The 55,316-nt window shown below is 69.2% G+C and carries 52 protein-coding genes and 8 pseudogenes (1 of these 60 cut by a window edge); 31 read left to right on the top strand and 29 right to left on the bottom strand.

Features of this window, described 5'->3' with window-relative positions; translation table 11 throughout:
• Nucleotides 1-178: pseudogene (locus ENC19_RS31985) on the top strand (type I restriction endonuclease subunit M); the annotation flags it as partial.
• Here ENC19_RS31985 and ENC19_RS26240 read toward each other — a convergent pair.
• The 4 genes and pseudogenes from ENC19_RS26240 to ENC19_RS26225 all read right to left on the bottom strand — a co-directional run bounded on the left by ENC19_RS26240 (nucleotide 175) and on the right by ENC19_RS26225 (nucleotide 7,717).
• Nucleotides 175-3,468 carry a hypothetical protein gene (locus tag ENC19_RS26240; RefSeq protein WP_164449741.1) on the bottom strand — a complete coding sequence of 1,098 codons (3,294 nt, stop codon included), beginning with the start codon at nucleotides 3,466-3,468 and terminating at the stop codon, nucleotides 175-177. The pseudogene ENC19_RS31985 and the gene ENC19_RS26240 overlap by 4 nt on opposite strands.
• A gap of 23 nt (nucleotides 3,469-3,491) precedes the next feature.
• A pseudogene (locus ENC19_RS26235) lies at nucleotides 3,492-4,547 on the bottom strand (IS701 family transposase); the annotation flags it as partial.
• A 1,476-nt stretch (nucleotides 4,548-6,023) separates the two neighbouring features.
• On the bottom strand, nucleotides 6,024-6,806 hold the full coding sequence (locus ENC19_RS26230) for a transposase family protein (RefSeq protein WP_164449708.1): 783 nt from the start codon (nucleotides 6,804-6,806) through the stop codon (nucleotides 6,024-6,026).
• A 689-nt stretch (nucleotides 6,807-7,495) separates the two neighbouring features.
• Nucleotides 7,496-7,717 (bottom strand): transposase, encoded by a 222-nt coding sequence (locus ENC19_RS26225; RefSeq protein ID WP_164449707.1) that lies wholly within the window; start codon nucleotides 7,715-7,717, stop codon nucleotides 7,496-7,498.
• A gap of 34 nt (nucleotides 7,718-7,751) precedes the next feature.
• On the opposite strand from ENC19_RS26225, the gene ENC19_RS26220 reads away from it, so the two are divergent.
• On the top strand, nucleotides 7,752-8,156 hold the full coding sequence (locus ENC19_RS26220) for a 2'-5' RNA ligase family protein (protein WP_309246267.1): 405 nt from the start codon (nucleotides 7,752-7,754) through the stop codon (nucleotides 8,154-8,156).
• Nucleotides 8,157-8,371: 215 nt separating this feature from the next.
• Nucleotides 8,372-8,713, top strand: coding sequence for a divalent-cation tolerance protein CutA (gene cutA, locus ENC19_RS26215; RefSeq protein WP_164449706.1), 342 nt, complete (start codon nucleotides 8,372-8,374; stop codon nucleotides 8,711-8,713).
• A 4-nt stretch (nucleotides 8,714-8,717) separates the two neighbouring features.
• Here the strand turns inward: cutA and ENC19_RS29675 are convergent, their stop codons facing one another.
• From ENC19_RS29675 to ENC19_RS26185, 6 genes and pseudogenes are all read right to left on the bottom strand, one after another.
• On the bottom strand, nucleotides 8,718-9,671 hold the full coding sequence (locus ENC19_RS29675; RefSeq protein WP_235945139.1) for an XRE family transcriptional regulator: 954 nt from the start codon (nucleotides 9,669-9,671) through the stop codon (nucleotides 8,718-8,720).
• 125 nt (nucleotides 9,672-9,796) lie between these two features.
• Nucleotides 9,797-9,979, bottom strand: a pseudogene (locus tag ENC19_RS30680) (helix-turn-helix domain-containing protein); the annotation flags it as partial.
• Nucleotides 9,980-10,178: 199 nt separating this feature from the next.
• Nucleotides 10,179-10,568, bottom strand: a complete 390-nt coding sequence (locus ENC19_RS26200; RefSeq protein ID WP_164449705.1) for an Imm1 family immunity protein — start codon at nucleotides 10,566-10,568, stop codon at nucleotides 10,179-10,181.
• Nucleotides 10,549-11,151, bottom strand: a complete 603-nt coding sequence (locus tag ENC19_RS30675) for a DddA-like double-stranded DNA deaminase toxin (protein WP_235945121.1) — start codon at nucleotides 11,149-11,151, stop codon at nucleotides 10,549-10,551. Before ENC19_RS30675 ends, ENC19_RS26200 begins: the two co-directional genes overlap by 20 nt.
• 2 nt (nucleotides 11,152-11,153) lie before the next feature.
• Nucleotides 11,154-11,681 (bottom strand): DUF6244 family protein, encoded by a 528-nt coding sequence (locus ENC19_RS26190; RefSeq protein WP_164449703.1) that lies wholly within the window; start codon nucleotides 11,679-11,681, stop codon nucleotides 11,154-11,156.
• A 118-nt stretch (nucleotides 11,682-11,799) separates the two neighbouring features.
• Entirely contained in the window at nucleotides 11,800-12,363 is a 564-nt protein-coding gene (locus ENC19_RS26185) for a class IV adenylate cyclase (protein ID WP_309246268.1), read from the bottom strand.
• A gap of 162 nt (nucleotides 12,364-12,525) precedes the next feature.
• Between ENC19_RS26185 and ENC19_RS26180 the strand changes: the two genes are divergently transcribed.
• The gene (locus ENC19_RS26180; RefSeq protein ID WP_164449702.1) at nucleotides 12,526-13,881 is read left to right on the top strand and encodes a helix-turn-helix domain-containing protein; all 1,356 of its coding nucleotides are present in this window, start codon (nucleotides 12,526-12,528) and stop codon (nucleotides 13,879-13,881) included.
• Here ENC19_RS26180 and ENC19_RS26175 read toward each other — a convergent pair whose 3' ends face one another.
• Complete coding sequence (locus tag ENC19_RS26175) at nucleotides 13,882-14,598, bottom strand: alpha/beta hydrolase (protein ID WP_164449701.1); 717 nt, start codon at nucleotides 14,596-14,598, stop codon at nucleotides 13,882-13,884.
• Nucleotides 14,599-15,049: 451 nt separating this feature from the next.
• On the opposite strand from ENC19_RS26175, the gene ENC19_RS26170 reads away from it, so the two are divergent.
• Together ENC19_RS26170 and ENC19_RS26165 are read left to right on the top strand one after the other, a co-directional pair.
• Nucleotides 15,050-16,618: an ISL3 family transposase gene (locus ENC19_RS26170; RefSeq protein ID WP_164449700.1), complete on the top strand. Its 1,569-nt coding sequence runs from the start codon at nucleotides 15,050-15,052 to the stop codon at nucleotides 16,616-16,618.
• Between the two features lie 221 nt (nucleotides 16,619-16,839).
• Nucleotides 16,840-17,277 carry a DUF6228 family protein gene (locus ENC19_RS26165; RefSeq protein WP_235945120.1) on the top strand — a complete coding sequence of 146 codons (438 nt, stop codon included), beginning with the start codon at nucleotides 16,840-16,842 and terminating at the stop codon, nucleotides 17,275-17,277.
• Between the two features lie 120 nt (nucleotides 17,278-17,397).
• On the opposite strand, the gene ENC19_RS26160 is transcribed toward ENC19_RS26165, so the two are convergent.
• Both ENC19_RS26160 and ENC19_RS26155 read right to left on the bottom strand, forming a co-directional pair.
• A complete protein-coding gene (locus ENC19_RS26160; RefSeq protein WP_164449698.1) occupies nucleotides 17,398-18,087 on the bottom strand; it encodes an alpha/beta fold hydrolase in 690 nt (229 codons plus the stop codon).
• Between the two features lie 163 nt (nucleotides 18,088-18,250).
• Complete coding sequence (locus tag ENC19_RS26155) at nucleotides 18,251-18,583, bottom strand: hypothetical protein (protein WP_309246269.1); 333 nt, start codon at nucleotides 18,581-18,583, stop codon at nucleotides 18,251-18,253.
• 361 nt (nucleotides 18,584-18,944) lie between these two features.
• Between ENC19_RS26155 and ENC19_RS26150 the strand changes: the two are divergent.
• Nucleotides 18,945-19,406, top strand: a pseudogene (locus ENC19_RS26150) (NUDIX domain-containing protein); the annotation flags it as partial.
• 72 nt (nucleotides 19,407-19,478) lie between these two features.
• On the opposite strand, the gene ENC19_RS26145 reads toward ENC19_RS26150, so the two are convergent.
• The 4 genes from ENC19_RS26145 to ENC19_RS26130 all read right to left on the bottom strand — a co-directional run bounded on the left by ENC19_RS26145 (nucleotide 19,479) and on the right by ENC19_RS26130 (nucleotide 22,906).
• Nucleotides 19,479-19,751, bottom strand: coding sequence for a GlsB/YeaQ/YmgE family stress response membrane protein (locus tag ENC19_RS26145; protein WP_164449697.1), 273 nt, complete (start codon nucleotides 19,749-19,751; stop codon nucleotides 19,479-19,481).
• A 173-nt stretch (nucleotides 19,752-19,924) separates the two neighbouring features.
• Entirely contained in the window at nucleotides 19,925-20,146 is a 222-nt protein-coding gene (locus ENC19_RS26140) for a hypothetical protein (protein ID WP_120732857.1), read from the bottom strand.
• Nucleotides 20,147-20,251: 105 nt separating this feature from the next.
• On the bottom strand, nucleotides 20,252-21,331 hold the full coding sequence (locus ENC19_RS26135) for a sporulation protein (RefSeq protein WP_164449696.1): 1,080 nt from the start codon (nucleotides 21,329-21,331) through the stop codon (nucleotides 20,252-20,254).
• Nucleotides 21,332-21,589: 258 nt separating this feature from the next.
• The gene (locus tag ENC19_RS26130; RefSeq protein ID WP_164449695.1) at nucleotides 21,590-22,906 is read right to left on the bottom strand and encodes a hemolysin family protein; all 1,317 of its coding nucleotides are present in this window, start codon (nucleotides 22,904-22,906) and stop codon (nucleotides 21,590-21,592) included.
• Between the two features lie 278 nt (nucleotides 22,907-23,184).
• Here ENC19_RS26130 and ENC19_RS26125 point away from each other — a divergent pair, with 278 nt between their 5' ends.
• Both ENC19_RS26125 and ENC19_RS26120 read left to right on the top strand, forming a co-directional pair.
• Nucleotides 23,185-24,555 (top strand): hemolysin family protein, encoded by a 1,371-nt coding sequence (locus tag ENC19_RS26125; RefSeq protein WP_164449694.1) that lies wholly within the window; start codon nucleotides 23,185-23,187, stop codon nucleotides 24,553-24,555.
• Nucleotides 24,552-25,616, top strand: a complete 1,065-nt coding sequence (locus ENC19_RS26120; RefSeq protein ID WP_164449693.1) for a hemolysin family protein — start codon at nucleotides 24,552-24,554, stop codon at nucleotides 25,614-25,616. Before ENC19_RS26125 ends, ENC19_RS26120 begins: the two co-directional genes overlap by 4 nt.
• Before the next feature lie 628 nt (nucleotides 25,617-26,244).
• Here the strand turns inward: ENC19_RS26120 and ENC19_RS26115 are convergent.
• The gene (locus tag ENC19_RS26115) at nucleotides 26,245-26,967 is read right to left on the bottom strand and encodes a class I SAM-dependent methyltransferase (protein WP_164449692.1); all 723 of its coding nucleotides are present in this window, start codon (nucleotides 26,965-26,967) and stop codon (nucleotides 26,245-26,247) included.
• Nucleotides 26,968-27,262: 295 nt separating this feature from the next.
• On the opposite strand from ENC19_RS26115, the gene rpmF reads away from it, so the two are divergent.
• From rpmF to ENC19_RS30670, 6 genes and pseudogenes are all read left to right on the top strand, one after another.
• Complete coding sequence (gene rpmF, locus ENC19_RS26110; protein WP_164449691.1) at nucleotides 27,263-27,442, top strand: 50S ribosomal protein L32; 180 nt, start codon at nucleotides 27,263-27,265, stop codon at nucleotides 27,440-27,442.
• A pseudogene (locus tag ENC19_RS26105) lies at nucleotides 27,439-28,659 on the top strand (GTP-binding protein); the annotation flags it as partial. The gene rpmF and the pseudogene ENC19_RS26105, both read left to right, overlap by 4 nt.
• Before the next feature lie 13 nt (nucleotides 28,660-28,672).
• Nucleotides 28,673-29,386, top strand: a complete 714-nt coding sequence (locus ENC19_RS26100; protein ID WP_235945119.1) for a class I SAM-dependent methyltransferase — start codon at nucleotides 28,673-28,675, stop codon at nucleotides 29,384-29,386.
• 26 nt (nucleotides 29,387-29,412) lie between these two features.
• A complete protein-coding gene (locus ENC19_RS26095) occupies nucleotides 29,413-29,724 on the top strand; it encodes a hypothetical protein (RefSeq protein WP_164449571.1) in 312 nt (103 codons plus the stop codon).
• 115 nt (nucleotides 29,725-29,839) lie between these two features.
• Nucleotides 29,840-30,703, top strand: a complete 864-nt coding sequence (locus ENC19_RS26090; RefSeq protein ID WP_164449689.1) for a class I SAM-dependent methyltransferase — start codon at nucleotides 29,840-29,842, stop codon at nucleotides 30,701-30,703.
• A pseudogene (locus ENC19_RS30670) lies at nucleotides 30,687-30,779 on the top strand (transcriptional repressor); the annotation flags it as partial. The gene ENC19_RS26090 and the pseudogene ENC19_RS30670, both read left to right, overlap by 17 nt.
• Before the next feature lie 37 nt (nucleotides 30,780-30,816).
• Here ENC19_RS30670 and ENC19_RS26085 read toward each other — a convergent pair.
• Genes ENC19_RS26085 through ENC19_RS26070 form a run of 4 tightly spaced genes read right to left on the bottom strand, consistent with a single transcriptional unit; the run spans nucleotide 30,817 to nucleotide 32,982 of the window.
• Nucleotides 30,817-31,239: a Fur family transcriptional regulator gene (locus ENC19_RS26085; protein WP_164449688.1), complete on the bottom strand. Its 423-nt coding sequence runs from the start codon at nucleotides 31,237-31,239 to the stop codon at nucleotides 30,817-30,819.
• Nucleotides 31,236-31,433, bottom strand: coding sequence for a hypothetical protein (locus ENC19_RS26080; protein ID WP_235945118.1), 198 nt, complete (start codon nucleotides 31,431-31,433; stop codon nucleotides 31,236-31,238). Before ENC19_RS26080 ends, ENC19_RS26085 begins: the two co-directional genes overlap by 4 nt.
• Nucleotides 31,430-31,690, bottom strand: a complete 261-nt coding sequence (locus ENC19_RS26075) for a type B 50S ribosomal protein L31 (protein WP_164449687.1) — start codon at nucleotides 31,688-31,690, stop codon at nucleotides 31,430-31,432. The genes ENC19_RS26080 and ENC19_RS26075 overlap by 4 nt, the downstream gene beginning before the upstream one ends.
• The gene (locus tag ENC19_RS26070; protein WP_164449686.1) at nucleotides 31,687-32,982 is read right to left on the bottom strand and encodes a CobW family GTP-binding protein; all 1,296 of its coding nucleotides are present in this window, start codon (nucleotides 32,980-32,982) and stop codon (nucleotides 31,687-31,689) included. The genes ENC19_RS26075 and ENC19_RS26070 overlap by 4 nt, the downstream gene beginning before the upstream one ends.
• Nucleotides 32,983-33,060: 78 nt before the next feature.
• Between ENC19_RS26070 and ENC19_RS26065 the strand changes: the two genes are divergently transcribed.
• The 13 genes and pseudogenes from ENC19_RS26065 to ENC19_RS26005 all read left to right on the top strand — a co-directional run bounded on the left by ENC19_RS26065 (nucleotide 33,061) and on the right by ENC19_RS26005 (nucleotide 44,590).
• Nucleotides 33,061-33,549 carry a winged helix-turn-helix domain-containing protein gene (locus tag ENC19_RS26065; RefSeq protein WP_373688920.1) on the top strand — a complete coding sequence of 163 codons (489 nt, stop codon included), beginning with the start codon at nucleotides 33,061-33,063 and terminating at the stop codon, nucleotides 33,547-33,549.
• Between the two features lie 57 nt (nucleotides 33,550-33,606).
• A complete protein-coding gene (gene rpmB, locus ENC19_RS26060) occupies nucleotides 33,607-33,843 on the top strand; it encodes a 50S ribosomal protein L28 (protein WP_164449684.1) in 237 nt (78 codons plus the stop codon).
• A complete protein-coding gene (gene rpmG, locus ENC19_RS26055) occupies nucleotides 33,843-34,010 on the top strand; it encodes a 50S ribosomal protein L33 (protein ID WP_095565727.1) in 168 nt (55 codons plus the stop codon). Before rpmB ends, rpmG begins: the two co-directional genes overlap by 1 nt.
• Nucleotides 34,010-34,315 carry a 30S ribosomal protein S14 gene (rpsN, locus tag ENC19_RS26050; RefSeq protein WP_164449683.1) on the top strand — a complete coding sequence of 102 codons (306 nt, stop codon included), beginning with the start codon at nucleotides 34,010-34,012 and terminating at the stop codon, nucleotides 34,313-34,315. The genes rpmG and rpsN overlap by 1 nt, the downstream gene beginning before the upstream one ends.
• A gap of 139 nt (nucleotides 34,316-34,454) precedes the next feature.
• A complete protein-coding gene (locus ENC19_RS26045; RefSeq protein ID WP_208021021.1) occupies nucleotides 34,455-35,927 on the top strand; it encodes a choice-of-anchor M domain-containing protein in 1,473 nt (490 codons plus the stop codon).
• A gap of 129 nt (nucleotides 35,928-36,056) precedes the next feature.
• Nucleotides 36,057-37,294: pseudogene (locus tag ENC19_RS26040) on the top strand (WxL protein peptidoglycan domain-containing protein).
• Between the two features lie 41 nt (nucleotides 37,295-37,335).
• Nucleotides 37,336-38,901 carry a TIGR03773 family transporter-associated surface protein gene (locus ENC19_RS26035; RefSeq protein WP_164449733.1) on the top strand — a complete coding sequence of 522 codons (1,566 nt, stop codon included), beginning with the start codon at nucleotides 37,336-37,338 and terminating at the stop codon, nucleotides 38,899-38,901.
• Nucleotides 38,898-40,493 (top strand): anchored repeat ABC transporter, substrate-binding protein, encoded by a 1,596-nt coding sequence (locus ENC19_RS26030; protein ID WP_328824384.1) that lies wholly within the window; start codon nucleotides 38,898-38,900, stop codon nucleotides 40,491-40,493. The genes ENC19_RS26035 and ENC19_RS26030 overlap by 4 nt, the downstream gene beginning before the upstream one ends.
• Before the next feature lie 14 nt (nucleotides 40,494-40,507).
• Nucleotides 40,508-41,494: a choice-of-anchor M domain-containing protein gene (locus tag ENC19_RS26025; RefSeq protein ID WP_235945117.1), complete on the top strand. Its 987-nt coding sequence runs from the start codon at nucleotides 40,508-40,510 to the stop codon at nucleotides 41,492-41,494.
• Nucleotides 41,491-42,234, top strand: a complete 744-nt coding sequence (locus tag ENC19_RS26020) for an anchored repeat-type ABC transporter ATP-binding subunit (RefSeq protein WP_164449680.1) — start codon at nucleotides 41,491-41,493, stop codon at nucleotides 42,232-42,234. Before ENC19_RS26025 ends, ENC19_RS26020 begins: the two co-directional genes overlap by 4 nt.
• Nucleotides 42,234-43,172 (top strand): anchored repeat-type ABC transporter permease subunit, encoded by a 939-nt coding sequence (locus ENC19_RS26015; RefSeq protein WP_164449679.1) that lies wholly within the window; start codon nucleotides 42,234-42,236, stop codon nucleotides 43,170-43,172. The genes ENC19_RS26020 and ENC19_RS26015 overlap by 1 nt, the downstream gene beginning before the upstream one ends.
• 120 nt (nucleotides 43,173-43,292) lie before the next feature.
• Nucleotides 43,293-43,940 (top strand): choice-of-anchor M domain-containing protein, encoded by a 648-nt coding sequence (locus tag ENC19_RS26010; protein WP_164449678.1) that lies wholly within the window; start codon nucleotides 43,293-43,295, stop codon nucleotides 43,938-43,940.
• Nucleotides 43,937-44,590 carry a choice-of-anchor M domain-containing protein gene (locus tag ENC19_RS26005; protein ID WP_164449677.1) on the top strand — a complete coding sequence of 218 codons (654 nt, stop codon included), beginning with the start codon at nucleotides 43,937-43,939 and terminating at the stop codon, nucleotides 44,588-44,590. The genes ENC19_RS26010 and ENC19_RS26005 overlap by 4 nt, the downstream gene beginning before the upstream one ends.
• 1,497 nt (nucleotides 44,591-46,087) lie before the next feature.
• Here ENC19_RS26005 and ENC19_RS26000 read toward each other — a convergent pair.
• Together ENC19_RS26000 and ENC19_RS25995 are read right to left on the bottom strand one after the other, a co-directional pair.
• Nucleotides 46,088-46,543, bottom strand: coding sequence for a nitroreductase/quinone reductase family protein (locus ENC19_RS26000; RefSeq protein ID WP_164449676.1), 456 nt, complete (start codon nucleotides 46,541-46,543; stop codon nucleotides 46,088-46,090).
• Nucleotides 46,540-47,319 carry an SDR family NAD(P)-dependent oxidoreductase gene (locus tag ENC19_RS25995; RefSeq protein ID WP_164449675.1) on the bottom strand — a complete coding sequence of 260 codons (780 nt, stop codon included), beginning with the start codon at nucleotides 47,317-47,319 and terminating at the stop codon, nucleotides 46,540-46,542. Before ENC19_RS25995 ends, ENC19_RS26000 begins: the two co-directional genes overlap by 4 nt.
• A gap of 129 nt (nucleotides 47,320-47,448) precedes the next feature.
• Here ENC19_RS25995 and ENC19_RS25990 point away from each other — a divergent pair, with 129 nt between their 5' ends.
• The 3 genes from ENC19_RS25990 (at nucleotide 47,449) to ENC19_RS25980 (ending at nucleotide 50,785) form a co-directional block, all read left to right on the top strand.
• Nucleotides 47,449-48,078 (top strand): TetR/AcrR family transcriptional regulator, encoded by a 630-nt coding sequence (locus tag ENC19_RS25990; protein WP_164449674.1) that lies wholly within the window; start codon nucleotides 47,449-47,451, stop codon nucleotides 48,076-48,078.
• A 449-nt stretch (nucleotides 48,079-48,527) separates the two neighbouring features.
• On the top strand, nucleotides 48,528-49,211 hold the full coding sequence (locus ENC19_RS25985; RefSeq protein ID WP_301282344.1) for a response regulator transcription factor: 684 nt from the start codon (nucleotides 48,528-48,530) through the stop codon (nucleotides 49,209-49,211).
• Nucleotides 49,208-50,785 (top strand): HAMP domain-containing sensor histidine kinase, encoded by a 1,578-nt coding sequence (locus ENC19_RS25980; RefSeq protein WP_208021020.1) that lies wholly within the window; start codon nucleotides 49,208-49,210, stop codon nucleotides 50,783-50,785. The genes ENC19_RS25985 and ENC19_RS25980 overlap by 4 nt, the downstream gene beginning before the upstream one ends.
• Here the strand turns inward: ENC19_RS25980 and ENC19_RS29670 are convergent.
• The 5 genes and pseudogenes from ENC19_RS29670 to ENC19_RS25960 form a co-directional block, all read right to left on the bottom strand.
• On the bottom strand, nucleotides 50,718-50,927 hold the full coding sequence (locus tag ENC19_RS29670) for a hypothetical protein (RefSeq protein ID WP_208021026.1): 210 nt from the start codon (nucleotides 50,925-50,927) through the stop codon (nucleotides 50,718-50,720). The two genes, ENC19_RS25980 and ENC19_RS29670, sit on opposite strands and share 68 nt — an antisense overlap.
• Before the next feature lie 40 nt (nucleotides 50,928-50,967).
• Nucleotides 50,968-51,285, bottom strand: a pseudogene (locus ENC19_RS31980) (DedA family protein); the annotation flags it as partial.
• A 20-nt stretch (nucleotides 51,286-51,305) separates the two neighbouring features.
• On the bottom strand, nucleotides 51,306-51,536 hold the full coding sequence (locus ENC19_RS25970; RefSeq protein WP_164449570.1) for a hypothetical protein: 231 nt from the start codon (nucleotides 51,534-51,536) through the stop codon (nucleotides 51,306-51,308).
• A gap of 411 nt (nucleotides 51,537-51,947) precedes the next feature.
• Complete coding sequence (locus ENC19_RS25965) at nucleotides 51,948-53,726, bottom strand: glycosyltransferase (protein ID WP_164449672.1); 1,779 nt, start codon at nucleotides 53,724-53,726, stop codon at nucleotides 51,948-51,950.
• A 316-nt stretch (nucleotides 53,727-54,042) separates the two neighbouring features.
• On the bottom strand, nucleotides 54,043-55,316 hold the 3' portion of the coding sequence (locus ENC19_RS25960) for a phosphatase PAP2 family protein (RefSeq protein WP_164449671.1). It continues 148 nt past the right edge of the window; the window shows 1,274 of its 1,422 coding nt (coding positions 149-1,422); the start codon falls outside the window, past its right edge; the stop codon is at nucleotides 54,043-54,045.

Below are 55,316 nucleotides of genomic sequence, written 5' to 3'. Positions count from 1 at the left end.
TCATGTCCTCGGCGAGTCCATCCGGCATGGCGGGCACGCCGATATCCTGCGCGAGGGCCTCGACGGCCGGACCGGGTTGCGCGCCGAACACGAGACGCAGATCGACGAGGAAGCCCGTGCGGCCTACTGCGCGAAGATCGAGCAGGCCGCCAGGTCGGCCGCACCAATCAAGGCTTAGTTTGAGACATGGCCCGCGCCGCTCATGTCGATTGTGTATGCCTGTTCGCGTACGTCGGCGTGGGGGTGTCGGCGCAGCCGGATCAGCAGGTCCCGCCATGGGGTTTTCCACCCGTAGCCGGCTCCGTGGCGGACCAGGGCAACCGCGAACAGGCCGTTGGTGAGGTCGCCGCGTCCCGTCAGGCGTGTGATGGTGTCGGTGAGGGCCGCGGGGTCGGGCGACTCCCGGAGGTTTTGTAGGCGGGTGCCGACGCGTTCGGCGGTGCGAGCGGCCAGGACGGGCCGGTCTGCGCAGAGCCGGGCGATTTCGTCGAGGTTGTCGAGTCGGCCGAGGTCGACCAGCAGGCTGGTGGCTGTGCTGGCGAAGGCGGGCCGGCCGGCGAGCCACCGCGCGGCTTCGATTAGCGCGGTCCGGTCGGCGCTGGTGGGATGGTGAGCGGATCGGATGACCGCGCCGTGTGCGAGGAGTGCGATGCGGCGTCGGGCCGGGCGATCCGTGGCCGGGTCGCCCGGATGGTCGTCCTGGGTGTCGCGGTCCACCAGCCGGGCCAGCGCGGTTGCGAGGATGTCGTCGCCACCGGTTTTGAGCAGGCGTGCGACCTCGGTGGGCACCATCGTTTCGTCGAGGTCGGTGAGTCGGTCGGTGACCAGGTCGGTGATTCCGGTCAGCCACGGTGACCAGTCCCCGAGTTGGTGGAAGGCGGTGCGTCGAACTTCCCGGTCGGTGGCCTGGCAGGCGTCGACGATGAGCGCTCCGTAGGCCGGGCGGTGTCGGTGCGGGATCGTGTCCGGGGACGCGTCCAGGACGGCGCGCCGTTCCTCCCGGCTACCGTCGACCGCGGCCCGCAGGATGGTCCAGCTCGCCTCGGCCGGTACTCGCTGCCGGGCTGCGGCGACGATCGCCGCGCGTAGGTCGCGGTGCGCGTCCGGGTGGTGATACGTGTCGAGCAGGGTCGCCATGACCCGCGGCGGTCCGTGGCGTGTCAGGAGCCGGGCGGCCTCTTTCCGGCTTGTGATCTTCGCCGGGCCGGTCAGCACCTCGGTGAGGACAGGGACCAGCCGGGACGGCGCGACGTGCCGGGCGGCCCGGCCGGCCGCGTACAGCGCGACCCGTGCCCGGTCGCTGTGGGCGTAGCGGAGCAGCACCGGCAGTGCCTCGTCGGGCCGGTCGGTCCAAACCAGCGCGCCCAGCGCCGCCTCGGCGATCGCCACGTCGGGGGCGTCGAGGTGGCGCAGCACCAGCTCGCGGCCCGCGCCGGGCACGTGGGCGGCGGCTCGGATCGCCGCCGCGCGCTGCCACACTCCCTGTTCGGTGTCGGCGAGGATCAGCTCCAACTGCTCCACGAAGCGGGTCTGTTGGCGGGGCAGCCACCGTTCGGCGTGCGGCATCCAGGCGGGCACCCACCGTATCCCTGGTTCCACGAACCGGCCGCGTGGGCGGCGTTTGAGTACCTGGTCGAGCAGGTCGGTGCGGGAGGCGCAGATGATCACCCACACCTCGTGGAGCGTCACCGCCGTCGGATCGGTGGCGAGTACCTCGGCGACGCGGTCCGAGCGGGTACGCGGGTCATCGAGCCACAACCGGATCGCGGTGCGGGCCACAGACGCCAGCGTGTGCGGGCCGATCGCTCGACGAAGTAGGTCCTGCAGTTGTGGCAGGCGCCAGGCCCGCTTGCCGAGTGCGTGGGTGAGCGCGAAGAGCGGCTCGTACCGGCCGCGGGCGATGCCCGCCTCGATCCAGCCGCGTAGCCGCTCGAAGACCAGTGTCTCCTGCCCGCGGCGCAGGACGGTGTCGAAGCGGCGCAGTACCGGCACGGCGGCGCCGGTGCTGACCAGGTCGATCGTGAGTAGCGCCCACTCGCGTAGCTGCGGCACGGCGACGTGGTGTTGCAGGACGTCGGCGGCGAGCGAACTCAGCGCTGTCGTGGTCGCGGCGGAGGCGTCGCGGGCGTCGACCGCGTCGGTGGTCAGCTGCGTGAGCCCGGCTGCCGTGTCCGCGGTGAGCAGCGGCGCCACCTTCGCGAGCGCGGTGAGCGCGGCGGCGCGTACCGGGTCCTGCTCGTTGCGCAGCCGGCCGAGCCGCACGACCATCTCCGCCACCGCCCGCGGGTCGCGGGAGCGGCGGGCGGCCTGCACCAGCAGCGCGTATCCGTGTGCTCGCTCGTCGGCGTCACCGGAGCGCAGCGCGACGTCCAGCGCCGCTGACGCGTCCGGCCAGGCCAGGTACGCGCTCCAGAGGCGTACCTCCGCCTCGCGCTCCTGGATCTTCGCCAGGCTCAGCACCCGCGTCGCCTCGCGGATCCGGACTGCGGCCGGTAGCACCTCCATGATCTCGGCAGCCGGGATCAGCATCGCCGTGTCGACCTCGGACAGTGCCCGGTCGTATAGGTCCGCGCGCCGGGCCGGGGCGACGGCGTCGAGCAGCGCCGCCAGCGCCCGGCTGTGTTCCCGGAACCGACTGGTTAGCGGCACCAACTCGTCGGTGGGCAGGACCGCGAGGCGGCGCAGCAGGGCCGGCGGGAGCACGTTCCGGCGTAGCCAGGCCGCGCGGCCGGGTGTGGTGAGCAGCCGGGCGACGCGAACCGGATCGTGTGCCGCGAGTCGTCCGTACGCGTCGAGCGGGCCGGGTAGCGACTCCTCGGGCGCGTACCGTTCGAGCAGATCGAGTGCCTGCGCCGGGTCACACCGCAGTACCGCGGCGGCGGCCTCGGCCCAGATCCTTGCCCGCAGTTCGGGCGGGGCCGCGGCCAGCCGCTCGCGGACCCGCTCCAGGAGCGGACCTTCATGCCATCGGACCAGCCGCTCCAGGCGCAGTGCGTGCTCCAGATCCGGCAGCAACGCCCGTACCGTGTCGTCGCCGCAGGCTGGCAGCAGCGTGGCGGCCTCCTCGTCACCGAACTCGGCGCGGACCTCGCTGATCAGCGCGTCGGCGGCAGCCGGCGCATACCGGCGGCGCAGGCTTCGATAGACACGACGCCGCTCCATCGCGGACCGGTCGGTGATATCGCCGATCGGGATGTCGGCGCGCAGCGCCGCGGTGAGCGCCGCACCCCTGATCGACGGCTGCGGGTCGCGGGCCGCCGCGGCGACGCCCTCGGCATCCCGGGTCGCCATCGCCGCGACCAGGGCCAAGTGCCGCTCATACGGACCCTGCTCGCGCAGATCCCGACAGACCTGAACACGATCAGGCGCGGCACGAGCCCACTCGACCAACCGGCTCATCCGCACGGAGTACGGCAGCGGATCGAGCGACGTCAGCAGGCTACGGGTGGCGGTCAGCACGGCGATCATTGTGCCCACAGGCGCACCGTAACGAGTGTTATGTGCCGGTACCAGGCGTCGTACCGACGGACCTGGTAGTGGTCCAGGCCGACCTCGTTCTTGGCGGTCTGGAAGCACTCCTCGACCGCCCACCGGATCCCGGCGATCCGGATCAGATCCTCGTCGAGCGTCTCACTTGGGCCGAAGCACAGGTAGTAGGCCAGGTCGGTGGGGTCGGTGATGCTGCGGCGGATCAGCAGCCAGTGGCCGTAGCTGTCGGCGGTGTCGGGCAGGGAGGCGACGGCCCAGTCGTAGAGTCGTGGCCCTTTGGCGCCATTGCCGCAGCTGCGGCGCTTCCATGCCAGGGCGGGCGCGTTGGCGGCCAGGACGTCGGGACGGGAACTGCCCGCCGCGGTGGGGACCCGCTGGTTGCGGGGCACGGCGAGGACGTATCCGATGCGCTGCTGCTGCAGCCAGGCCCGGAACTTGGAGTCCTGTCCGTATGCTTCGTCGGCGGTGACCCACCTCGCCGCCAGGCCGGCGGTGATGGCGCGTTCGAGCATCCGTAGGCCCAGCGTGGGCTTCGTGGCGAACCCGACGGTCGTCTCGATGCCGGCTTCGGTGCGGCGGGCGGGGTCGTCGCACCAGCCGCGGGGCAGATACAACTCTCGGTCGATCAGCGTGCGCCCGACTGGGCTGGCATAGGCAAGGAACACTCCGAGCTGGCAGTTCTCCGTCCGCCCGGCCGTGCCCGAGTACTGACGCTGCACGCCCGCCGATTTCACGCCTTTCTTCAGGAAGCCGGTCTCGTCGACGATCAGCACCCCGTCGTCGTGGCCGAGGTGTTCGGACACGTAGGCGAACAGGTCGTCGCGGACCGCGTCCGGGTCCCACGCGGACCTGTTGAGCAGCCGCTGCATCCGGTCCGGCGTCGCATCACCGGCGGCCTCGGCCAGGGTCCAGCCGTTCTTGGCCGCCAGAGGTGACAACAACCCGACCAGGTAAGTCAGCGCCTGCCGGCGCGGCTCTGCGCGACCGAAGCGGTGCGCGAACCGCGCCAGCAGATCATCCAGACCCGCCCGCCAGCCGACGATCTCATCGATCAACACAAGCCCGAGAGCCTGCCCGCCCTACGACAAGCCACAACAGACAGACAGTGCGACCGCTTACCCATCCGCCGGATAGCATCGACATCCGCAGCTACACGGCAGGCGCAACTCCGACGTCGATCATCCCGATGAGCTGCCGAAACTTCAGATCAGGCAAGTGCGGCTGGAGTACTAGTCACGGGCGAGGGGGACATGCCGGCTGTGTCCGTACTCGACCATTCCGGCCTTCGTCGAGCCGCACCGCTCTCTGGCCTGGCCAGCAACGACGGGCACCGCAGTTCGGCGTGACCAGGCGACTTCCCGAGTCCGGCATGCTCAGGGTGTTGAGGTTAACAATAGATTCTTCGATCCGTAATCGCTAACCTAGGGCGAGTCTTTTCGTGATATAAGTCCGATTAGTGCTGGTCTATGACTACAGGTAGTTGATTCATATTCCGCCGCTTACTGGCACCAAAGCACGTGGCTAGCGATAGGGGTTGCGGGTCTTTGGGTGTATAGGTAGCTTCATTTACAGACGAAAATGTAATCCATCTGTGAGTGGCGCAACATCTGCTGCCCTTGCTCAATTCGGCTTAAGGAGTTCCGTGAGAAGACTGCTGTCGATTCGGGCCCTCTGTGTCATCGTTATCGCCGCTGCAGCACCGATGTACGTGAGCCCAGCTAGCGCAAGTCCAGGCGAGCTGGATCGCAAGGACGAGGCCCTCGCGCATATGAAGGACGCGGGTGCGAGCGACGCGAGGATCTTGGAGGAGCTCGGACTGCGTAAAGTTTCTACGGATGAGCCTAGCCCTCGGCTGCTTTCTGATGAATGGGATGCTCCAGTCTCGATTCCAGAAATCTATTACGACCACGGTCAGGGTACCTACTACGCTTCGACTAGCTTCAGGTGGGTGAATAATAAGTGGTCCGGAGATTCTCCGCTACTTCCGGGTGCTGTAGGCGGGCCGGACTTGATCGCCATCCGTGTCAGTCGGGCTATATACTATGTTCGAGGAACGGCCACTACGTGCCCCAGTTCGGTGCCTAGCGGGTTCACGCCGGCCTTCGGCAACTGCGCGACGCACACCACGGCGTACCAGACAAACGAGTTCGGTACGGCAATTCGCTTCCAGGACCGTGTGGGTAATGCCGTGAAGTACAACTCTACCAACTGCAGCAATGGTCAACCTTACTGCGACGAATACATGGCGCAGTATAATGCTTTCAGTGGAACTCTAGTTTTTGAATTCGGTTTCTTTAGCTCGAACAGCTGCCATCAATTCTTCTCGCATCTAGGGCACACTTGGGCGGATTCGAGCATTAATTCCGTCGGTGTTGGCCCTTACAGCCTGTCGGTAGGATGGAACAACAGTGACAAGAAGTGGCTAGGTGCTAGCCCAAGTTCCGGAAAGTTCTGGTGCTAGGAAACTTAACAACTCCCCCGACCCCCAACTTATCGGGGGTCGGGGTCGGCGTCGCAACTAATGTTGAGCCCTTTCATCGTGGGTTTTGGCTGGTCCGAATGTGATGTAGGGCGAGGATGGCCTGGACGATCGCGGTGGCACGTCGGGGGCAGCAGCGGAGCTTTGCCAGGATCTTCCAGTCCTTGAGGGTGGCGACGGCGCGTTCGCCGACGGCTCGGATCTTGGCGTGGTGCCGGTTGACGGTCTTCTGCCGGCGGGACAGTCGCAGTCGGTGATGACGGCGCCTGAACGGGGTGCGGATGCTGCCGCCAGCGCCCTGGTACGCCTTGTCAGCGAAGGTCATCACGGTGGCGCGGCTCAGAGCGTCGATGAGGTCGTGTGTGCGTGCGGCGGTCAGGTCGTGCGCGGCGCCGGGCAGGCCGGGTGAGGCCCAGAGGAGACGTCCCTTGCAGTCCGCGATGACCTGCACGTTTACCCCGTGGCGTTTGTGCTTGCCGGAGTAGTACGGCTTCTGGTCCGCGACCCGATCGATCGGGATCAGGGTGCCGTCCAGGATCACGTACACGAGCTGGGTGATGCGTCGCATGGCTGCGTTCAGGTCCTCGGTGTGCGCGGCGAGTAGGTCGATGGCTTCTCGGACGTACCGCCAGGCCGCCGTGACGCTGACCGCGAAGCCGCAGGCCAGACGGGAGATGGTGTCACCGTTGCGCAGATGGGCCAAAGCAAGCAGGGCCTGCTGGCCGGCATCAAGACGTCGCCACCGGCTGCGGCGGCGGGTGCGTTCGGCACGGATGAGGTCGGTCAGGTGGTTCAGGGTGCGGCTGGACAGCGCGACCGTTGACGGGTAAGACAGCACAGCGAGGCTCCCGGTTGGGGCATCGGATCTTGGTCGACTGCTGTCCTACCGGGAGCCGACACTGCCTCCCTGCAACCACCGTGACCAGCACCATCACGATGAAGAGGCTCGTTGTAGAATAATCGGCGACATTCGGCTTCCGTGCGTCGACCTGGGATGTCGCTAGGTCAGCTTATTAGCCATCGGAAAAGGGGCTTCAATGGTGAGAGGTAGAAGCAGGAAGCTCCTTGTAGCGGCGCTACTATTGCTACTGACACCGTTGTTTGCATCCTGCACCTCTGCTGGGGATGAGAGCAAGAAACTCGACGTGCTCGTTCAGCTGTCCTTTTGTCCAACGAGGGGCAGTGCCAACTGCTTGTTGCTCCCACTCCCGCAAGTTCGCGTAGCCGTTTATGCCGCCGATAGCCGCACGTTGGCGACTGGGCATACGGATGCCCGGGGGCGTGTGGGCATTCGAATCCCGCCGGAATATAGCGGCGAGCTTTCCGTTGCTGCTGAATCAATTGCGCTGTCTGAGACGCTAACGGCGTCAATCAGCGTCTCTGATGGCGGTTCGACCTCGCTAATTCTGACAGACCCCGAACCCGTATCTCGATAAGAGTCTGGTCAAGGTGGTTCGCTATCGTGTAATGGGAAGGAATTCTGCGGGCTCACGTGTTTCATTTCTTTTCCTTGCTCCTAGTGCCTCGTCATGCAGCCTTGAACGGGTAATCCGGATGGCGGATCTCGGATCCGGTGGCGAATCCTGATTTTGGTCTGGCGTGCTGGTTGCGCCAGCGGATGTAGGCGCCGATGGCGGCATCCTGTTCGGCGTGGGTGCGGTGGTCGGTGCCGTTGAGGGCGAAGTACCGCACGGCGGCGAACTCGGCTTCGATCCAGTTCAGCCACGACGCATACGTCGGTAGGAACACCAGGTCGGCCCCAGGACTCGGTTTCACTGACGAGGTGAGCGACGCCGACATCAAGGCGATTGTCGCCGAGACCCGGCGACGTAGCGCCGATCTGCCGCCGCTGGAGCTGTCTCTCGGCCTGGTCGACCCCGACGCCGAAGGAGTCGGCCTGCTCGTCCGGCCCTGGGACCGCGTCGAACACCTACGCGCCACCATCCGGGACGCCCTCGGCACGGTGTGGCCCAGCGTCCCCGAGCCCGCGCAGGGATTCCGGCCGCACGTCACCGTCGCCTACAGCGGCGCACCAGCACCAACCGAACCCATACGCGCCCGGCTGGCCGAACTCCGTGACCAGCCTCCTGCGCGGGTGACGATCAGGCAGGTGCCGCTGATCGCGCTCCGACGAGAGAACCGCTCCTACCGATGGACGACGGTCGCGACGGTGCCCTTGGCCGAGTGACCTCAGCTCGTCGTTGGGGCTGGGGTGGCGCTAGGCCGACCGGCGGCGCTGCTGGCAGCTAAGCCAGCCGGTGACACGGTCAGCATCGGTTGTCGTACCTGTCCGTGCGTGGCTGGCGCTGCCGTCGCAGTCGGGCCTTCCGGTAGGTCGGCCGGACGTTGCGCCCAACGCGCCGAGGATCGGCCGCCCCGCTGCTGATGCGTAGTGTTTGCCTCATGAGTGGGGTGCTGTATGTGTACACGGCTGCCGGCAGCCTGGAGGTCGCACGGCGGTTGGCGCAGGGTGCGGTGCGGGAGCGGCTGGCAGCGGGTGGCCAGGTCGTTGGGCCGGTCGAGTCGGTGTTCTGGCACGAGGGATCGTTCGGCACCGGCCAGGAATGGCAGGTCGTGCTCAGGACCAGTGCCGAGGTCTATCCCCGGCTGGAGTGCCACCTGAGAGAACACCACGAGTGGTCCAATCCGGAGATTGTCGCGGTAGAGGTGCTCGCAGGTGCGCCGTCTTATCTACAGTGGGTACAGGGCGTCATGGGCGCCGGTGGCGACGCTGAGGGGCGATGACCGTCTACGCGAGGGCTTCTGCGATCGGGACGACGTCCCGGTAGGGCAGGAGCCGTTCTCGAAGGGCATTGATGCGGGCAGTGGGGCGGGGGGAGGCGATGCCTTCGCATAGCCGCTTTGACCGCATCAGTACATGGGCAGCTTGCTCGGCTTCCCCTGCGTCGAGGTAGGCGCTCGCGAGCCAGGTGGAGTACAGAGCCTTGTCCCGTGCGTACATATCGTTGAACCGGTCCAAGGTCTCTTCCAGTTCTGGTACCGCACGCAATGGCCTTCGTAGTTCAGACCAGACCCTGCCTGTCATGATCCGGCGTTCGTCGCGGTCAACCCATGCTGCCCAGTCAGGGGCAGGATCATCGACGGGCTGGTCAAGGGCGTCGTGTGCCTCGTCGAGAGCATGGCCTGCCTGGCGTTCGAGGCCTGCGACGGCGTAGGTGAATGCCAGCCGCTCAAGCAGCAGCGCCCGGACGATAGGGTTGAATCTCGCATCGGTCGGCAGTCGCGACGCTTCGGCAGCGGAGAGGTTAGGCCGGCCGAGGCTCGCCCGTTGGTAGGCCAGCAAGGCCAGCGCGTTGGCGGCCAACAGTTGGTTGCCGATCTCCATCGCGATCGATCGGCTCTTGGTAAAGAGCGTGGCCGCGTAGTTCTCGTTTCCTCCGTCGAAAGCCGCCCAGCCTGCCCGTTGGGCTTGTTCTGCCAGCAGCGACAGCAGCGCTCTGCCGGTTGAGTCGCTGAATGTGCCAGTGCGTAGCGTGGTGATGGTGCTGCGGATCTCGGCCTCGTAGAGCGGCAGAGTATCCGTGCCGCCGAGGTAGTTGTCGAGCCGCCGTAGCCGCGCGGTACGTCGGGCCATCCCTTGCACATCCATATCACTGAGACGCGATCCCGGGCTGGTGGGTGCGGGAATGGTGCCGGTGGAAGCGATCGCCACGATGGCGGTGAGGAGATCTCGACGTTGCATATCTGGCTCCTGCGGGGCTCGATGTCGAACTGCCCACCTGGCATCACCTGATGGTGAGGGGCCATTCGATCTGAAGGACTGGGCGCATGCCGCAGCACGTGGAGACGATCGTATGCCCTGGTCAAGTGGCCGTCCGTATCCAGAACCTGATCGCAGCGTTCCCAGAAGGATCTGGGCGCGTGCTGGCGGCCGACCTCGACGTTCGCGATCGTGCTGCGCCCGTAGTTGACCATGGGTGCCAACTCGTGCTGGGTATGACCGGCTGATTTGCGAAAGGTGGCCAGCTGCTGTCCGAGCGTGCGCCACATCTCGCTCAGCTCATGTGGGTCTGCCATCGCAGCCTCCCCGGATCGCCCTCCCGCTGACCTGAGGGAAATCCGAACGTCAAAGGATCCGCCGTATGGTGGCAGTCACACTACCGTGCGGGCGTGGCTACGCTGGTCGTCCACGCACCGCTGTCGGTGTGCCGATTCGTCCAGCATGCGGCGGGTCATGAAGGGACTGGTCTCAGTGGCTCCAGTCGATGGTGGTGGGTCGTTGGCGTGTGGTGGCGTAGTCGATGAGGGCTGCTCGGGCTGTTACGGGGGACACTCGGGCGAGTTCGGGGGAGATGTCTATCAGGCCGGTGTCGGGTGATTCGTAGACGGTGATTGGTGTGTCGGCTTCGTGTTCGGTGGCGTAGCTGCCGTCGGGTAGCCACTGCACTGCTGCGCGGTCGGCATCGATGTCGATGTCGATGCGGAGGACCGGCTTGTCGTCGGTGCCGATCGTGAGGGTTTGTCCGCATCCTCCGTGGGGCATGATCGTCTGGGTCTGTTCGTCGAACCAGTGTCCGGCGTCGTCGGGGCCGGTCGCGTCGTAGGCGTGACCGTGGTAGTCACGTAGCAGTAGTGTCACGGGTGATCCTTTCTCCGGTGCCGGTGTAGACACGGTGCCACCATGTGGTTCCGCCGTCGCGGGTGACCCACACGCGTAGGCGGCTACCCGCCGGGAGGATGGCGGGAAGCATCTTGTCGCAGGTCCAGGGGTAGCTCTGGTCCCGGTCGTTGCTGCCGCAGACGGTGTTGTCGATCGCGAGGTCGGCTTCCCGAGCGTTGGTGTGGCGCATTCGCGCGGCGGCTTTGGACTCTGCGTGGTCGTAGAAGGTGACTGGTGGTCCGCGTAGCGGATCGTGGTCCAGGTCGGCGGCCAGGGACCGGTCACCGCCTCCTGAGTAGATCTCCACGCCGTTGAACACGCCGAGGGTGGGCCGGGTCGCGCCAGCGTGGCGAGGCTGGAAATGGTGGACGGCGTGGCGTACGCGTTTGGGCAGGGTCGCCGGATCGGCTGGTACCCAGCCGGGGCCGACCGGCCGTGGGACACCCGCCGTCGGTTGCCCGCTCGGTCCACCCGCGTCGCCACCGGGATCGTGCTGGGGTCGTGTCGCATCGTCGGCTGCTGGGGGTGTGGCGGGCGGTCGGTCGTTGCTTCCGCCGCCCATCGCTAGTTTCCCAGGTCACCGACCTGTCTGGCCTGTGCCAGTGCCGCGTCGACGTGTTGCCGGGCCGTAGTCCCCTGAACGCGGACGGCGGCCAGGATCTGCAGCATCTGCTGCAGGCGCGCCAGCGTCGGGCCCGGCTGCCCGCCCTGCAGCGCCGTCGTGGCCAGACGCCGCGCATCATCGATCGCGGACGCCGCCGCCGTCACGCTGCCCTCGGCTGTCGTCAACGCCGCGATCGCCGGTGTGAGGGCGGCGATGGTCTCCTGAGGTGAGGGCTGCCGCCCCACCGAGCCCACCGCCCGGGACGCTTCACCCAGAACATCCGCGGCCTCTGTCAGCCGGGATCGGGCCTGCCCGATCATCTGCCGCACCCGAGCCAGACCCGCCGTGATACCGACGAAACCGGAGGCCACCGCCCGAGCGGCGATCTGCTCGACACCATGGTCGGCCGCTGCTGCCTCCTGCTGCGCCCGAGCCACACCCGCCGTCATCGACTGCACGTCGACACCGATGCTGTCGGTCAGCGACATCGCACCACCCCGCTCAACGCCTCGCATCCACAGCGGACCGTGGCAGCGTAGAGACGCACACCGGCGGGACACAACCACCGTGGGTAAGGTGCCCGGGACTCGACGCCACGCCGCTGTTCTAACCAGCTGCCGCCGCGCTGCGCAGCAGCGAGTCGTACGTGTCCGTTGTGCGCGTCACCGGCACACCGAGCGAGCGAACCAGGCCGTCCAGGCGCTCCTGCACGGCCCGGCCGGACTCGTTAGTACCGATCAACGCCTCTGCCTCAACGAACGCGCCCAGCCCCTCGACGGCGTCCAGGCACAGCGACACCCCATCCCATCGACCGGTGCGGCGCCTCTTGACGATCCGCACCGTCGGCATGAAGCCCATCGTCACCAGCGCGGCGTGCATCTGCTCCCGATCGGCCACCACGGTCTCGTACTCCAGACAGGCCATCTCGTTGTCCACCGGCCGCTTGACGGTGAACAGATGCCGGCCGTCCTGGGTGCGCAGCCGCGCGAACGGCACCCCGATCTTGCTCATGCCGTACCGCCACGCCGCCGGCGCATACGCCTGATCGTCCTGACACACCGCGTCGGACAACACCACCCCGTGAGCTGCCAAAGCCGCCACCAGCGCCGCCTCGTCGCCCAGGCGATACTTGACCTCGACCTCGTGCACTGCTTCCGGGATAGCGGTCACGTCGCAGCAGCCTAGCCGCCAGCAACCCGCCGCAAGGGCATGCGCGCCGCGGCACCGCCCGAAACGCACCAGCCGGCCCGGCGGGTGGCGGGTCTGCCCATCACTACAGAATCCGGCTACTGTGACAACACCCCGTACCCGCGCCTGTAGGAAGCCAGCCCCATGTCCAGCGCGCCGCAAGAGGTCCGCGAAGCCCGTTTCGCGCTTGGGCGCAAACTGGCAGCGCTGCGCAAGGCCGCCGGCTACACCCAGAGCAGTCTGGCGCCGTTGACCCTGTACGGGCGTAGCACTGTCGCCAACGTCGAGTTGGGCCGGCAAAGCGTGGGCCGAGACTTCTGGGTCCGCTGCGACCAGATTCTCGACACCGGTGGCGCGCTGGTCGCCGACTATGACCGGATGCAGGCCCGCGCCCGACAGGTGGACCGCTCATCTGCCCTTCGTGGTCCGCCGCGGCCCCCTGGACCGGACTACGTCGACCGCGAAGACGTCGACGGGCGATCGCCTCTTCTCGACCGCGGGCCGGACGTTTCGCGGCCGAAGGGTGGTCTGCTCGCGGCAGTGCACACGCTCGGCCCAGCGGCGCTGGCTCTCGATGATCTCGACCGGTTTCATGCTGTGGCACGCGATGCCCACCGCTACCTGGATGCCGACCTGGTCCGATACCTCGACAACGGACTGGCCCGATGCGCCACCGACGACCGGGTCCACGGTCCCCGGCACGCGCTACCTAGGGTGCTGGGCATCGTGGCCCTAGTCCAGCACTCCGTACGCGACGCGAAGCCACAGGTAAGGCAACCGCTGCTCGCCGTCGGTGCGCGGGCGGCCGAGTTCGCCGGCTGGCTGTACCGCGACTGCGGTCAGCCGTCCCCGGCGGAATACTGGCGCGACCGGGCATCGGAGTGGGCCATGGAGGCCGCCGACTTCGCGATACCGGGCTACGTGTTGATCAAGAAGAGCCAGTCAGCATGGGACGACCGCGACGCCGCCAGGATGCTCGGACTGGCCCAGGCAGCGCGGGAAGGGCCGTGGCGACTCCCGGCGCGGGTCATGGCGGAGGCCGTGCAGCAGCAGGCTCGCGGTCTGGCGATGCTCGGCACCGGTCAGCGGGAAGTTGACGACATGCTGAAGGAAGCCCGCGACTTCCTCGCCCTCGCCGCCGAGGACCGCACATCATTGGCGGCTCACTACGACGCCGTTCTATTCAAGGTGCAGACGGCGATCTGTTACGGAGAATCCGGGCGCCCGGAGCAAGCCGTCGAGATTTATGAATCGACGTTGACCCCTGCTGTCTTCTCCGCCCGCGATCTCGCCTACTTCTCCACGCTGAAGGCTCAAACCCTGGTGGCCGTACATCGTCCCGACGATGCGGCGCTGGCCGCTACAGCGGCGATCGGCGCAGCCTCGGCTGCGGGATCGGCCCGTACGCTCCGAGAGCTGTTCCGCCTGCGCTGTCGCCTCCGACCGTGGCAAGCCCGCTCAGCCGTGCACGAGTTTCTCCGGTTGATGGATGCGGTGTAGTCAGGACAACCACTCGGTGATCGACTGGATCGCTGCGGCTTGCCAAGCCTGGGTTCGCGGATCCAGGTACTGGGGATCGTCGTGCGCCGCGATTCCGTGCTGCGCTCCTTCGATCTCGATCAACTTGGCCGGGCCAGCCAGTTTCTCGATGAAGTCGCGGGAGCTCTGCACGGGGATGAACGTGTCACCGGTGCCGTGCAGGACCAGCGTCGGAACCCTGATCTGATCGACCGCCTGGTCGGGTCGCAGATAGAACACCTCGTTCAACAGCGGGCGACCGAGCTTGAATGTCGGCGAGTGCGGCAGGAAACCCTGTTGCAGCAACTGGCGTCCAGCAGCGTCATCGATCTGGTCGTCGGTCCAGTACGGCTTGTCGTCGATGAAACGCTTCTTATAGTTGATCAAAGGATTGATCAAAACCAACTTCGCCAGCGCCTTGGGATAGCGCGCGGCGTAGAAGCCGCAGATGCCACCGCCGAAGCTGGCACCGAGCAGATGCGCCGGCACCAAGCCGACGAGGGTCCTGGCATGTGTCAGTGCGGCGCGGATGTCGTTGAGCACGCCGGAGATGGTCAGATCCTCCTGGCGCCCTTCGCTCTCACCGTGCCCCCGCAAGTCGAACCGCAAGGACGCGATACCGCCCCCGGCGAGTCCGTCCGCCAAGCGTGCGAAGAAACCGCCCTCATCCCGGGTGACACCGCCGCCATGTACGAGCACTGTGACCGAAGTCGATGGTATCGCTGGCGCTACATATGTCCCCGCCAGCCGGAGCCCGTCGAGGCTTCGGAAGGCTACGGGCTGCGCGGGCGCTGTCGAAGATGACTCACCGAGCACGTCGTGTCCTCCGTCCGGCGAACGGCCTCGCCCGAGAGACTACCGGCATCCGCGTCATCCGAGCTGCGCAGCGAAACACCGGGAGGCGGGGAAGGACCGACCCGTAGGGCAGCCGTTTACCCAGCGGCCTTGGCCGCTGAGGCCCGAAAGCCCTGCCGACACGCGGCTACGTAGTTCGACGGCGCAACCAGTGGGGCGTACAGGACTGGATGCGCAGGCAGGTACGCCAAAGCGTGCAGAGATCCACGTCCCTGAGTGTCGTCGGCGCGTGAAATCGGGCTCTGGCACACATTTTGTGAGTCGCGCTCGCCGGTAGTTCGGGTTGGGTGCCCAGGTGGAGATCATTCCGGCGTTGCTGCCGCACCTGACAGGCCTGCGGTTGGAAGCGGTGGTGGTTCGGGGCATCACGGTCAGGATCGACGCGGCGACGCAGACGGTGCGGGCGCCGTGCGGGGTCTGCGGCGCTTGGTCGACCACGGTGCACGGTCGCTATCTGCGGCGGCTGGCCGATGTCAGGTTGGGTAGCCACGAGGTGCTGGTCGCGTTGACGATCCGCCGATTCGCCTGCGTGAACGCCGAATGCAGACGGCAGACGTTCGTCGAGCAGATGCCGGGGCTGACCCGAAGGCATGCCCGCCACACGGTCCTCGCGACAGGTGATCTGCAAGCCGTCGCGGCGGCGTTGGGCGGCCGACCGGGCAGCCGGTTGGCGCAGCGGTTTACCGTGTCGGTGTCCCGCTCCACGTTGATCCGGATGATCCGCCGGATGCCCGACCCGTCGCCGATGACGCCGACGGTGCTGGGCGTCGACGACTTCGCCCGCCGCCGTGGGCACCGATACGCGACGGTGCTGCTCGACATGCACACCCGCCGGCCGATCGACGTTCTGCCCGACCGCACCGCCGACACCCTCGCCGCCTGGCTGCGCGACCACCCTGGCGTTCAGATCATCTGCCGCGACCGAGGCGGCAGCTACGCCGAGGGCGCCCGCAAGGGAGCACCTGACGCGATCCAGGTCGCCGACCGGTGGCACCTGCTGAAGAACCTCAGCGACACCGTCGAGAAAGTCATCCGTGGACACCGCCGCTGCCTACGCACCCACGACGAACCGACATCTGCCCTGACCGCTCCGGCCGACGAGCCCGTCAGGACGGGACGGCGGGCGGCGAACACCCGCCAACGCCACACGGCCGTGCACGCCCTGCGAGCCGAAGGACTGTCGATAAGCGCGACCGCCCGCCAGCTCGACATGAACGTCAGAACCGCCCGCAAGTACGCCCACGCCACCACCGCCGAAGCGTTGATCGGCCCGAACGCCAGCAGCCGACCCAGCGTCCTCGCCCCGTTCCACTCCTACCTTCGGCAACGCCTCACCGACGGCGTCCACCAGACAGCCGTGCTGCACGCCGAGATCGTGGCCCGCGGCTACCGGGGCAGCTTGCGGGTACTGCGGGACTGGCTCGCCATCAACCGCACCCGCCCCACCCCTGCGACCGCAGTACGGGTGCCGTCGGCCCGGCGGATCACCGCCTGGATCATGCGACCCGGCCACAAACTCACCGACGACGACCGCATCAACCTCACCGACGCCCGCCGCCGCTGCCCCGACCTCGACACCGTCGCCGACCTCGCCCGCGGGTTCGCCGCCCTGGTCCGCCACCACGGCACCGGGCAACACCTCGACGCCTGGATCAACCGCGCCCGCCATGCCGGATACCCCGAGATCCGCGGCTTCGCCGCCGGCCTGGCCAGCGACCGTGACGCCGTCGTCGCCGGCCTCACCCAGCCCTGGAGCTCAGGCCCCGTCGAAGGCCAGGTCAACCGCATCAAGACGATCAAGCGACAAATGTATGGCCGCGCGAACCTCGACCTCCTCCGCAAACGCGTCCTGACCACCCCGTGAGCCATCAACAAGATCAATCACAGAATGTGTGCCAGAGCCCGATTTCACGCGTCGCCGACACTGAGGAGCCGAGGACGCTTGTCGAGCAATCATCCACGCCACACGACGCACTTGCCGACCACAATCGTTTAGCCGCGCTCGTACCGGATCGCGGCAGAAGAGTGAACCGGCTGAGCCACCGGGGATTGAAAATCAGCGCGAGGTCGGCTCGCATCACTGGCATGCTCTGCCTCGTGCTCCGGCAGTTGGATGATGGCATCGAGCTCACGGCCGAACCGGGCCGAGGGTCCGTACGCCTTCGTAGTCCCCACAGACCTTGGGATGACCTGGTGCTCGACCTTCGATGTGAGGTGGGCGATGCCGGCGTCAACGCTGCGACCTCGGTCCGCACGCTCGACGGTGACGGGATCGTCGCCTGGACGGACTCTCTGGCTGAGTCGTTTTACGGCTGGGATGGCGTGCGTAGCTGGCAGTCACTCGAACATGAGCTCCGCATCGACGCGACGCACGACGGACGCGGTCATGTCAGCCTCCGTTTCGTCATCCGAGGTCCCCAGGGCTACGAAGCGGAAGCGTGGGAGGCCTCTGTCGTGGTGACCCTCGACAGTGGCGAGGACATGCGACGTCTCGTCGCCGAACTCACCTCGTTGATCTCGTAGCACGCCTGGCCGGAAGCACGGCCGGCTGCTACTTTCGAACATCGACCGCACGGCCGATCACGACGCATGAAGGCCCCGACTGAGCGCCGCGCGCGATCGGCGGCATGAGCGGATGGTCGATCACTCGCTAAGGAATGCGATCAGGGTCCTGAGGTACTCGTCTGGAACGGTCTCGTGAACTAGATGGCCGGCAGCGATCGTCGTCAGCTGGGCGTCGGCCAACCGGTCGGCGAGTTCGGCGACGTGCTCCTGTGGGACCGGGCTCGCTGCTCCGCCACCGATGAGCAGCGTGGGTGCCGTGATCCGGTCGACGATGTCGGCCCATCCTGGATCTGGATCGTCGATCTCAGGCCGGACCTGCTCCACCATGTGCCAGTCGAAGGGCAGGTCCCCCGCAGGACGGTCGGGAAGTCCCGGCGGCCGAGGGTGCGGGAAACCGATGTCCTCAAGTACGAGTTTGCGGACGTGTCCCTGCGGTTCGGCGGCAACTCGACAAGCCACCAGACCGCCGAGGGAATGGCCGCCCAAGTCCACCGTGCCGATGTCCAGTTGGTCCAGGATGCCGATGACGTCTTGTGCGAACAGTTGCAGGCTGTAGGTGCCGGGCCAATCACTGGCGCCGTGGCCCCGCAGGTCGACGGCGTATACCGTCCGCTCAGCACACAGGCCCGAGGCGATCACGTCCCAGTCGCGTGCAGTCTTTCCGGTGGCATGGAGCAACACGGCGGGCGTCTTGTACTCGTCAACGGCTTGCCATACCCGCAGCGCGAAGTGCAAATCCCCGACCACGATGTCCATCAGCGCAGGCATGCCCTGAGCCTTTCCTACCGTCGCCTACGAGTTCAAGACGTTCCGCCGTGGGCAGACCCACACGCTGCAGGTGATGGGTACGGCCACCGGCCACCCCGCTTGCTGGTACTCGGCGTAGCGCCCAGATGCGGCAGATCCGGATGCACCCGTGGTCCGGCTGACGTCACACGACGGCCGTCACAGCCAATAGCAACCCGGAGTCGACGTCCAACGGGTTGCTGGTGCGTAGGCTGGCTTCCAAAGCAGCCGCCGCGTCACGTTCGGGCGAATCGGCATGGCACTCGCAGTCCAGCCATTCCGATGCGTAGTAGGCGTCGCCGATCACGCCGAGGGGGTAGCCGAGGGATGGGCTCAGTCGCGCCAGTTCCCGGACCGCCGCGAACTCGTCAGAGTCTGTTCGCGCAGCTACCGCCTGCCCAACCAACCGTCCGACCAACTCGCTGGCCTCGTCTGCGGGCAACTCAGTGATCGCAAGTTCAGCCAGCAACTCGGGCACCAACTGGTCCACAACCCAAGGCGACGCCATCCGAGACAGGCCGGCAAGCTCCGCGACCGCTTCCCACTCCGCCCCTTGTGCGAGCAAGTGAGCGGCTACATCTGGCCATCGACTGCTCAGTATGAGCCCAAGTTGGTGCGCACAACCAACGACGCGGCGCTCATCGATGGTAAGCACTCCGTTCACGTCACTGCCTCCGGCTTCGCCATCATCCGCACCCACCATCATGCCCCGACGTCCGGGACGCCCGACGTTCGCTATTCGGCTACGATCGGCCGCCAGCACGCGCCGATTCCACCTTCGATCACGAGCGCTACCGCGGCAGATCCGGACGGTCCTCGCGCACTGAGAGACTGAGCCGATGCATGCGGCGCCCAAGCTTCTCGACGAGATCTACGCGCTCATCGACAAGCTGCAACCCTACGACGACCTTGAGGCTCGTCATCGTCAGGAGTCCCTCGCCTGGCTCCGCGAGACCGACGACGTGTTCCGCCGCGTAAAGCCGCGGACCCCCTCGCCGCACCTGGTCGCTTACTTTCTCCTGCACGACGACCTGGATGGAAGTGTCCTCCTGGTAGACCACATCAAGGCCGGCCTGTGGCTACCCGCCGGCGGTCACGTCGAACCCGGCGAGCACCCGGCAGACACCGTGCGGCGCGAAACGGCGGAGGAACTCGGTGTCCCGGCCGTGTTCCTCCCCCAACTTGGTGAACGTCCCCTCTTCCTCACCGTCACGGAGACCGTCGGCACGTCGGAACAACGGCACACCGATGTCAGCCTGTGGTTCGTTCTAGCCAGTAGCCGCGATCAGGTGTTCACCCCCGACCCCGGCGAATTCCGAGGTATCCGATGGTGGACTCCCCAGGAGGTCAGTGACGCTGACCCTCAGTGGCGGTCAGTGAACGCGGCGGCGGCCGTAGGCGCCGGCGGCGATGGCGACGCCGATCGCGGCGAAGACGACCTGGATGGCCAGTTCGATCCAGTCGATGCCGGCGGTGTCGTCGACGCCGAGGGCGCCGGCGACGAGGGTGCCGAGGATCGCGGCGACCACGCCGATGAGCAGGGTCAGCCAGATCGGGATGTTCTGCTTGCCCGGCACCACCAGGCGGCCGAGCGCGCCGATGACCAGACCGATGATGATCGCGGTGAAGAAGCCGGTAACTTCCACGAGAGCCGTCCCTCCAACAGGGGGTTTGTCGTCGGCTCCGATCATTGCCCTGCCCCGCAACCGCCGAAACCAGCCCCGCGAGCCATCACGGACGGCAGCAGGGACGGAAGGCAGAACAAGCCGATGCCCGGCGGCCTGGAGGGTATCCGGGCCACCGGGCATCGGGGCGGGTGCTACTTGCCGCCGGTGAGGGCGACCAGGGCGTTGGCGGTGCGGAAGTACGGGTTGCGGCCGAGGTCGCCGACGGTGGTGATGTTGAAGGCGTCCTTGAGTAGCTTGGCGTCGCCGTCGCTGACCCCGGCGAGGGCGGACACCGGGGCGTCGACGATCTCGGTGAGGGTCTTGTCCTGGTAGGCCTTGTCGACCAGCTTGGTGAGGTCGGCGGTGACGGGCATGCACACTCCTTCGAAATCCGACCAGACAATCCGGTCGGCTGCGGACAAACCTGTCGAATTAGATCATGGAGTGGGTGGTCGGCTCCACTGTGGATCGCAGGCGGTTCACTCCTCCTCGTCGCTGCCCTCGTCCTCGCCGAAGGAGTCGAAGACCTCGTCGGCGACCATGCCGCCGGCGAAGCCGAGCGCGGCGCCACCGACCACACCGGCGGCGACGGCACCCATGCCGGGGCCACCGTGCCGCTCGTGGTGGTGCTCGTCCTTGTAGTGCCCGCCGGGATGGCCGTACCCGGCGTGCCCGTAGCCGGGGGCGCCGTAGGCGGGCTCCCCGTAGCCGGGCGGCGGCGGATAGCCGGGGTTTCCGTGGCCTTGGGCGGGCGGGGCGTAACCGTGGCCGGCGAGCGTGCTCTGGTAGCTGTCGAGGGCCTGGCGGACCCAGCCGTCGACCTGCGCGGCCCAGTCGACGCGGTCGGCGTCGGCGTGTGCGGCGTGGTAGCGGCCGTAGGAGTCGTGGCCGCTGGTAAACAGGCCGCCGCGCTTGTCGAACTCGAGGACGACGTCGACGCGGTGCTCGTTGGCGACGAAGGTCAGCTCGACCTCGTTGACGGCGTGGGCGTACTGCGGGGCGGCGTAGTACTCGATCTCCTGGTAGAACGGCAGGCTCTGGTGCAACCCGGAGATGTGCCCGCGTTCCAGGTCGGCGCCCTTGAACTGGAAGCCGAGCCGGCCGAAGGCATCCAGGATGCGTTCCTGCACCGGCAGCGGGTGCACGTACACCGGGTCGAGGTCGCCCTTGTCGACCGCGCCGCGGATGGCCACCTCGGTGCGCAGGCCCATGGTCATGCCGTGCAGGTGCTGCCCGTACAGGTCGGTCACCGGGGTCTCCCACGGCACCGCCACCTGCAACGGCAGCGACAACTGCTGGCCCTCGCGCAGGTGCAGGCCGCCGGCGACCTGCACGCGGTGGAACTCGACGAGGGCGTCGTACCCCTCCTCCGCGCCGTCGACCTCGACCCGGGTGACCAGGCCGACGGTGATGTGGTCGATCTCCACGTCGTGGCTGCCGCCGGTCAGGTTCACCTGACCGGCCAGCATCAACCCCGGGCGGGTGCTCGGATTGGACAGGACGGTATCGACGCTGGGGCCGCCCACCCCGAACGCGCCCAGCATCTTCTTGAACACCACGAACCTCTCCCTCGACGACCACCGGACGCGCGACACCCGGATCCCGTGGAAATTCCACGAGGATCCTTGTGTCACAACGAGATCAACGCCGTCCATAATGGATGCCGTCGCGCCGGGAAACTACCAACGCCACCTGAGAAGTAGCTGAGTGCATCCGGAGCATTACTCTCGGGTAGTGTCGTGTGCGTGTCGGTGCGGCCCTTGTGGAGTGCGGCCCTCACCCCACAGCACGCGATCGCTAGTTGTCGGCCAGGCTTGTCAAGAGGTTGTCTCGTCCTCGCCGGCTTCGTGCCCGTCGGCACGCACCGGGATGGTGCGCAGGCGCACCCGGGTGATGGCCCGCCCGGTCACCTCCGCCACCTGAGCGGACAGACCCGGCAGCTCGATCACCTCACCGGAAGCCTTCGGAATGTGGCCGAGGTGGGCCAGGAGCAGACCCGCCACGGTCGTGTAGTCCCCGGCTTCGAGGATGTCCTCGTCAAGGTCGATGCCGACGTCGGTCAGGTCGTGCAGCGGGAAGCCACCCGGCATCAGCAGCGCCCCGTCGGCCTCCCGGACGACGGCCTGCACGTCCCGGTCGGTCTCGTCGTAGATCTCCCCGACGATCTCCTCGACCAGGTCCTCCATCGTGACGATCCCGTCGATGGAGCCCCGCTCGTCCACCACCAGGGCGAACTGCTGCCTCTGGGCGCGCAGCTCCCGGATCGCCTCGGTCACCTTCAACGTCTCCGGCAGGTACACCGGCGGGCTGGCGTGCTCGGCGACCGGGCCTTCCTGGTCGAGCAGGTCCCGCAGGTGCACCACACCGACGGTGTCGTCCAGGCCGCCGCGACCCACGACGGGGGCACGGGTCTGCCCCGACCTGCCCAACTCACGCAACGCCTGCGGCGCGGTCAACGCCTCGGACAGGGTGACCACCTCGCGGCGCGGAACGAGGATCTCCCGCAGGATCCGCTCGGCCACCTCGAACGCCCCCGAAATGATCATCCGGTGTTCCGGGGTGAGGTTGCGCTGCGCGGCGACCATGTCCCGCAACTCCTCGGTGGTGACCTCCTCCCGGCGGGCGCGGGGGTCACCGCCGGCCAGGCGCACCACCGCGTCGCTGGCCCTGCTCAGCAGCCACACCGCCGGACGGGAGAACGCCGACAACGCGTCCAGAGGCCGAGCGACCAGCAGCGCCCAACCCTCGGCGCGCTGCATCGCGATCCGCTTCGGCGCCAGCTCACCCAGCATCAGGGTGACGAAGGTCAGGATGATGGTGACGACGACGATGGACACCGGCTCCGCCGCGCCACCGAGGAAGCCCAAGGGGCCCACGAGCGGCTCGGCCAGGGACACCGCCGCCGCGGCCGACGCCAGGAAACCGGCCAGGGTGATACCGATCTGGATCGTGGCCAGGAACCGGTTCGGGTCCCGCGCCAGCTTCGCCAGCACCCGCCCGGCCCGGGAGGTGCGCTCCAGTCGCTGCAGCTGGCTCTCCCGTAGCGACACCAACGCCATCTCGCTGCCCGCGAACACCGCGTTCACCAACACCAACACGAACACCAGCGTGACCTGCACGCCATAGCCGCCCACGGCCTGTTCGACGCCTCCTCGCCCGGACCCTCCGGAGCATCAACCGTAGCGGTGGCCGGCACACGGAAGCTGATACACCCACAATCCGGCACAACGGGCCGCTGGTGCCTGCTCGCCTTCGGGTGGAGCGGGACCACTCACCGCGTGGTGTTCCCCGGTGCGGCGTGGCGGTGGGCGCACAGCAACGGTTCAGGATGCCTGCCTAACCTGGTCGGCATGTCCCGCGACGGTGAGCCTCCCAGTACCGACCAGCCCGAGGTCCGAGAGGCGGCGTGCCGGTGACCGAGTGGCTGTTGCTGGCCGTCGCGGTCCTGCTGATCGCGGCGAACGCGCTGTTCGTGGCTGCGGAGTTCGCCTTCGTCACGGTCGACCGGGCGACGGTCGAGCGTCGGGCGCAGGACGGCGACCGCCGCGCCGCCGGACTGCTGGCGGGGTTGCGGACCCTGTCCACCCAGTCGTCCGGTGCGCAGTTGGGCATCACGGTGACCAGTCTGGTCGTCGGGTTCCTGGCCGAGCCGTCCCTGGCTACGCTGCTGCGTGGCCCGCTCGGGCTCACGGGTCTGTCCGACTCCGCGGTGACCGCGGTCTCGTTGACGCTGGCGTTGGCCCTGGCGACGGGTTTCCAGATGGTCTTCGGTGAACTCGTACCGAAGAACTGGGCGATCTCCGAACCGCTGCGCGTCGGCCGCGCCGTCGCCGGGGCGCAGCGGGGCTTCACCACCGCCGCCGGCCCGCTGATCCGTTTCCTCAACGGCATCGCCAACCGGATCCTGCGCCTGATGGGCATCGAACCGACCGAGGAACTGGCCTCGGCGCGGACCCCGCAGGAGCTGGCCTCGCTGGTCAGCCGGTCCGGCCGGGAGGGCACCCTCGACGCGCGGACCGCGGAACTCGTCGCGCGTTCGATCGACTTCGGTGAGCGTACGGCGGCCGATGTGATGACCCCGCGTACCCGGGTGCGGTTCGTCTCCGCCGACGCGCCCGCGGCGGAGGTCCTGGCCCTCGCCGCCGGCACCGGGCACGCCCGGTTCCCGGTCACCGGCACCGGCGTGGACGACGTCGTCGGCGCGGTGCACTTCAAGCACGCCCTGGCCGTGCCCGCCGCGCAACGGCCCACGCAGTCGGTACGGACGATCACGTCCGGTCTGCCGGAGGTGCCGGAGACCATGCCACTGGACCCGCTGCTGGCCGTCCTGCGCGAGCAGGGACTGCAGATGGCGGTCGTCGTCGACGAGTACGGCGGCACCGCCGGCATCGTCACGCTCGAGGACCTGGTCGAGGAGATCGTCGGTGAGATCGCCGACGAGCAGGACGCCCCGCACCGCCGCCACCACCGCGCCGCCGACGGGACGTGGATCCTGTCCGGCCTGCTTCGCCCCGACGAAGCGTCCCGGCTGATCGGTCTCGACCTGCCGGAGGCGCGGGACACCGACACCCTCGGCGGGCTCGTGACCGAGCACCTCGGCCGCTTCCCGCAGGTCGGCGACACCATCACCCTGCCGGTCGCCGACCGGAACCAGTCCGACCCGGACGGTCTGCCGACCCCGACCCACGCCGAACTCGCCGTCACCCGGCTCGACGGCCGCCGCGTCGACCGGCTCACCCTGTGCCGCACCGACACCCACCTGAGCGAGGCAGCCCGGTCATGAGCGACCTCACCGCGATCCTGTTGGCCGTGGCGCTGCTGGCCGGCAACGCCTTCTTCGTCGGGGCGGAGTTCGCCCTGATCTCCGCCCGCCGTACCCAGATCGAACCACGTGTAGCGGCCGGCTCGACCATCGCCCGGATCACCCTGCGCGCGATGGAGAACGTCTCCCTGATGATGGCCGGCGCGCAACTCGGCATCACCGTCTGCTCCCTGGGCCTCGGCGCGATCGGCGAGCCCGCCGTGGCGCACCTGCTGGAGAAGCCCTTCGCCGCCGCCGGCGTCCCTGAGGCGCTGCTGCATCCCATCGCGTTCACCATCGCCCTGGCGATCGTGGTGTTCCTGCACATGGTGCTCGGCGAGATGGTGCCCAAGAACATCGCCCTCGCCGGCCCCGAACGCTCCGCCCTGGTCCTCGGGCCGGTGCTCTACGGCATCGTCACCGTCCTGCGTCCGCTGATCTGGCTGCTCAACCAGATCGCCAACGCCGTCCTGCGCCTGCTGCGCGTCACGCCGAAGGACGAGGTGACCTCCGCCTTCACCAACGAGGAGATCGCCGGCTTCATCGCTCAGTCCCGGAAGGAAGGGTTGATCGACCAGCAGGAACACGACCTGCTCACTGGCGCGCTGGCCTTCAACGACCAGACCGCCGCCACCGTCGCGCTCCCGCTGGCCTCGCTCATCACCCTGCCCCGGGACACCACCGTGGCCGAGCTGGAACGGCAGTGCGCGGCAACCGGATACTCCCGTTTCCCGCTCACCGACCCGCAGGGCGGACTCGCCGGCTACGTCCACGTCAAGGACATCCTCGAACTGCCGGCCGAGCAACACGACGAGCCGCTCGACCCGGGGCTGATCCGACCGCTCGCGACCCTCGACGCCACCGGGTCGCTGCGCGACGCGCTCACCGCCATGCAACAGCGGGGCGCCCACCTGGCCACCGTTTTCGACGCGACCGGCCAGCTCCTCGGCCTGGCCGCGCTCGAGGACATCGTGGAGAAGCTCGTCGGCGAGGTCCGCGACGCCACCCAACACACCGCGGAACGCGCCATGGTTCCCTCCTGACCCCACCCATGAGCGACTCGTTGCTGCCCCCGGGGACAGGGTTGACTGAGCCATTAAGGCGAAGGCGGTCCTTGTCGCGGTAGGCATCGTCGACCGGGCTGATGAAGATCCCGACCAGGCGCGGTTACCAACCGCGATGGTGCTCCGTTGGTGCTCGGATGTCCGGCGCTCAACCAGCACGATCGGATCAGGACCAGCAAAACGCGTCACGCACGCTCGATCACTTCGCGTGCGGATCCAGCGCCCCATTCGCTCTATCGCCCTGACCAGCAGATACTCAGCCGCTCGTTCCGACACGCATCAGCACTCAGCGACACGCGCGAAGCTGTAGTTACGCAGCGTAGAGAGCATCTGACGGGTTCGGACTACGGATCAGAAGGTTAGGGGTTCGAGTCCCTTCGGGCGCGCAAGATCATAAGGGGTCCGAGCTGCGGGAACGCGGCTCGGACCTTTTTGTTGTCCACCTGCTCTGGACGGTGGGTGTCACCCGGTGTCATCACGTTCCGTGACCGTGCGTCCTGTGATGACTGCTTGACCTGCGGCCTTTTCGCTTCGCGGATGCCTTGGAGTTCGGAGTATGTGCCGCTGGTCGGGGCTGGGGTGTGCCCGGACCCGGGAACCGGATTCCTCAGGATCGGCGTACGGCTCGGACGACGTCCAGCGACCCGAACTCGCCGGACAGGCCAGCCTCGGCCAGGTCGGCGAGCAGGGCCTCGGCCGAAATGACGTGCCAACCGTAGTCGGCGTGGTCCTCCCTGAGGACTGTGTCGTCGGCGTCGAGCATGCGGTATTGCATCTTCCAGGTGACGGTGTCGGGGCCGGACGGTTCGGCGGACCCGCCACCCTCGTAGGTGTGGCGGCCGACCGAGACGGTGCCGAAGACCGCGAACGGCACCGGTGTCGGCTCCGCCGGTGGTTGCAGGTTGAGCACCAGTGGCGCGCCAGGGGCTAGGCGCTCGGCCACCCGGCGCAGGAATGTCCGCCGCCCGTCAGGATCGAGATGGCCGATCATGTTCATCGCCAGGACGGCGCCAAGACGAGCCGGCAGATCGGCACCGAGGGCGTCGGCGGCGACGACGGTGACCCGCCGCCGCAGGTCGGGCCGGGCGGCCATCCGGGACAACAGCACCGCCCGCAGCACCGGTGACGGTTCCACCGCGAACACGTCTGCGTCCGGCACGGCCGTGGCGAGCACCTCGGTGCCGAGGCCGGTGCCCGCGCCCACGTCCAGCAGGGTCCCGTCACCGACCGCGCCGCGCAGCGCCTCCGTTACCGGTGTGCGCAGGGCGTGCCAGGCCGGCTCGCTGAGCACGTGCAGGTATTCACCGGAGATCGCGTACTCGTCGCCCATCCCACCACCATAGTGGAAACTATTTTCGTTATGCCTTACGCGGGCCAGCCCGCCCTCGGCGGCGCACATCGGTCGACGACCAGCTTCGGAACGGGGCTCAGGGCTCGTCGTGGTGGCCGGCGTGTGTCGCGCGCCGGTGGCCGTGGTGGATGTAGTCGAGGTGTGCGCCGTGCAGCACGGCGCACACGGATGAGTGCGCATCTGTGCAGTGAACGCGAACGCCGGTGGACCGAGGAAGAAAACGAAAACCAGTTCCGATAGTGTGGTCTCCGTCCTTTCGACGGAGGGAGATCTCGTGGCCGTACCGAAGCGGAAGATGTCGCGGTCGAACACGCGGCACCGGCGGGCGCAGTGGAAGGCGGCCGTGCCGCAGCTGACGCCGTGTCCGTGTCCGCGTAAGGAGATGGTGGTGCCGCACCGGGCGTGTGCGCACTGCGGCCTGTACAAGGGGCGTCAGGTGGTGGATCAGCCGTGACGGGCCGGCTGCCGGTGACGGTGCTGTCGGGGTTCCTCGGCGCCGGGAAGACCAGCCTGCTCAACCACGTCCTCGCGAACCGGGACGGGCTGCGGGTGGCGGTGATCGTCAACGACATGAGCGAGGTCAACGTCGACGCGGCGCTGGTTCGCGACGGCGGTGCGCTGTCGCGGACGGAGGAGCGGCTGGTCGAGCTGACCAACGGCTGCGTCTGCTGCACGCTGCGCGACGACCTGCTCGACGAGGTGGCCCGGCTGGCCCGGCAGGACCGCTTCGACTACCTGCTCATCGAGTCCAGCGGCATCTCCGAGCCCATGCCGGTCGCGGCGACGTTCGCCTTCGGCCTCGAGGACGGCCAGATCCTCGACGACCTGGCCCGCCTGGACACCACCGTCACCGTGGTCGACGCGGCCGGCCTGCTGGCCATGATCGAGGCCGGGGAGACCCTCGAGGCGCGAGGACTGGCGGCGTACGAGGACGACGACCGGGGCATCGCCGACCTGCTGGTGGACCAGATCGAGTTCGCCGACGTGCTGGTGGTCAACAAGACCGACCTGATCGGCGCGGACGACCTTGCGACGGTGGAGGCGCTGCTGGCCCGGCTGAACCCGGCCGCCCGTCAGGTCCGTGCCCTCCACGGTCGGGTTGCGCCGGCGGAGATCCTGCACACCGGTCGGTTCGATCTGGAACGGGCGGAGACCGCGCCCGGCTGGGTGGCCGAGCTCAACGGCGGGCACGTGCCGGAGACCGAGGAGTACGGCATCTCCAGCGTCGTGTTCCGCGACCACCGGCCGTTGCATCCGCAGCGGCTGTGGGATCTGCTCACCGCCGGCCTGGACGCGTTCGGGGTCGTACGCTCGAAGGGTTTCCTGTGGCTGGCCAGCCGCCCTGACGTGCAGGCCCTGTGGTCTCAGGCCGGCCCGTCCGGGCGCTGCGACCCGGTCGGCGTCCCGGTGGTGGTGTCCGGGGAATGGCCGGAGGATCCCGACGAGCGAGCCGAGCTGGAGTCCCGGTGGCATCCGGTCTTCGGTGACCGACAGCAGGAGATCGTCCTCATCGGCGTGCACCTCGACGGCGACAGCCTGCGTGCGGCCCTGACGGATTGTCTGCTCACCGACGGCGAGATCGCCGCCGGGGAGGACGCCTGGCGGGCGCTGCCGGACCCGTTCCCCGCGTGGGACCTGGGTGACCTGCACGATCACGACCACGCCGACCCGTCGCGGTATGACGATGGCGAACACCCCGGCACCGGAGGACGTGGCCCGGTGGCGGCGCGATTGGGAGACCATGATGCGCCACTACCAGCCCGGCCGCGACGACCTCCTCGCCGCCGGTCTCACCGCCGCCGAACAGGCGCACGGGCGCGCCCCCGAAAGGGTGCTCGATGTCGGCGGCGGGCCGGGCACCACCGCCGAGGCGGTCCTGCGACGCTGGCCCGACGCACACGTCACCGTGCTCGACATCGATCCGGCCCTGCTGGCCCTGACCAACGCCGCCCTGCCGCGGGTGCGTACCGTCCTGGCCGACATCGGCTCACCCGGCTGGCTCCCGGCGGCGGGCGGTCCGTACGACCTGGTGCTGGCCCTGATGACCCTGCACTATCTGCCCGAGGACCGGGTTCGCGACTGGTACGTCGAGGCCGGACACCTGCTCGCCCCGCAGGGACTGCTCCTGGTCAGCGACGCCATGCACGACGCGCCCGTTTCCTCAAAGTCACAAAGCGGTGGTATGGATCCGTGGACGCTGTGGTGGGCCGCCCTGTCCGCGCAGCCGTCGATGGCACCGCTGCTGACCGAGCGAGCGGTGACGCTCAGCGGCTTGAAATCGGCGGAATTCGTCGCGTCGACCGACTGGCACGGCGAGGCGGCCCGGCGTGCCAAATTTGGCGAGACGGCGGTGCTCCACCTGCATGCCGGCCATGCCCTGATGGCGTTCCGCCGATGAGCCCGCCGTCACCACCTGGTGCCCGCGTGGGCGTCGCCTACTGCGACGGCCACCGCTGCCGGGCGCTACGCCACCGCACCGTCCCGAAAGCACCCGACAAGCCAGCGGACCTCGTCGAGATTCTCGGGCAGGCGGTCCGCGCCAGCCATGGCGGTGTCCTGGTCCGGACGCAGTGCCTCGGCGTCTGTCACCGCGCTCCGGTCCTGCTCCTGCTAGCCGGTTCCGACCCGATCAGCCGGCGCGGAATGCTGATCGGTCCCGTCGAGGAACGCCAGCACGTCGACGCGGTGGTCGACCTCATCCGGAAGGCGGACGTCCGGAGACCCGACCAAGCGTGATCATTGTGATCGATGGCCGGTGGAGTCTGGGCCAGGGATGCTGCCCGTCGCACTGGCGACGGCGCATGCCGACAGGCGGGAAGCCGAGTGTGAAACGAGGACAGCAGCAGTGACGATGAGCAGCGGCGGGCGGTCGAACGGGACCGTCGAGGTGTTCGAACAGGCCGCGACGAGTTACGACCGGACCGGGGTGTCCTTCTTCGGGCCCTTCGGCGCCGAACTGGTTCGTCGTGCCGGCATCCGGCCGGGAGAGCGGGTCCTGGATGTCGGCTGCGGCCGGGGAGCGGTCCTGTTCCCGGCGGCGCAGGCGACTGGGCCGACCGGTCAGGTCACCGGCATCGACCTGGCGCCGGCCATGGTGGCACTCACCGCCGAGGAGGTCACCCGCGCCGGGCTGACCCACGTCGACGTGCGGGTGGGCGATGCCCAGCAGCCGGACTTTCCGGAAGGCAGCTTCGACGCGGTCCTGGCCGGGCTGGTCGTCTTCCTGCTGCCCGACCCGGGGCACGCCCTTCGGGCGTACGCGCGGCTGCTTCAACCGGCGGGCCGACTGGCGGTCAGCACCTTCGCCGCCCAGGACCCGGCGTTCGTCGCCGCACTGGACGCCCTCGCCGGGCATCTGCCGGCCGACCGGCCTCGACCGGCGCCGGCGGCCGACCCGTTCGCCGACGACGTGGCGATCACCGCGACGATGGCAGCGGCCGGCCTCACCGTCACCGCGATCAGCGAGCACCGGGTGGACAGCCGCTTTCGCGACGTGGACCACTGGATGGAGTGGATGTGGTCGCACGGCGGACGGGCTCTGCTACGGCACATTCCCGCCGACCGACTGGACGCCGCGACCACCGACGCCGCTCGCGCGCTCGAACCCGCCCGCCGACCCGGCGGCGGCCTGACCTTGACCACCGCCGTCCGGGTCACCGTCGCGACGCCGCACCCCGCCGCCGAGCCGCAGGAGACGTCCGAACGTCACCCGTGACACCCGCCAGCGTGGCGAGGTGCTGGTACGGCTGCGGGAGGTCGAGGGCTTCCATTCGGCGCAACACCTGTACCAGCGATACGCCCTACCTCGACCCGACCCGGGTCGCCGCCTCACGGGCCGGTGCAGGTCGCGCAGACGCCCCGGAGGTCAAGCCGGTCGGGATGCGGGGTGAAACCAGTGTGCTGGTGCAGCTCGCTGAGCCAGTTCGTCACGATCTCGGGTGGGCACTCGGTCACCGTCTCGCAGCGGGTGCAGATGAGGTGCTGGTGTGGTGTGGTGCCGCAGTGACGGTAGGCGCGTTGGCCGTCGATATCGAAGGTGTGCAGCAGGCCGGCGTCGGTGAGGCTGTGCAGTGCCCGGTAGACGGTGGTCAGGCCGATGTGCCGGCCAGAGCGGTTGAGCTCCACATGCACCTGCTGTGCGGTGAGCGGGCGGGCACGTCCGACCAGCAGTGCCAGGACGGCGCGGCGCTGCGCAGTGGACGACAGGCCCGCGCCTCGCAACTGCGCGTCCGGAACCAGCGGCGCGGTCATGGCGGGTCAGGGGCGTACGCCGACGTTGACGGCGGTGAGCAGGCCGGTGGGCCGCAAGCGATGTCGACCGCGAGCCGGTCACCGGGGGCGACCAGCTCGCAGGCGATCGTCAGGTACCAGGCCCGGTCCCGCCGCGCGACGTCAGCCAGTTGTGGCGCCAGCTTGGCCCAGTCGACCTGGCTGTCGGTGTTCATCTGCCCTGTGGTCCGCGGCGGGCGTACTTGTTGCGGAACTTCTCGACCCGGCCGGCGGTGTCGAGCAGGCGTTGCTTGCCGGTCCAGAAGGGGTGGCTGGCCGAGGAGATCTGGACGTCGATGACGGGGTAGGTGTTGCCGTCGGTCCATTCGATTGTCTGGTCGCTGGTGGTGGTGGAGCGGGTGAGGAAGGCGAAGTCGGCGTCCTTGTCGCGGTAGACGACGGGCCGGTACTCGGGGTGGATTCCGGGCTTCATGCGGGTCGTGCTCCTTCGGTGTCGGTGTCGGTCAGTTCCTCCGCCACGAGGGGGAAGCAGCCGGTGAACGGGTCGGGGTAGGTGCGCCAGATCTCCTCGCCGTCGGCGAGTTCGGCATCGGTGAGCAGGCAGCCGGCGAGGATGCGGTGCAGGTCGACGGGGTCGGCGTCGAGGCCGATGAAGACCAGGTGCTGGTGGCGGTCGCCGTAGTAGGGGTCCCAGTCGAGGGCGGCGGCGAGGCGACGCTGGTCCTCGACGTGCTCCCAACGGTCTTCGGGCAGGCTGACCAGCCAGTGTCCGAGGGAGCCCATGGCCAGGCCACCGCCGGCGAACTCCCAGGCGATGACGGTGTCGGGTTGGCTGGCCAGCCAGAGGTGACCCCGGGAGCGGATCATCTCGGCGTTGACGTCTTCCAGAACGTCGTGCAGGCGTTGCGGGTGGAACGGGCGCCGGGCGCGGAAGACGGCGGAGACGACTCCGCAGTCGGGCTCGGGCTCGTGCGTGCCGAGGGTGTAGCCCTGTAGACCGCGGGCGAGGACCCCGGGGGTCTCCGGTCGGTGTCGGTGGGTGTGGCGTAGTTGGCGGGTCAGCGCGCCAGCGTCGACGAGGTCGTCGTCGACGCGGAGGTGGGTCGCCCAGGGCGCCATCCGCTGTAGTAGGACCGCCAGTCGGCTGGTGTCGAACTCCCCGTCGCGGGATCGACCCCAGAGGACCAGGGTGTCGGCGTACTCGATCTGCCGGACGATGACGTCGGCGAGCGCGCGGTGGTCGTCGTCGGCGGCCTGGATGCCGAGCGTGGTGAGGTCGTCGGTGCTGGCCAGGCCGTCGAGCAGGTGCTCGGCGTCGAGGACGGTGACGTAGGAGTCGACCCGGAGCAGATCAGTGATCGGCGCCCCGTCGACGAGGCAGTGCGCGCAGGCGGCGGCGACGGCCTCGGGTTCGACCACCTCGGGCAGCATCAGCACCAGGTCCTGGTTGGGGTGGCTGCGGGCGAGCCGGACGAGGGTTGGTAGCACGTCCTCGCGCAGCGTGCAGGAGACACAGCCGTGTCGCAGTGCGACCTGCTCGTCTTCGACGATGCCGGTGCCGCTGCGGACCACTCGCCGGACGACGCCGTCGCGGATGCCGGTGAGGTCGTGCCGCACCAGCAGCAGCGAGGTGTCGGCGGCGAGCAGTGCACGGGCGACGGCGAAGGTCGCCGCCGGCCAGAACCCCGACAACACGGTCAGTGACGGGCGGGTGTCGGCGTCCGCTGTCCTGGCACGGGTCGGGGCCTGTGGTGACGACGACATGGGATTCCTCTCGACTTAACTGAAAACGATTGTCATTCTAAGCATATGCGAGCCGTCGAAGCGAACAGGGATGTGCCGGTGGGTGCGGCAGAGGCGGAGCGGGGCGATGACGTCCTCACCGTCACGATCCGCCTGAAGCTCGGACCGGGCGGCTGTGAAGAGGACATCGATCGACTCGCTGCTCTGCTGGCCTTCCTGGGCGGCGACCCGAGGCCGGTGCCACCCTCGGCGCGCGGGCCAGGTCTTCACCTGCGCATCGATCCTCGAGCGCGAGCGGTCTACCGCGACCGCACCGAGATCGTGTTGACCCGTCGGGAGTACGACCTGCTGCTCTGCCTGGCCCAAAATCCACGCCAGGTGTTCACCCGGCGGCAACTGCTCGACCAGGTGTGGGGGCAGCCCTATACGAGTCCCCGCAGCGTGGACGTCCACATCCGGCGGCTGCGCGCCAAGATCGGCACCGACGTGCCGGTGGTGACGACGCTGCGCGGTGTCGGCTACCGCCTGGGCGCCGACTGTGCCGTCGAAATCGTCGAGGACCCGGTGTGGGTGTGGCCGAACGGCTGATGTAAGACTGAAAACCGTTTTCGTTATCATCACCGTGTTGTGTGAGGAGTCATCACTGTGTCCAGACGTTGCGACGTCACCGGCGCGAAGCCGAGTTTCGGCAACGCCGTGTCCCACTCCCATCGGCGCACCCGCCGTCGCTGGAATCCGAACCTGCAGAACCACCGTTACTGGCTGCCGTCGGAGCGGCGGTGGGTCAGCCTCACCCTGACGGCGAAGGCGTTGAAGACCGTGGATCGCAAGGGCATCGAGAAGGTCGTCGCCGAGCTGCGTAGCCGGGGAGTGAAGCTCTGATGGCCCGCCAGACCGACGTTCGTCCGATCGTGCGGCTGCGCAGCACCGCCGGCACCGGCTACACGTACGTGACCCGCAAGAACCGCCGCAACGACCCGGACCGTCTGGTCCTGCGTAAGTACGACCCGATCGTGCGCCGGCACGTCGAGTTCCGCGAGGCACGCTGATGGCCAAGAAGAGCCTGGTCAACCGGCAGGCCCGCCGTGAGGAACTGGTCGCCCGGCACACCGAGGCCCGGGCCGGACTGAAGCGGCTGATCGCCCACCCGGACACCGACCCGGACGTACGCGCCGACGCGGTCCGCCGACTCAGCCGGCTGCCGCGCGACTCCAGCCCGGTGCGACTACGCGTACGCGACCAGATCGATGGTCGCCCACGTGGGGTGTTGACCCGGTTCGGACTGTCCCGGGTTCGGTTCCGGGAGTTGGCCCTGCGCGGCGAGCTGCCCGGGGTCCGTAAGGCGTCCTGGTGACGGTTGCCGGCACCGGTGGGGCGCGGGCCACCCGTTCCGTGTCGCCCGCCGCCCGCCCGACGAAGGCGTTGCCCACCGGCAGGCCCTCCGGGCGCAGGTACCACCGCGCGCAGACGCGCGCGGCGTGGAAAGGGGAGGTATGAGTGCAACACTGAGGGCTCGCGGTTTCGCGGCCCTTGTCGCGGGGGCGGTGGTGGTCGCCGGCACGGTGCTGGCGCCGACAGCCGCGTCCGCGGCGGAGAAGGTGGTGCTCTCCAAGGGGCACACCGACGCGGTGGACGTGCACTACAGCGACGGGGAGCTGTCGTTGAAGGTGCATGACGACACGGTCAGCCCGGCCGTGACCCGGGACCCGGCGGATGTGACGTTCCAGGTTCTGCCGGAGGCCGCGATGGCGGTTCCGGACGACTCCCGGTTCGCGTTCCTCGGGCCGGCGGGCAGCCAGATCTGGCTGCTGCCGATGACGCAGGATCCGGATCTGCTCTGGCCGGGTTGGAACACCACGACGCTGAAGACCGGGGTGTTCGAGGGGAACAAGGTGCGGCTGAGCCTGGTCGGCGTGCAGGGGCCGGGCAGCGTCACGCTGTTCACGCAGGACTCGTTCGGCGGTCCGATCATCAAGTTCCGCAGCGACGACGGGCTTCCGGACGCCATCGACGTGCCGGTGCACACGCACGCGCACTCGAACTGGGCGTTCAGCGCGTTGGGCGACTACACGCTGAAGTTCCAGGCCGACGCGACGTTGGCCGACGGCACCACGCTCAGCACCGGGCCGGTCGACTACTCGTTCGTGGTGGGCGAGCTGTCCGGCGGCGGACCGGAGGTCAGCCTGTCGGTCAGCGGGATGGCCGACGAGTACCAGCCCAACGACACCGTGACGCTGAACGCGGTGCAGACGCCGCAGACGGAGCTGGACCACTACCACTGGTTCAGCAGGTGCCCGGGCGCGGCGGACTGGACGATCGTTCCGGGTGAGGGTGGCGCGAGCTACTCGTTCACCGCGACCCGGGAGTTGAACGCCTGCGAGTACGTGGCGAAGCTCTACGACGACGACCACGCGGTCGTGGCGACCAGTGAGCCGGTGACCCTGTGGGTGGCGTTCCCGCCGCAGGATCCGGGCACGTCGCAGACGATCACCGCGTCGATCGACGAGACGCAGGGCGCGCTGGTGATCAGCGTCAACCCGGACGACCGGGCCGTGGTGCTGCCGCCGGCGCAGCTCAACGCCGCCGGTGACCGGTGGGAGAGCACGGGTGAGCTGCGGCCGGTCACGGTGACCGACACCCGGGCGGGCCAGCCCGGTTGGAGTGCGTCCGGGCAGATCCCGGCGGACTTCGTCGGGCCGGACGGAGCGACGTTCAGCGCGGGTTACCTCGGTTGGACGCCGCGGGTCCTGGCTCAGGCCGACGGGCAGGGCGTGGTTCCCGGAGCGGAGGTTTCTCCGTACGTCGTCGGGGTTGGCGGCGGTCTCGGCAACAGCGCGGTGCTGGGTTCGGCGCCGGACGGTGCCGGGCGGGGCAGCGCGCAGCTTGGCGCGGGCCTGCGGCTGAGCCTGCCCACCGAGACGGCCGCGGGAACCTACACCGCGACCCTCACCCTCACCGCGATCTGATCGCAGCAACCCGTCCGGTGGTCGGGCGTCGAGCCTGACCACCGGACGACCGCGGGGTGGGCGTGTCGTTGCCGCGACCCGCCTGCCCCGCACCTCCCCTCGTACCCCAGGAACGGAATCGTCCCCGCAATGCGCCTGCTCGCCACCATCGCCGCCGGGATCGCTCTGCTCGGCGTGGTCCCCGCGCCACCTGCCGCTGCGCTGGCCGCACCCGCACCAGCCACCCCGCCGGCGCAGCAAGGACGTCGCCGGCACCGCCGTCGGCCGCGGCGACGTGGGGCGTGGCGCCGTCGAGCGCGCGCGGGCCGAACGGCCGGCCGGCGTTCAGTTACAAGCTCGATCCGGGTGCCACCCTGACCGACTACGTCGGCGTCACGAACCACTCGAACCGTCCGCTCACCCTGAGCCTCTACGCCAGCGACGCGGTCACCACCACGCAGGGCGGGTTCGATCTGCTGGCCGCTGATCGGAAGCCCACCGACGTGGGCTCGTGGGTACGCCTGCCGAACAAGACGGTGACCATCCCGTCGACGTCCCGGCTGGACATACCGTTCACGCTCACCGTTCCGGACAACGCCACGCCCGGGGATCACGCCGGAGGGATCGTCGCCTCGCTGGCCGGCACCGCCGTCGACGCGCGGGGTAACCAGGTCGCCGTCGACCACCGGGTCGGCGCGCGCATCTACCTGCGGGTCACCGGTGAGCTACAGCCGACGCTCACCGTCGAAGACCTGCGAGTGCGGCACACCGGCTCGGTCAACCCGCTGGCCGGGGGTACGGTCACCGCCACGTTCACCGTCCGCAACACCGGCAACGTCCGGCTCTCCGGGCAGCCGGTGCTCGGCGTGGCCGGACCGTTCGGCCTGGCCAGGCGGTCCGTGGATGGTGTGGCCCTACCGGAGATCCTGCCCGGTGGCGAGCTGACCACCACCGTACGCATGCCGGGTGTTGCGCCGCTGTTCCGGCTGACGGCGGACGCGACGGTCACGCCGGCCGCCGTGGGGGATCAGGTCCTCGACCCGCCGCCGCGGGCCGACCCGGCGCAGGCCGTCGTATGGGCGGTGCCCTGGCCGCAGTTGGTCCTGCTGGCCATGCTGGCACTCGCCGGCTGGGCACTGGTCACGGCCCGGCGCCGCCGGGCGGCGCAGCTCGCGCGGGCGGTGGCCGCCGCTCGGGAGGAGGGCCGTGCGCAGGCCAGCCGGGCACCGGATGGCCAGGACATCCCAGTAGCCGCCGGCCGGCAGCCCTCGGCGGCCACCGGCGGAGCAGCACCCGACGACCCGCCGATGCCGGACGCCGACCGTTCCGGCACGGGCTCCGACAACCGGCCTCTGGCCACTGGAAACACGGGGAAGGACGAGAAGTGACTCGGCTACGCCTGGGGGAGCGCAAAATGAGGACGAGAAGCATGCGCGTCGGCGCCGCGAGCCTTGCCGCCGTCGTGCTGGCACTGGCCTCCGCAGCGACGCCAGTCGCCGCGGAACCGGTCGCCGTCGTCTCGACCGGCGTCGACCTGGTCTCCGTCGCGCTCGACGGGGACACGATGTCGCTGCGCTTCCGGGACGAGCAGGCGGTCGGGCGCGACCCGGCCGAGGTGGTGCTCGGCCCGGACGGCGGCCTGGCCGGCCGCGTCCCGGCCGGACCGGCCTTCGCCTTCCTCGGGAAGCCGGGCCACGCCGTGTGGGCACTGTTCGCCGGGGACACCGGGTTCCCGGCCCTGGACACCACCGGGGTACGCCCTGGCGTCGTCGTCGACGACCGGGTGACCCTGACGCTGGGCTCGGTCGAGGGGCCGGGGACGTTCACCGCGTACACCCTGGCCGGCCTCGGCGCGGCGACCCCGCTGTTCGGCAACGGTGCCGACCTGCCGCGGTCGACGCAACTGCCGGCGGGCAGCCGTACCGATGGCGTGGTGTGGGCCTTCGACGCGGCGGGCGAGTACCGGTTCACGCTGACCGGCTCGGCCGCCCTGCGCTCGGGTGCGACGGTGCGCGCCGAGGCGACCTACCGGGTCCACGTACCGGCGATCGAGCCGGCCGAGCCGGCGGTGCCCGCACCGATGAAGCAGGCGGCGCAACCGCGCGCCGAGGCAGCCGAGGCGTTCGCCGCGCCGAAACCCGCCGCCGTACCGAAGCCGGCTGCCGCGCCGAAGCCCGCCGCCGCGCCGCAGGCGGCGGCCGTGCCGCAGGCGGCAAAAGCCGCTGCCGGTGCTCGTCAGGTGATCGCCGACGGGCACGTCGACATGGGCCCGAACCTGTCCGGGGACAGCTGGACGATCCGGATCAAGGACGACCGGACCAGCCCACCGGTCTGGCGCGAGACCGCCGACGTGGTCCTGCACGCCAAGGACAAGGCGAAGATCACGGTGCCCGCCGGGGCGGACTTCCTCGGTAAGACGGGCGACACCGTGTGGGTGCTGCCGCAGACCCAGCAGGCGGGTCTCGTCTGGCCGGGCTGGAACACCCAGCACGCGTCCGTCGTGTCGGGAATCAAGGGCAACGTCACCTGGACGCTCAAGGGAGTCAACGGGCCCGGCCGGTTCGCGCTGTTCCTGACCGGCTCGTTCGGCAAGGCCGACGTGCTGTTCGACTCGACCAAGCCGTTCCCGCAGAAGCTGGACATCCCGCTGAACACCCATACGCACGGCAACTGGGCGTTCGGCAAGCCCGGTCTGTACCGTCTCGCGGTGCAGATGAGCGGCACCACCACCGCGGGCAAGGCGGCCACCGACACGAAGACGCTCACCATCGCCGTCGGCGACAGCACCGATCCGAACGCCGGCTTCGGGCCCGGCTCCGGCTCCAACGGTGGTGGCAACGGCGACGACGGTTCGGATCAGGGTGGTGGTGGCCCGCTGCCGCGTACCGGCGCGGGCTGGGTGCTGACGGCCGGGGCGCTCGGCGTCGTCCTCGTCGCGGTGGGAGCCCTGCTGTTGCTGCTGGTCCGTCGCCGCTCCGCCACCCAGACCGGGTGACGGCGGTGGCGAGGACTGGCAGCCGCCGGGCCGGCGCGCGCCGGCTGGTCGTGCTGCCGCTGGTGGTCGCGTTGCTCGCCGGCGGCTGCCGGTCGGAGGTGGCGTTGAGCTCGCACGACCAGCGGGTCCAGGTTCTGACGACCACCGGGATCCTGCGGGATCTGGCCCGCAACGTGGGCGGGGACCGGGTGCGGGTCACCTCGATGGTGCCGGACGGTGCTGATCCGCACAGCTACGAGCCGTCGCTGCGGGACATCCGCGACGTCGTCTACGCCGACGTGGCGTTCAGCAACTACCTGCTCCTTGAGGAGCAGGCCGTCATCAAGGCGCTCGACGCCAACCTGCGTGACGGCGTACCGAACGTCTCGCTGGCCGAAGGGGCGGTGAAGTACGCGGCGGACATCATTCCGCTGGTCGAGGACGTGTCGCTGGACACCATCTGGCTGGGCATGCGGGTGCGCGGCACCGGCGCGGCGCTGGGGGCGAACCGGTCCTCGGAGGTGCTGCTCAGCGCGACCCGCGCGGACGGACCCGGTCGGATGTTCGCGTACCTGACCGAGTCGTTCGGCAACCCGTCGTTCTACGTCGACTCCGGCGACGGCTTCGACCCCGCCAACGGCTACCGGGACGACACCGCGACGCTTCCACCGGACGCGCACACCCACATGAGCTGGGCGTTCACCGAGCCGGGTGTCTACCGGCTCACGATGCAGGCACGGCTGGCCGTCGACCCGCAGTCGGCACCCGTGCCCATGGGCGAGCAGGTGTTCACCTTCGCCGTCGGGGTGGACCCGCACTCGGTGCCGGGCATGCCGGAGGTACTGAGCGGTGGGCACGCCGACGTCACCGTCGACCTCGACCAGCGGCGGCTCTACCTGCTCGCCGACCCGGAGGGCGGCGGCGAGGCGACCCAACGGGTGCACGACCCGGCGCGCACCGTCATCGAGGTGCCGAACAAGGCGCTGCTGGAGGTGCCCGGCGACCGGCGGTTCCGGTTCCTCGGCCGGCCGGGAACCCAGGTCTACCAGCTTCCGCAGGCGGTTCTCGGCAAGCACGTGCACGGGGAGATCGACCCGCACCTGTGGCAGAACGTCCGCAACGCCATCGCCTACGTGCAGCTGATCCGGGACACCCTGGTCGGGGTGGACCCGGAGGGCGCCGCCGACTACCGCGCGAACGCCTCGGCCTACCTGCGGCAGTTGGAGGAGCTCGACACGTACGTCCGGGACACCATCGCGCAGATCCCGCCGTCGCGTCGGCACCTGGTCACCACGCACGACGCCTTCGGCTATCTGGGCAAGGCGTACGACGTCCAGATATCCGGCTTCGTCACACCCAACCCGGCCGCCGAGCCGAGCCTCGCCGACCGTCGCCGGCTCACCGAGACGATCCGCAACCTGAACATCCCCGCCGTCTTTTTGGAGCCGAACCTGGCCGCCCGGTCCGCCACCCTGACCGAGGTGGCCCGGGAGGAGGACCTGCAGGTGTGCCCGATCTACGGCGACGCGTTCGATCGCGACGTCACCACCTACGCGGAGATGATGCGGTTCAACGCCGAATCGCTGCGCGACTGCCTGAGCACGAACAAGTGATGGAGGAACCAGTGATGGCAGGACGGGCGCGCCGCACCCGCGCTACCACAGTCATCCTGCGCGGCGCGCTCGCGACGTCGATCGTGTTGGCGACGGCACAGGCCCTGGCACCACCCCCGGCGCGGGCGGCCGAGCCGACGCCGAACCTCAGCCAGTCGATCGCGGCCGACCAGCCCCTCGCCACCGGCCGGGTGGAGCTGTCCGCCGGACACATCGACATCGGTCCCCGCTACGTCGACGACAGGTGGACCCTGCTGATCCACGACGGCACGCAGGCGCAACCGGTGTGGCGTGACCCCGACGACACGCTGCTGCGGGTGTCCGACGCCGCGCAGCAGACCGTTCCCGACGACCCGGCGTACGCCTTCCTCGGCATCGAGGCCGGCCAGCAGGCGTACGTGGTGCCGCAGGTCCAGGTCCAGGATGTCGTCTGGCTCGGCTGGAACACCCAGGATCCCCGGGTGATGCAGACCATCGACCGGGGGGTCACCCTGACCCTGCTCGGCGTGCGCGGTCCAGGAACCCTCACGACCTACCTCCAGTCGGGCAACTTCGCACCGCCGCAACCGCTCTGGCGATCGGCCGAGTCGACGGCCCAGCCCTTCTGGGTCGAGGTCAACACCCACACCCACGCCAACTGGGTCTTCTCCGCACCGGGTGTCTACCTCGTCGCGGTGCAGGTGTCAGCCGACCTGGTCAACGGCGAGGAGGTGTCGGCGACCCGGACACTGCGCTTCGCCGTGGGAGACGCCACCAGCGCCGACGAGGCCTTCGCCGCCACCGCGGACATCGCCGCACCGGCTGGCCAGGAACCGCCCGGCCAGGAACCGGTCGGAGCCGACAACCGGACCGGTGGTTCCCAGACGCCCCTGATCACGGTGCTGGCCGGGACTGCCGTCGTGCTCGCTGTCGGCCTGGTCGTTCTGCTGTTGCGCGGACGCGGTGCCCGACGACGGGCCGAGCGGGAGCGCGCGATCGCCGCACCGGAGGATCAACGGTGAGAGCACTTGAGATCGACGGGCTGGACGTGGACCTCGGCGGCCGGGCGGTCCTGCGGGACGTACGGCTGCACCTCGATCGCGGCGAGCTGGTCGGGCTACTCGGACCCAACGGCGCCGGAAAGACCACACTGCTGCGCGCCATCCTGGCACTGACCAGCACCCGTGCCGGTCGGGTGCTGGTGGAGGGCAGACCGTCGCGTCCCGGCCGGTCCGAGATCGGCTACGTCCCGCAGCGTCACGAGTTCACCTGGGACTTTCCCATCTCCGTGGAGCAGGCCGTGATGAGCGGCCGGACCGGCCGCATGGGGCTGCTCCGCCGCCCCGGTGTGCCCGACTGGCGGTCCGTCGGCGACGCCCTGGACCGCGTACAGCTCACCGAACTGCGCCGGCGGCCGGTCGGTGAGCTGTCCGGTGGGCAACGCCAACGCGTCCTGGTCGCCCGGGCTCTCGCCCTCGCGCCGCGCATCCTGCTGCTCGACGAGCCGTTCACCGGCCTGGACATGCCCACCCAGGAACTGCTGGGCCGGCTGTTCACCAGCCTGGCCGGCGAGGGGCACGCGGTGCTGATGACCACCCACGACCTCGTCGCCGCGGTGGACACCTGCACCCGACTGCTCCTGCTCAACGGCCGGATCATCGCCGACGGGCACCCTGCGGACCTGCAGGACGCCGAGTTGTGGACCAAGACCTTCGGCGTGAGCGAAACCTCACCCCTGCTGAAACTCGTGAGGGCGACCTGATGTCGATCACCGACTTCCTCACCGACCTGTTCAACCCCGACCTCGCGTTCCTGCCCAAGGCGCTGGCGATCGCGGTGATGTCCAGCATCGTCTGCGGTGTCGTCGGCTGCTACGTCGTGCTCCGTGGGATGGCCTTCATCGGCGACGCCGTGGCCCACGCCGTCTTCCCGGGTATCGCGGTCGCCTTCGTCCTACAGGGCAGCCTGGTCCTCGGCGGCGCCGTCGCCGGCGTCGCCACCGCACTGCTGATCGCGATCTTCTCCCAGAACCGGCGCGTCAAGGAGGACTCGATCATCGGGGTCTTCCTGGTCGGCGCGTTCGCCCTCGGCATCGTGATCATCTCGCAGGCCCCCGGATACGCCGGGTCACTTCAACAGTTCCTGTTCGGCTCGATCACCGGCATTCCCGACCGGGACCTCTACGTCGTCGGCGGCACCGGCCTGGTCATCCTCGGCCTGGTGCTCGCCCTGCACAAGGAATTCGTCTCCCTCTGCCTGGACCGGGAGATGTCCCGCGCGATGGGGCTGCCGGTCTTCTGGCTCGACATCGTGCTCTACGTCCTGGTCACCCTGGCCGTGGTCATCTCCCTGCAGACCATCGGCAACATCCTCGTCCTCGCGCTGCTGATCACCCCGGCTGCGGCGGCCCGCCTGCTCACCGACCGGCTCGGCGTGATGATGCTGCTCGCCCCGACAATCGGCGGCACCTCGGCGCTCGTCGGGCTCTACCTGTCCTGGAGCTACGACACCCCCGTCGGCGGCACCATCGTCCTGGTCGCCACCGCCATCTTCCTCGCCGCCTGGCTGCTCGCCCCACGACACGGCCTGCTGACCAAACGGATGCGTCGTTGCCGTGGGCGGGAATCCGCCGACGTCGTCCGATCCTCGTCGGTGCCCGATCTCACGCGCCCGCAGGACCCCTCGGCGTCGCTGCGGTAGGCCAGGACCGCGGGCCGGTGGTGAGAAACGGCTCCCGGTCGACCCTTCCCCGTCTTATTGAAAACGACTATCGTTACTAATAGCTGTGGTCCAATGGGGACCACGGGAAGGAGTTTCTCTGTGCGTAAGCCCATCCGCCTGCTGCTCGCCTCCGGAGCGGTGACCGCGGCGCTGCTCGCGGCAGCGCCACCGGCGCAGGCATCCGTAGTGACGTTCAACTCCGGGCACCTCGACCTGGTCGACATCGCCTACGAGGCCGGCGAACTGGAACTCGGCGTCCACGACGAGGACAACGACGTCGAGTACGCCGCCAGCGAGGTCAAGATCGTCGTCAAGCGGCAGGCCAAGGTCACCGTCCCCAACGACCCCGCCTTCGGATTCCTCGGCACCCCCGGCGTGTCGAAGGTGTGGATCCTGCCCGAGATCCAGAACACCAACCTCGTCTGGCCCGGCATCGCCGCCGAGGAGGTCGAGCCCGGCACCTTCACCGCCGACGCCCTCGCTCTCAAACTGCAGTCGGTCAGCGGACCCGGCCAACTCGCCATCTACACCGAGAACGCCGTCGGGCAGCCCACCATCCTCGCCGACAGCGGCGACGGCCTGCCCGACACCATCGCGGTGACCGCCGGCGACCACACGCACGCCAACTGGGCCTTCGACTGCGCCGGCACCTACCGCATCACCTTCCGTGCCACCGGCACCCTCGCCGCCACCGGCCAGCAGGTCATCAGCGAACCCGCCACCCTGCGCGTCGTGGTGCGGTCGTGATTCCCGTGCGTATCCGCAGCCGATTCCTCGTCGGTCTCACCCTGGCCGCAGCGCTGCTGGCCGGCACCGCCACCCCCGCCGCCGCAGCACCGGTCGTGCTCTCCAGCGGCCACGTCGACGTCATCGACGTCGACTACGCCGGCGGCGCACTGGCCGTCAACCTGCTCGACGACACCGTCACCCCGTCAGTGGAACGAAACCCCGCCGACGTCGTGCTACGCGTTCCCGCCACGGCCAAGCTCACCGTGCCCGGCGGCAGCGCCTGGTCGTTCCTCGGCACCGGCGGCCAGGCCTGGGTGCTGCCCCAGAGCAACACCGCCGGACTGCTCTGGGCCGGCTGGAACACCACCGAGGTGCCCAGCGGCGTGTTCCAGAACAACCGCGTCACCTTCAAGCTCACAAACGTCACCGGGCCGGCCGGATTCAGCGTCTACACCGTCTCCGGCGGCACCCCGACGGTGCTGTTCGACAGCGGCAACGGCCTGCCCGACAGCCTCAACGTCAACCGCAACACCCACGCCCACGTCAACTGGGGCTTCGACGCCGCCGGCACCTACACCGTCACCTTCGAAGTCACCGCAAAGCTCGCCTCCAACGGCGCCACCATCACCTCCGGCGCCAAGGCCTGGACCTTCGAGGTTCTCCCCTGACCACCGCCACCTGGTAGTAATCGAAGACAGCTGTCAGCCGAGGTAGGGGTACCTGCAAGCGGCGGACCCGGCCGGCGCGAGCAGGTCGCCCACCAGGGCCTCGCGCCGGCCGGCCTGCGATCCGCGCGACCGGGCCGGACGGCATGCGCGAGCGGCAGTGGCGGGCGATGACGGCGAGGCCGACGCGGGGCGAGTCCGTAGGAGAGCAGGAACCAGCTGCGGCATCGGGTCGCCATTGCTGGAGTACAGCATGCAATTCGCTGTCGGTGCCGACCGGGAACCAGGAGTTGGGCCCATGGCTCCGGCTGGTCTTATCGACCCACATCGAGCCGGTGGTGACCCGGGCTATGAGCGCATATCGGGGTGCACCGGGCGCTGGCCACCCGCCGGTGGTAGGAGCGACCGGCAGCTCGCCGGCGATGCTCTTGGTGGTGCCCCACAGGACGATCTGGACGCTGCCCTGCGCTCTCACCCGGAAGGCGTCCCCGCAGATGATGCTGATGGGCGACGACCACGTCGTCTGCCGGCAAATGGAGCGATTGGTTCGCCCACAGCACAGAGGTGCCCATGCCGTCCGTGATGTGGTAGTCCCGGCGATCACCTCGGCGCCAGGGGCGACCCGTCCGGGGTGCACCGGTACCAGTCGCCGTGAGTGAGGAAGCGAGCGTCGCAGAGGCGCGGATCGTCGCTCCCACGCTTCACCCTGGCGTTACGTGTGGACTGCCCCAGCACTGGCTCCAGCCCGACGTCGTCCAAGGCCTTGGACGGGGCGTAGGCGAGCAGGCGAGTAGTACCCGGCCGTGCTGGGTATGACCGATGAGGAACGAGATTCTGGAGGAGCCTGAGATGTCTGCCCTTATTCGACGGGTCACGGATTTCCTGCGCAGTCCACGCGGGCGGCAGTTGGTGGAGCGTGGCCGGCAAGAGGTCGGCAAGCCGTCAAACCAGCGCAAGTTGCGAGAGATTAAGGCCCGGTTGGGCAAACGCCGCTGACTGAACCCCCCCCCGGTCCAGTAAGTGGCCGGCCGCGGCACCGGGGAGTAGGCAGGCGTCCATGAGTGCGGCTGTGCCAGGCGGTCTCGTACTCGTTCGGGCTGAGGTAGCCCATCGAGGGCAGGATCCCGTTGTCCGGCAAGCGTTCGGAGAAGCGGAACGACGTGTAGTTCGACCCGATGAGCGCGCCGTAGGCCCGGGCGGTTTCGGTTCGGAATCGTGTCCGGGAACGCGTCCAGGACGGCGCGCTGTTCCTCCCGGCTACCGTCGACCGCGGCTCGCAGGATGGTCCAGCTCGCCTCGGCCTGTATTCGCCGCCGGGCGGCGGCGACGATCGCCGCGCGTGGGTCGCGGTGCGCGTCCGAGGGGTGATACGTGTCGAGCAGGGTCGCCATGACCTGCGGCGGTCCGTGGCGTGCCAGGAGCCGAGCGGCCTCTTTCCGGCTCGTGATCTTCGCCGGGTCGGGTCAGCACCATGGTGAGGACAGGGATCAGCGCGGCGGCTCAGTCGAAGTCGATTCGTATCAGTCTGCTGGCGGACCAGTCCTGCAATCGGGTCGGCCTGATGGTGCCAGGGTCGTGGGGCTGGTTGAGGTCGTCGACGATGGCTGCGATGACTGCGGCCCGTTCCGTGGGGTCGGTGACGATGGTCGCGTGCGCCGGCAGGTCCGCTCTGATGCCGTTCTTGAGGTGGAAGGTGAAAGTGGGGTTGGTTCGTAGGTTCGCGTACCAGTCGGTCGGGCCGGCGCCCGCTCCGCTGCACAGGTAGGTTGCGCCGTTGGCGCGATAGAAGAAGATCTCGATGCGACGGGGTAGTCCGGTACGTCGACCGGTGGTGGTGATGTCCACGATTCGTTCGCGGGTTCCGGCTGCGGGTGTGATCTCGATGGCGCGCCGGATCTCGTACGGCAGGTGTGCCAGCGGGTCAAGCCTGCGGCGCTCACGGTGTGCGGGGTTCATGCGGCTTCCCTTTGCAGTGCGGGGCCGAGGAGCAGTCCGCCGTCGATGACATATTCGGCGCCGGTGATGAAGGCCGCGTGGGGTGAGATCAGGAACAGCAGCAGCGCAGTGATGTCGGCGGGCTGCCCGAGTCGCGGGACGGCGAAGGGCTCGGGCGAGTAGAAGTCGGCGATCGGGGCGTGGCTGCCGGCGGCCGGCTCGGTGATGAAGGGGGTGGCGACGACGCCGGGGTGGATGGCGTTGACGCGGATGTTGTCGCGGCCCAACTCGAGGGCAGCGGTCTGAGTGAGCCCTCGGACCGCCCACTTGCTGGCGACGTAGGGCGCGTAGAGGGCGGTGCCGCCGATGCCCATGGTGGAGGCGATGTTGACGATTGCGCCTCCCCCCGCGCGCCGCAGCGCCGGTGCGGCTGTCTTGATGCCGAGGAAGGTGCCGGTGAGGTTGACGTCGAGGATGCGAGCCCACGTAGTCCGCTGGGTGGACTCGATGAGGGCCGGCGGGTTCTGCACCCCGGCGTTGTTGACCAGGATGTTGAGTGCACCGAATGCCTTTTCGGTCTCCGCGATGGCGGCGGCCCACGACTCCTCCCGGGAGACGTCGAGGTCGACGAAACGCGCCCCGCCTCCCAGTTCGGCAGCCAGGCCGGCGCCGCGTTGGGCATCGATGTCGCCGATGACGACGTTGGCGCCTTCGGCGTGCAAGGCGCGAACGTGGCTGGCTCCCTGTCCACCGGTGCCGCCGGTGACGAGCACGGTCTGATTGGTGAAGCGGGGCATCTGATCCTCCGAGTACGAGCGAGAGACGACAACCCGTAGGGTCGCGTGGTGAGTCGAATGACTCGCCTTGCCGAAGGTACGCCCGGGTCGAGTGGTGAGTCAACCCACTCGCCTCGCTATGATGGATGCATGACCCCAGCGCCGTCGGCCTATCACCAGCGCGTGGCGCAGGAGAAGCGCGCGCTCATCGTGCGGGCCGCTACTGAACTTTTCCTCGAGTTGGGCTACGACCGGGCATCACTAGCGCGTGTTGCCGACCGTGCTGGTGTTTCGAAAGCGACGCTGTTCAAGCAGTTTCCGACCAAGGCGGCACTGTTCGATGCCATCGTCATCGACTCGTGGGCCGAGAGCGAGGTCGCCGAGGTGCCACCCGCCGGTGACCTGACGGCCGGCCTGACGGTGCTCGGCCGGCGCTACGCGACGCTGTTGAGCCAGCCGGCGATGACCGACCTGTTCCGCATCGTCATCGCCGAACTGCCACGCTTTCCCGGACTGGCCAAGGCGCACTTCTCGCGCGGCAAACTGCCGTACTTCGAGTCCGTCCGGATCTACCTCGTGACCGAGCGCGAAGCGGGAGCCGCAGACGTGGCTGATCCGGAGATGGCCGCTACGCAGTTCCTCGGGATGATCTCCAACTACCTGCTCTGGCCGAGCCTCGTGCTCCCGGACTGGACGGTGACCCCCGACCGCACGACCGCAGTTGTGGACGAAGCCGTCCGCACCATGGTCGCCCGGTATGGCACCGCCCCACCCGTCTGAACGGACGGTGGCTGAAACAGTACGTCATAGAAGGAACGGCAGCTTTGGGGCGTTTCGCCGGGTTCCGGCTACGGATCAGAAGGTTAGGGGTTCGAGTCCCTTCGGGCGCGCCATACAATCAACGCCGCAACCAGCGGAAACGCTGGTTGCGGCGGCCTTGACTCTTATGTGGGAGTCCGGTGCTCTGCTGGTGCTCCGATGTCTGCGTGCCGTCTGAGGGGCGGTTCGTGCGCGTGGGTGATGGCCAGTGCGCTTACGTGCCCAGTCTGGATCATGGTTGACGGGTACGCCGGCCGATCCCGGGTGACCGTCCACCGTGATCGGTCACGTGAATCTTGAGGAATCCGTGGCGCGCGGTCCCCAGCAACGCACTAATCCTGGTCTCAGCTTGGGCGCGGACAATGAGCAGCACGGCATCGACTGGAAGGGGGCGGGTCGGGGTGCGGATCATGATCGCGGATGATGACGCGGCCATCCGTGAGTCGCTCGAGCGGGTGCTCCAGGTCGAGGGTTACGACACCAGCACCGTCGCCAACGGTCTCGCCGTGCTCGACGAGGTCGGTGGGGCCGGCGGTGACACGCTGGATCTGCTGATCCTCGACGTGATGATGCCCCGCCTCGGCGGGTTGGAGACCTGCCGGCGGTTGCGGGCCGCGGGTCGGGATCTGCCGGTGCTGATGCTGACCGCCCGTGACCAGGTCTCCGACCGGGTCGCGGGACTCGACGCGGGCGCCGACGACTACCTGCCCAAGCCGTTCGCCACTGAGGAGTTGCTGGCTCGGGTGCGGGCCCTGCTGCGCCGGCGTACGCCGGACGACGGCGAGTCGCAGGTCCTGTCGTTCGCCGATGTCCGGCTCGATCCCGACAGGTTCGAGGCGTGGCGGGGCGGGCGGCCGCTGCGCCTGACCCGGACCGAGTTCTCCCTCCTTGAGGTTCTCCTGCGCAACGCGACGCGGGTGTTGACCCGCGACGCGCTGTTCGAGGCGATCTGGGGCTTCGACATGAGCGCCACCGCCAACAACCTCCAGGTGTATGTGAGCTACCTGCGCCGCAAGATGGAGGCCGAGGGTGAGCCACGATTGATCTACACGCTGCGCGGCCTGGGGTACACGTTGCGGGAGACTCCTCCGTGAGCAGGTCCGCCGGCCGGGAACCGGGCCGGCTGACCCGATGGTGGCGCCGGCGGTCCCTGCGGGCCAGGCTGACGGTGATCGCGGCGACGGCCATCGCCGTCAGTGTGTTCATGGCCTTCCAGGTATCCAGTGAGCTGCTGGACTGGCAGCTGCGGGACACCGCCGAGAATCAACTGCGCGCCGACTCTCGTGTCCTGGCGGCGACCGCGGATCGCGTCGGTCTGGCGCAGGTCCCGCTGCCGCCGTATCCCGGATCCGGTCCGCTGGTGCGGGTCATCCTGCCCGACGGCTCGACCCGGACGCCGGCCGGCCAACCCGCGCTGCCCCCGGTCAGCGAGCCCGCCGGGCGCGTGGCGCAGGGCGGCTTGGCCGACCTGATGGAGTCGAACGACAGCGATGAGGAGGGCTACCTCATCTACACGCTCCGGGCGGGCGACGGCGCGGTCCAGGTGGCCCGCGTCGTCGACGACAGCCCGGTCAACCAGTTCGGGTTCGGCATGCTGCTGATCGGGCTGCTCTGCGTGGTCGGCGGCGCCCTTGTCGGGCGGACCGTGGCGCGGACCGGGCTGGCACCGATCGACCGGCTGACCGCCGCCGCGGAACGTGTCGCGCACACCCGGGATCTCGACGCCCACATCCGGGATGAAGGCGGCGGGGAGATCCGTCGGCTGATCCAGTCGATCAATGACATGCTCGCCGCGCTCCGGGACTCCCGGCAGGCCCAGCGGCTGCTCGCCGAGGACGCCGCCCACGAGCTCAAGACCCCGCTCACCAGCCTGCGCCTCAACGTCGAGCTGCTGATCCGGCTCGACCGGCGCGGCACCCTGGACAGCGCACTGCCGGCGGAGAGCCTGACCCGGCTGCTCAACGATCTCGGTGCCCAGGTGGCCGAGTTGAGCACCCTTGCCGCCGAACTGACCGACCTGGCCCGCGGTGACGTCAGCGACGAAAACACCGAGCTGCTCGACCTCGCCGACGTGGTGGTGGCCGCCGCGACCCGGGCGCGTTCCCGCGTACCCGACATCGAGATCGCGCTCGACGTGACCTCCGTGTGGGTGAGCGGCCGTCCCGCCGCGCTCCAGCGGGCGGTGCTCAACCTCATCGACAACGCCGGCAAGTGGTCTCCCGCCGACCAGCCGGTCCAGATCCGGCTCCATGCCGAGGGCGCCTCGGCGGTGCTCGAGGTCGACGACGCCGGGCCGGGCATCGACGCCGCTGACGTACCGCGGGTGTTCGACCGGTTCTACCGTGCCGACAGTGCCCGGGCGTTGCCGGGATCCGGTCTCGGGCTGTCGATCGTGCAGCGGGTCGTCGACGCCCACGGTGGCCGGGCTGCCGTCGCCCGCTCCGCACGCGGTGGCGCTTTGCTCCGGTCGACCTTCCGGCCGCTACCGCGCCCGCCCCGATCGCGCGCCGCGCCGCCGGAGAGGACAGCGCGGTGCGCTGACCCGCCCCGTTCCGGCGGCGCGACGAGGACGGCGGCCCTCGGGCATGGCCCCGCGGCGGTCATCCCGCCGCGGTCGCCGCTCGGCGGCGGCGCAACACGTAGCGGACCAGTTCGCCGAGCGCGGTGATGGACAGGGCGAGACCGAGGCCGACCGCCAGGCCCAGCGTCGAGTTGGATTCGAAGGCGGCGCCGCCGAGGTAGCCGATCAGGCCGGAGTAGCCGGCCCAGGTGACGGCGGCGATGGCGGTGAAACAGGGTGAAGCGGGCAAGCGGGTAGCCGGTGGCACCGCTGGCGGTCACGATCGCGGTGCGGCCGCCGGGGACGAACCGGCCCGCGATGATCAGGGCACCGCCCCGGCGGTGCAGGTGCGGGGCGATTCTGTCGGCCGCGCGGATCAGGCGGCCGCCCGGACGGCGCTCGCGCAACAGGCGCCCGATGAGATAGCCGACGTGATCACCGACGAAGGCGCCCAGCGCGGCGAGCACGATGATCAGCGGAAGCGACGGGATGCCCGACACGGCGAAGACCGCCGCCGCGATGACGACCGACTCCGACGGCAGGAACGGCAGGAACGCGTCGAGGATCGTCAGCGCGAGGATCGCCAGGTAGATGGCCGGAGAGGTCATCGCGTTCTCGACCATGACCATCAGGTCCATCGGGACCGCTCCTCCCCTTCGAGCACCCAGGCGCAGAGCCCGACCACGACGAGCACGAGCGCCAGCAGAACCCGTTCGGCCAGGCCCGCGAACGGGAGAGGACCTTGGCCGAGCAGCACCGCCGGCCCGTTCACCGCCGCGAACACGACGCACGCGGCGAACGCTGACCACCCGGCCGCGCGCAGCCAGCGGACCCGGGCCGGTCGGCCCCCGCCCGGCACGCTTGACGATGAGCAGGGCGAAGAGCGGTGGGAGCACCGCCATCAGCGCCGCGCCGAAGCGATGCAGCCCGGCGGCGACGCCCGGTTCGGTCCCCGGCAGGTTCGTGGGGAACACCACCACCGCGACCAGGGACACGCACCACACCGACAGCAGCAGGGTGAGGGGCCAGGCCGGTGGCAGCACGCGCCGGGCGCCGGCCAGGAGCCATCCGCCGGCTGCCGCGAGCCCGCACGCCGCCAGGGCCAGCAGGACGGCGCCCGGCACGGTCCGGATCGATTCGCTGACCATCTGGTCCACCGGGTCGACGTCGCCGACCAGCAGCAGGCCCGATCCGGCCGCCGTGCCCAGGCCCAGGCTCAGCTGGGCGTTGCGGTACCAGCGGGAGGTGCCTGGCCGGACGGTCGTCGCTGTCATGCGGCGACCTCGGCGGGCGCGGGCGCCTCACGGGCCGGACGGATCCGGTAGAGCTGCTCGAACGCGGACACCGTGCGGGTCTGGTCGTGCTGCTCGGCCACGGCACGAGCCCGGTGCCCCAGCTCTTCCGCGTGCTTCGGGTCGCAGAGCACGGTGAGCAGTCGCTCGGCGAGCACGACAACGTCGCCGGGCGGGAACAGGTAGCCGGTCTCCTCGTCCCGTACGAGGTGGGGCAGGGCTGCGGCATCGGCGCCGATCACGGGCCTTCCGCTGGCCATCGCCTCGAGCGTGACCAGGCTCTGCAACTCGGCGGTGCCCGCGTTGACGAAGACCGTCGACGCCGCGTATGCGGAGGGAAGGTCCTCGTCAGGGATGAAGCCGGTGAACGTGACATGCTCGGCGACGCCCAGCTCCCCGGCGAGCGACCGCAGTGTCCGCTTCTCGGCCCCGGTGCCGACCAGGAGCAACTGGACATCGAGGGAGCGCCGCACCAGCGCGAACACCCGCATCACGACGTCGAGGTTCTTCTCGGCGTCGAGTCGGCCCACGTACGTGATGGTGGGCTTGTGCGCGAGGCTGTAGGCCCATCGGAATTCGGCCGCGGGCGCCTGCTCGCGGAAGCGGGTGAGGTCGATTCCGCACGAGATGGGCAGGACCGGCCCGGACACACCGGAGACGACGGCGAGCGTGGCGGCGTACGGGGTCGGGGCCGTGACGATGTCTGCCTTGGCGAACACCCGGGCGGCGTCGCGCCATGCCCACTCGTGCGCCCTCGCCCGGCCAGCATTGCCGATGGGCAGGTAGTGGATCAGGTTCTCGGGCATGAAGTGGTTGGTGGCGATGATGAACAGGCCGCGCTCGCGCGCCGCGTCGACCAGCGCCCGGCACAGCGGGAAGTGGCTTTGCACGTGCACCACGTCGGGCTGGACCTCGTCGAGGATCCGGCGCGCTGCCGCGCGCAGCCCCAGTGGCGGGCAGAACCGGAAACCTGAGTGACCCGGCACCGGCAAGGAACGCACGCGGTGCTCGACGACGCCGTCGCTGGACATGCTGGCAAGGGTGCGGGTGTCCGTCGACGGCGCGATCACGTGCACCTCGTGCCGGGCGGTCAGTGCCACGGCCAGGCGCTGGGCGAAGTAGGACGCCCCGTTGACGTGCGGGGCGTAGGTGTCGGCACCGATGAGAATGCGCATGGGACAACTACCTTTCGTAGATGGTGTGGCTTTTCGTAGGTGGTGTCGCTTCATGAAGTGGTGGAAGACAGCGACCGGCACGGCGACGGCCGCGGTGAGCAGGAAGATGCCGCCGGGCAGTGCGAGCAGGCCGGACAGTTGGCTGCCGAGGAGAGCGCCGAGACCGATCAGCACCAGGCCGCGGACCGCGGCGGCGGCACCCACCCAGGCGGCGAATCTGCGGTACGGGAGCCCGGCGAGTCCCGCCGACACGAACGCCGGGAGGGCGAAGACGTCGACGAGCTTGGCGGTGATCACCAGCCGAGGCAGTGACATCCTGGTCAGCCGGTCGAGCAGAGCCGTCACCTTGAGCCTGCTCAGCAGGGACGCCACCCAGGGCCGCCGGGCGGACCGGCCGACGAGGTAGAGCAGGCTGTCGCCCACCACCTCGGCCAGCGCGACGATCACCCAGATCGGCCAGAACGCCGCAGCGCCGGCGCCCACCAAGGTGCCCGCGGTGATCGTCGCGGCCGGGCCCTCGATGAGCACGAAGAGACCGAGCACCAGGTAGGGGTGCTCGAGCACGGCCTGGGTCAGATCCATGCCGAGAAGCTTCGGCCGAAGGTTTCGCACCGATCGTCCCTCCGCGGGGCCGACCGATGTAGCTCCGTGGTAGAGAATGCGATCACCGACCACGGCACCCACCGGCCTGCCAACCGACCGGCCGGTGCTTCCCCGGGCGGCGCTGCGTCGACTGCCATCACTAAGCCCCCTACAGGCGGGTTACGTCGCTTGTCTGAGGCCTAGTGATGCGGAGCGAACCTGAGGCGACCGTTAATGCGGCGCTCAGGCCGGGTGGCCGAACCAGGTGCCCAGCGCACGCACCAGCGTGGTGGCGTCGAGGTGACGAAGCGCAGCGTCACGTACGCACGTCGGCCGGCGCTGCCCGCACGTTCGGCCTTAGCAACCACCACAGCAGGCCGACCCAGAGCGCGGTCAGCATCGCGGCGCCGAGCAGGTCGGTCGGGTGGTGCGTGCCGCGGTACATCCGGGACAGCGCGACACCGGCCGGCACGACCACCGCGAGCACCACGGCGAACCAGCGCCACCGGCTGCTCACCCGGTCCATGATCAGGACCGCGACCGCCACCCAGATGCACATCGTCGCGGCGATGTGCCCCGACGGGAACGACGACGTGGACATCGGGCTGTCGAGCTGCGGCACCGGCGGGCGGCCCCGCTGGACGCTGGCCGCGGTGCACAGGAACAGGGTGAGCTCGCCGACCATGGTGAGCACCACGAACACCACCGGTCGCCACTGCCGCCACACGGCCAACGCGATCGAGCAGAACACCAGCGAGATGGCCAGGATGGCGCGGATGTCGCCGGCATTGCTCCACACCCAGCTCACCTCGTCCAGCGTGGGCGTGCGCAACGTCTGCAGCCACCGGACCACGCCGTCGTCGAAACGTCCCAGCCAGGTGCCCTCGGTGCGGTTCTTCAACAGGTAGCCGACGACGTACAGGATGCCGAACGTGAACACCCAGCCGGTCAGGATCTCGGTGGCCTTGACCCACCGGTGCGGGATCGGGCGGCTGGAGTCCGGCGCCGGTTTGACCGCCTCATCGGCCTCCGGCTTCAGGCCGTCGTCGAGCGGTGCCACCGGGTGCCCCGCCTCGCGCCGCCACAGCCGGAACGCGTACGCCGTGACGCTCAGCCACAGCGCGCCGAGCAGCCAACCGGCCAGCACGTCGGTCAGGTAGTGCACGCCGAGCGCGACCCGGGTCACCCCGATCGCGACCACGAGCAGTGCGACGGCCGCCGTGAACAGCTTCCGGTAGCGCACCGCGGGCAGGAACACGAGCAGCAGCGCGCCGTAGACCACCGTCGACCCGAGCGCGTGCCCACTCGGGAAGCTGTTGCCGGACGCGATCGCCACCGGTGCCTCGACCACCGGGCGCAACCGGCCGACCAGCGACTTCACCGACGGGTCGAGCAGCAGCGCGCCGGCGGTGGTGGCCAGCAGGTAGACGGCGAGACGGACCCGCCGGCGCACCAGCAGCAGCAACGCGGCGACGCCGACCAGCCAGTGCATGACCGGCCGCCCGCCCAGCTGGGTTGTCCCGTCGAGTGCGTTCACCAGGTACGGCCGCGGCGACACGACCTCGTTGAGCACCCGGACGACACCGCGGT

The sequence above is a fragment of the Verrucosispora sioxanthis genome, assembly GCF_010560025.1.
Classification (GTDB): Bacteria; Actinomycetota; Actinomycetes; order Mycobacteriales; family Micromonosporaceae; genus Micromonospora; species Micromonospora palythoicola.
The sequence above is the reverse complement of the archived record's forward strand: the minus strand, read 5'-3'. Positions and strand labels throughout refer to the sequence as shown.

Bases quoted from the DNA above. Each gene is read 5' to 3' on its own strand.
- ENC19_RS26085 (WP_164449688.1), bottom strand. From the start codon at position 31,239: ATGACCGCGCCGCTGGTTCCGGACGCGCAGTTGCGAGGCGCGGGCCTG.
- ENC19_RS26090 (WP_164449689.1), top strand. From the start codon at position 29,840: ATGAGCAGCGGCGGGCGGTCGAACGGGACCGTCGAGGTGTTCGAACAG.
- ENC19_RS29675 (WP_235945139.1), bottom strand. From the start codon at position 9,671: ATGCAACGTCGAGATCTCCTCACCGCCATCGTGGCGATCGCTTCCACC.
- ENC19_RS26070 (WP_164449686.1), bottom strand. From the start codon at position 32,982: ATGTCGTCGTCACCACAGGCCCCGACCCGTGCCAGGACAGCGGACGCC.
- ENC19_RS25965 (WP_164449672.1), bottom strand. From the start codon at position 53,726: ATGGATCTGACCCAGGCCGTGCTCGAGCACCCCTACCTGGTGCTCGGT.
- ENC19_RS26140 (WP_120732857.1), bottom strand. From the start codon at position 20,146: ATGCCCGTCACCGCCGACCTCACCAAGCTGGTCGACAAGGCCTACCAG.
- ENC19_RS26075 (WP_164449687.1), bottom strand. From the start codon at position 31,690: ATGAAGCCCGGAATCCACCCCGAGTACCGGCCCGTCGTCTACCGCGAC.
- ENC19_RS26190 (WP_164449703.1), bottom strand. From the start codon at position 11,681: ATGTCGCTGACCGACAGCATCGGTGTCGACGTGCAGTCGATGACGGCG.
- ENC19_RS26025 (WP_235945117.1), top strand. From the start codon at position 40,508: ATGGCAGGACGGGCGCGCCGCACCCGCGCTACCACAGTCATCCTGCGC.
- ENC19_RS26180 (WP_164449702.1), top strand. From the start codon at position 12,526: ATGTCCAGCGCGCCGCAAGAGGTCCGCGAAGCCCGTTTCGCGCTTGGG.
- cutA (WP_164449706.1), top strand. From the start codon at position 8,372: ATGAGTGGGGTGCTGTATGTGTACACGGCTGCCGGCAGCCTGGAGGTC.
- ENC19_RS26015 (WP_164449679.1), top strand. From the start codon at position 42,234: ATGTCGATCACCGACTTCCTCACCGACCTGTTCAACCCCGACCTCGCG.
- ENC19_RS25985 (WP_301282344.1), top strand. From the start codon at position 48,528: ATGATCGCGGATGATGACGCGGCCATCCGTGAGTCGCTCGAGCGGGTG.
- ENC19_RS26120 (WP_164449693.1), top strand. From the start codon at position 24,552: ATGAGCGACCTCACCGCGATCCTGTTGGCCGTGGCGCTGCTGGCCGGC.
- ENC19_RS26080 (WP_235945118.1), bottom strand. From the start codon at position 31,433: ATGAACACCGACAGCCAGGTCGACTGGGCCAAGCTGGCGCCACAACTG.
- ENC19_RS26100 (WP_235945119.1), top strand. From the start codon at position 28,673: ATGGCGAACACCCCGGCACCGGAGGACGTGGCCCGGTGGCGGCGCGAT.
- ENC19_RS26000 (WP_164449676.1), bottom strand. From the start codon at position 46,543: ATGAACCCCGCACACCGTGAGCGCCGCAGGCTTGACCCGCTGGCACAC.
- ENC19_RS30675 (WP_235945121.1), bottom strand. From the start codon at position 11,151: ATGGGCGGCGGAAGCAACGACCGACCGCCCGCCACACCCCCAGCAGCC.
- ENC19_RS26240 (WP_164449741.1), bottom strand. From the start codon at position 3,468: ATGATCGCCGTGCTGACCGCCACCCGTAGCCTGCTGACGTCGCTCGAT.
- ENC19_RS26165 (WP_235945120.1), top strand. From the start codon at position 16,840: ATGCTCTGCCTCGTGCTCCGGCAGTTGGATGATGGCATCGAGCTCACG.
- ENC19_RS25995 (WP_164449675.1), bottom strand. From the start codon at position 47,319: ATGCCCCGCTTCACCAATCAGACCGTGCTCGTCACCGGCGGCACCGGT.
- ENC19_RS25990 (WP_164449674.1), top strand. From the start codon at position 47,449: ATGACCCCAGCGCCGTCGGCCTATCACCAGCGCGTGGCGCAGGAGAAG.
- ENC19_RS26115 (WP_164449692.1), bottom strand. From the start codon at position 26,967: ATGGGCGACGAGTACGCGATCTCCGGTGAATACCTGCACGTGCTCAGC.
- ENC19_RS26045 (WP_208021021.1), top strand. From the start codon at position 34,455: ATGAGTGCAACACTGAGGGCTCGCGGTTTCGCGGCCCTTGTCGCGGGG.
- rpmG (WP_095565727.1), top strand. From the start codon at position 33,843: ATGGCCCGCCAGACCGACGTTCGTCCGATCGTGCGGCTGCGCAGCACC.
- ENC19_RS26035 (WP_164449733.1), top strand. From the start codon at position 37,336: ATGCGCGTCGGCGCCGCGAGCCTTGCCGCCGTCGTGCTGGCACTGGCC.
- rpsN (WP_164449683.1), top strand. From the start codon at position 34,010: ATGGCCAAGAAGAGCCTGGTCAACCGGCAGGCCCGCCGTGAGGAACTG.
- ENC19_RS26160 (WP_164449698.1), bottom strand. From the start codon at position 18,087: ATGCCTGCGCTGATGGACATCGTGGTCGGGGATTTGCACTTCGCGCTG.